Source organism: Shigella dysenteriae (assembly GCF_022354085.1).
GTDB classification, from domain to species: domain Bacteria; phylum Pseudomonadota; class Gammaproteobacteria; order Enterobacterales; family Enterobacteriaceae; genus Escherichia; species Escherichia coli.
Genome location: NZ_CP055055.1, coordinates 3,163,454 through 3,221,124, shown reverse-complemented (window position 1 = coordinate 3,221,124; position 57,671 = coordinate 3,163,454). Strand labels below are relative to the sequence as shown.

48 protein-coding genes and 3 pseudogenes (2 of these 51 running past the window's edge) are annotated in these 57,671 nt (G+C 50.7%); 28 read left to right on the top strand and 23 right to left on the bottom strand.

Annotated features, from left to right (window positions below):
- Together nuoM and nuoN are read left to right on the top strand one after the other, a co-directional pair.
- Window positions 1–813, top strand: partial view of an NADH-quinone oxidoreductase subunit M gene (gene nuoM / locus HUZ68_RS15425; RefSeq protein WP_000926441.1) — the 3' portion only. The gene continues 717 nt to the left of window position 1, outside the view; the window shows 813 of its 1,530 coding nt (coding positions 718–1,530); its start codon lies off the left edge, out of view; the stop codon is at window positions 811–813.
- Window positions 814–819: 6 nt separating this feature from the next.
- Window positions 820–2,277 (top strand): NADH-quinone oxidoreductase subunit NuoN, encoded by a 1,458-nt coding sequence (gene nuoN, locus HUZ68_RS15420; protein WP_000156701.1) that lies wholly within the window; start codon window positions 820–822, stop codon window positions 2,275–2,277.
- 66 nt (window positions 2,278–2,343) lie between these two features.
- Here nuoN and HUZ68_RS15415 read toward each other — a convergent pair whose 3' ends face one another.
- The 4 genes and pseudogenes from HUZ68_RS15415 to rbn form a co-directional block, all read right to left on the bottom strand.
- Window positions 2,344–2,847, bottom strand: coding sequence for a YfbM family protein (locus HUZ68_RS15415; RefSeq protein ID WP_033815402.1), 504 nt, complete (start codon window positions 2,845–2,847; stop codon window positions 2,344–2,346).
- A 102-nt stretch (window positions 2,848–2,949) separates the two neighbouring features.
- Window positions 2,950–3,590 (bottom strand): annotated as a pseudogene (locus HUZ68_RS15410) (zinc-binding metallopeptidase family protein).
- Between the two features lie 388 nt (window positions 3,591–3,978).
- A pseudogene (locus HUZ68_RS15405) lies at window positions 3,979–5,200 on the bottom strand (ElaD/SseL family deubiquitinase).
- A gap of 190 nt (window positions 5,201–5,390) precedes the next feature.
- On the bottom strand, window positions 5,391–6,308 hold the full coding sequence (gene rbn, locus HUZ68_RS15400; protein WP_001613510.1) for a ribonuclease BN: 918 nt from the start codon (window positions 6,306–6,308) through the stop codon (window positions 5,391–5,393).
- Window positions 6,309–6,372: 64 nt separating this feature from the next.
- Between rbn and HUZ68_RS15395 the strand changes: the two genes are divergently transcribed.
- The 9 genes from HUZ68_RS15395 (at window position 6,373) to pmrD (ending at window position 14,644) form a co-directional block, all read left to right on the top strand.
- Window positions 6,373–6,834 carry a GNAT family N-acetyltransferase gene (locus HUZ68_RS15395; protein ID WP_000574087.1) on the top strand — a complete coding sequence of 154 codons (462 nt, stop codon included), beginning with the start codon at window positions 6,373–6,375 and terminating at the stop codon, window positions 6,832–6,834.
- A gap of 54 nt (window positions 6,835–6,888) precedes the next feature.
- The gene (gene elaB, locus HUZ68_RS15390) at window positions 6,889–7,194 is read left to right on the top strand and encodes a stress response protein ElaB (protein WP_000070621.1); all 306 of its coding nucleotides are present in this window, start codon (window positions 6,889–6,891) and stop codon (window positions 7,192–7,194) included.
- A 78-nt stretch (window positions 7,195–7,272) separates the two neighbouring features.
- Entirely contained in the window at window positions 7,273–8,568 is a 1,296-nt protein-coding gene (gene menF / locus HUZ68_RS15385; RefSeq protein ID WP_033815403.1) for an isochorismate synthase MenF, read from the top strand.
- 88 nt (window positions 8,569–8,656) lie between these two features.
- Window positions 8,657–10,327 carry a 2-succinyl-5-enolpyruvyl-6-hydroxy-3-cyclohexene-1-carboxylic-acid synthase gene (gene menD / locus HUZ68_RS15380; RefSeq protein WP_033815404.1) on the top strand — a complete coding sequence of 557 codons (1,671 nt, stop codon included), beginning with the start codon at window positions 8,657–8,659 and terminating at the stop codon, window positions 10,325–10,327.
- Window positions 10,324–11,082, top strand: coding sequence for a 2-succinyl-6-hydroxy-2,4-cyclohexadiene-1-carboxylate synthase (gene menH, locus HUZ68_RS15375; RefSeq protein ID WP_033815405.1), 759 nt, complete (start codon window positions 10,324–10,326; stop codon window positions 11,080–11,082). Before menD ends, menH begins: the two co-directional genes overlap by 4 nt.
- 14 nt (window positions 11,083–11,096) lie before the next feature.
- Window positions 11,097–11,954, top strand: a complete 858-nt coding sequence (menB, locus tag HUZ68_RS15370) for a 1,4-dihydroxy-2-naphthoyl-CoA synthase (protein ID WP_000639996.1) — start codon at window positions 11,097–11,099, stop codon at window positions 11,952–11,954.
- The gene (gene menC / locus HUZ68_RS15365; protein WP_033815406.1) at window positions 11,954–12,916 is read left to right on the top strand and encodes an o-succinylbenzoate synthase; all 963 of its coding nucleotides are present in this window, start codon (window positions 11,954–11,956) and stop codon (window positions 12,914–12,916) included. Before menB ends, menC begins: the two co-directional genes overlap by 1 nt.
- The gene (gene menE, locus HUZ68_RS15360; protein WP_033815407.1) at window positions 12,913–14,268 is read left to right on the top strand and encodes an o-succinylbenzoate--CoA ligase; all 1,356 of its coding nucleotides are present in this window, start codon (window positions 12,913–12,915) and stop codon (window positions 14,266–14,268) included. The genes menC and menE overlap by 4 nt, the downstream gene beginning before the upstream one ends.
- Before the next feature lie 109 nt (window positions 14,269–14,377).
- Window positions 14,378–14,644 carry a signal transduction protein PmrD gene (gene pmrD, locus HUZ68_RS15355; RefSeq protein ID WP_001295285.1) on the top strand — a complete coding sequence of 89 codons (267 nt, stop codon included), beginning with the start codon at window positions 14,378–14,380 and terminating at the stop codon, window positions 14,642–14,644.
- Here the strand turns inward: pmrD and arnF are convergent.
- From arnF to arnB, 7 genes are read right to left on the bottom strand one after another with little or no spacing between them, the layout of a single operon-like run.
- Entirely contained in the window at window positions 14,638–15,024 is a 387-nt protein-coding gene (gene arnF, locus HUZ68_RS15350; RefSeq protein WP_000523880.1) for a 4-amino-4-deoxy-L-arabinose-phosphoundecaprenol flippase subunit ArnF, read from the bottom strand. The genes pmrD and arnF overlap by 7 nt on opposite strands.
- On the bottom strand, window positions 15,024–15,359 hold the full coding sequence (gene arnE, locus HUZ68_RS15345; protein ID WP_000638031.1) for a 4-amino-4-deoxy-L-arabinose-phosphoundecaprenol flippase subunit ArnE: 336 nt from the start codon (window positions 15,357–15,359) through the stop codon (window positions 15,024–15,026). Before arnE ends, arnF begins: the two co-directional genes overlap by 1 nt.
- The gene (gene arnT / locus HUZ68_RS15340) at window positions 15,356–17,008 is read right to left on the bottom strand and encodes a lipid IV(A) 4-amino-4-deoxy-L-arabinosyltransferase (protein WP_000844063.1); all 1,653 of its coding nucleotides are present in this window, start codon (window positions 17,006–17,008) and stop codon (window positions 15,356–15,358) included. The genes arnE and arnT overlap by 4 nt, the downstream gene beginning before the upstream one ends.
- On the bottom strand, window positions 17,008–17,898 hold the full coding sequence (gene arnD, locus HUZ68_RS15335) for a 4-deoxy-4-formamido-L-arabinose-phosphoundecaprenol deformylase (RefSeq protein ID WP_000169737.1): 891 nt from the start codon (window positions 17,896–17,898) through the stop codon (window positions 17,008–17,010). The genes arnT and arnD overlap by 1 nt, the downstream gene beginning before the upstream one ends.
- Window positions 17,895–19,877 (bottom strand): bifunctional UDP-4-amino-4-deoxy-L-arabinose formyltransferase/UDP-glucuronic acid oxidase ArnA, encoded by a 1,983-nt coding sequence (arnA, locus tag HUZ68_RS15330; RefSeq protein ID WP_033815409.1) that lies wholly within the window; start codon window positions 19,875–19,877, stop codon window positions 17,895–17,897. Before arnA ends, arnD begins: the two co-directional genes overlap by 4 nt.
- A complete protein-coding gene (gene arnC / locus HUZ68_RS15325) occupies window positions 19,877–20,845 on the bottom strand; it encodes an undecaprenyl-phosphate 4-deoxy-4-formamido-L-arabinose transferase (protein ID WP_000461658.1) in 969 nt (322 codons plus the stop codon). Before arnC ends, arnA begins: the two co-directional genes overlap by 1 nt.
- Before the next feature lie 3 nt (window positions 20,846–20,848).
- Window positions 20,849–21,988, bottom strand: a complete 1,140-nt coding sequence (gene arnB / locus HUZ68_RS15320; protein ID WP_033815425.1) for a UDP-4-amino-4-deoxy-L-arabinose aminotransferase — start codon at window positions 21,986–21,988, stop codon at window positions 20,849–20,851.
- A 307-nt stretch (window positions 21,989–22,295) separates the two neighbouring features.
- Between arnB and ais the strand changes: the two genes are divergently transcribed.
- Window positions 22,296–22,898, top strand: coding sequence for a lipopolysaccharide core heptose(II)-phosphate phosphatase Ais (ais, locus tag HUZ68_RS15315; RefSeq protein WP_001317957.1), 603 nt, complete (start codon window positions 22,296–22,298; stop codon window positions 22,896–22,898).
- Between the two features lie 38 nt (window positions 22,899–22,936).
- Here ais and nudI read toward each other — a convergent pair whose 3' ends face one another.
- Window positions 22,937–23,362: a nucleoside triphosphatase NudI gene (gene nudI, locus HUZ68_RS15310; protein WP_001249884.1), complete on the bottom strand. Its 426-nt coding sequence runs from the start codon at window positions 23,360–23,362 to the stop codon at window positions 22,937–22,939.
- A 278-nt stretch (window positions 23,363–23,640) separates the two neighbouring features.
- Here nudI and HUZ68_RS15305 point away from each other — a divergent pair, with 278 nt between their 5' ends.
- From HUZ68_RS15305 to yfaU, 6 genes are all read left to right on the top strand, one after another.
- Window positions 23,641–24,183, top strand: coding sequence for a YfaZ family outer membrane protein (locus HUZ68_RS15305; protein ID WP_001301623.1), 543 nt, complete (start codon window positions 23,641–23,643; stop codon window positions 24,181–24,183).
- Between the two features lie 99 nt (window positions 24,184–24,282).
- Window positions 24,283–25,485, top strand: coding sequence for a nicotinamide mononucleotide deamidase-related protein YfaY (locus HUZ68_RS15300; RefSeq protein WP_000921621.1), 1,203 nt, complete (start codon window positions 24,283–24,285; stop codon window positions 25,483–25,485).
- A 219-nt stretch (window positions 25,486–25,704) separates the two neighbouring features.
- Complete coding sequence (locus HUZ68_RS15295; RefSeq protein WP_000894166.1) at window positions 25,705–26,487, top strand: IclR family transcriptional regulator; 783 nt, start codon at window positions 25,705–25,707, stop codon at window positions 26,485–26,487.
- A 14-nt stretch (window positions 26,488–26,501) separates the two neighbouring features.
- Window positions 26,502–27,707 carry an L-rhamnonate dehydratase gene (gene rhmD, locus HUZ68_RS15290; protein ID WP_000174592.1) on the top strand — a complete coding sequence of 402 codons (1,206 nt, stop codon included), beginning with the start codon at window positions 26,502–26,504 and terminating at the stop codon, window positions 27,705–27,707.
- Window positions 27,708–27,763: 56 nt separating this feature from the next.
- Complete coding sequence (locus tag HUZ68_RS15285; protein WP_021557003.1) at window positions 27,764–29,053, top strand: MFS transporter; 1,290 nt, start codon at window positions 27,764–27,766, stop codon at window positions 29,051–29,053.
- A 17-nt stretch (window positions 29,054–29,070) separates the two neighbouring features.
- On the top strand, window positions 29,071–29,874 hold the full coding sequence (gene yfaU / locus HUZ68_RS15280; protein WP_000992980.1) for a 2-keto-3-deoxy-L-rhamnonate aldolase: 804 nt from the start codon (window positions 29,071–29,073) through the stop codon (window positions 29,872–29,874).
- Window positions 29,875–29,914: 40 nt separating this feature from the next.
- On the opposite strand, the pseudogene HUZ68_RS15275 reads toward yfaU, so the two are convergent.
- The 5 genes and pseudogenes from HUZ68_RS15275 to glpA all read right to left on the bottom strand — a co-directional run.
- Window positions 29,915–30,148, bottom strand: a pseudogene (locus tag HUZ68_RS15275) (hypothetical protein); the annotation flags it as partial.
- Window positions 30,149–31,120 carry an ISNCY family transposase gene (locus HUZ68_RS15270; RefSeq protein WP_112924929.1) on the bottom strand — a complete coding sequence of 324 codons (972 nt, stop codon included), beginning with the start codon at window positions 31,118–31,120 and terminating at the stop codon, window positions 30,149–30,151.
- Between the two features lie 192 nt (window positions 31,121–31,312).
- Entirely contained in the window at window positions 31,313–32,503 is a 1,191-nt protein-coding gene (gene glpC, locus HUZ68_RS15265) for an anaerobic glycerol-3-phosphate dehydrogenase subunit GlpC (protein WP_001000379.1), read from the bottom strand.
- Window positions 32,500–33,759 carry a glycerol-3-phosphate dehydrogenase subunit GlpB gene (gene glpB / locus HUZ68_RS15260; RefSeq protein WP_001209887.1) on the bottom strand — a complete coding sequence of 420 codons (1,260 nt, stop codon included), beginning with the start codon at window positions 33,757–33,759 and terminating at the stop codon, window positions 32,500–32,502. The genes glpC and glpB overlap by 4 nt, the downstream gene beginning before the upstream one ends.
- Window positions 33,749–35,377, bottom strand: a complete 1,629-nt coding sequence (glpA, locus tag HUZ68_RS15255; RefSeq protein WP_115740057.1) for an anaerobic glycerol-3-phosphate dehydrogenase subunit A — start codon at window positions 35,375–35,377, stop codon at window positions 33,749–33,751. Before glpA ends, glpB begins: the two co-directional genes overlap by 11 nt.
- A 272-nt stretch (window positions 35,378–35,649) precedes the next feature.
- On the opposite strand from glpA, the gene glpT reads away from it, so the two are divergent.
- Window positions 35,650–37,008: a glycerol-3-phosphate transporter gene (glpT, locus tag HUZ68_RS15250; protein WP_000948724.1), complete on the top strand. Its 1,359-nt coding sequence runs from the start codon at window positions 35,650–35,652 to the stop codon at window positions 37,006–37,008.
- A gap of 4 nt (window positions 37,009–37,012) precedes the next feature.
- Window positions 37,013–38,089, top strand: coding sequence for a glycerophosphodiester phosphodiesterase (gene glpQ / locus HUZ68_RS15245; protein ID WP_000779077.1), 1,077 nt, complete (start codon window positions 37,013–37,015; stop codon window positions 38,087–38,089).
- Window positions 38,090–38,312: 223 nt separating this feature from the next.
- On the opposite strand, the gene HUZ68_RS15240 is transcribed toward glpQ, so the two are convergent.
- On the bottom strand, window positions 38,313–39,383 hold the full coding sequence (locus HUZ68_RS15240; protein WP_001134028.1) for a hypothetical protein: 1,071 nt from the start codon (window positions 39,381–39,383) through the stop codon (window positions 38,313–38,315).
- A 463-nt stretch (window positions 39,384–39,846) separates the two neighbouring features.
- Window positions 39,847–40,725 (bottom strand): LysR family transcriptional regulator, encoded by an 879-nt coding sequence (locus HUZ68_RS15235; RefSeq protein WP_033815412.1) that lies wholly within the window; start codon window positions 40,723–40,725, stop codon window positions 39,847–39,849.
- Window positions 40,726–40,876: 151 nt separating this feature from the next.
- Here HUZ68_RS15235 and HUZ68_RS15230 point away from each other — a divergent pair, with 151 nt between their 5' ends.
- A complete protein-coding gene (locus HUZ68_RS15230; RefSeq protein WP_000660231.1) occupies window positions 40,877–42,067 on the top strand; it encodes an MFS transporter in 1,191 nt (396 codons plus the stop codon).
- Window positions 42,068–42,147: 80 nt separating this feature from the next.
- Entirely contained in the window at window positions 42,148–42,798 is a 651-nt protein-coding gene (gene inaA / locus HUZ68_RS15225; protein ID WP_000301028.1) for a lipopolysaccharide kinase InaA, read from the top strand.
- 53 nt (window positions 42,799–42,851) lie between these two features.
- Here the strand turns inward: inaA and yfaE are convergent, their stop codons facing one another.
- From yfaE to nrdA, 3 genes are all read right to left on the bottom strand, one after another.
- Window positions 42,852–43,106 carry a ferredoxin-like diferric-tyrosyl radical cofactor maintenance protein YfaE gene (gene yfaE, locus HUZ68_RS15220; protein ID WP_000135039.1) on the bottom strand — a complete coding sequence of 85 codons (255 nt, stop codon included), beginning with the start codon at window positions 43,104–43,106 and terminating at the stop codon, window positions 42,852–42,854.
- Window positions 43,106–44,236 (bottom strand): class Ia ribonucleoside-diphosphate reductase subunit beta, encoded by a 1,131-nt coding sequence (gene nrdB / locus HUZ68_RS15215; RefSeq protein WP_000332036.1) that lies wholly within the window; start codon window positions 44,234–44,236, stop codon window positions 43,106–43,108. Before nrdB ends, yfaE begins: the two co-directional genes overlap by 1 nt.
- 233 nt (window positions 44,237–44,469) lie before the next feature.
- Window positions 44,470–46,755: a class 1a ribonucleoside-diphosphate reductase subunit alpha gene (gene nrdA / locus HUZ68_RS15205; RefSeq protein WP_001075172.1), complete on the bottom strand. Its 2,286-nt coding sequence runs from the start codon at window positions 46,753–46,755 to the stop codon at window positions 44,470–44,472.
- A gap of 127 nt (window positions 46,756–46,882) precedes the next feature.
- On the opposite strand from nrdA, the gene ypaB reads away from it, so the two are divergent.
- Both ypaB and yfaL read left to right on the top strand, forming a co-directional pair.
- A complete protein-coding gene (ypaB, locus tag HUZ68_RS24955; protein ID WP_001300064.1) occupies window positions 46,883–47,026 on the top strand; it encodes a protein YpaB in 144 nt (47 codons plus the stop codon).
- Between the two features lie 424 nt (window positions 47,027–47,450).
- Window positions 47,451–51,203 carry an AIDA-I family autotransporter adhesin YfaL/EhaC gene (gene yfaL, locus HUZ68_RS15200; RefSeq protein ID WP_033815413.1) on the top strand — a complete coding sequence of 1,251 codons (3,753 nt, stop codon included), beginning with the start codon at window positions 47,451–47,453 and terminating at the stop codon, window positions 51,201–51,203.
- A gap of 140 nt (window positions 51,204–51,343) precedes the next feature.
- Here yfaL and ubiG read toward each other — a convergent pair whose 3' ends face one another.
- Window positions 51,344–52,066 carry a bifunctional 2-polyprenyl-6-hydroxyphenol methylase/3-demethylubiquinol 3-O-methyltransferase UbiG gene (gene ubiG, locus HUZ68_RS15195; protein ID WP_000990765.1) on the bottom strand — a complete coding sequence of 241 codons (723 nt, stop codon included), beginning with the start codon at window positions 52,064–52,066 and terminating at the stop codon, window positions 51,344–51,346.
- A gap of 146 nt (window positions 52,067–52,212) precedes the next feature.
- Between ubiG and gyrA the strand changes: the two genes are divergently transcribed.
- From gyrA to HUZ68_RS15175, 4 genes are all read left to right on the top strand, one after another.
- Window positions 52,213–54,840, top strand: a complete 2,628-nt coding sequence (gene gyrA / locus HUZ68_RS15190) for a DNA topoisomerase (ATP-hydrolyzing) subunit A (RefSeq protein ID WP_001281251.1) — start codon at window positions 52,213–52,215, stop codon at window positions 54,838–54,840.
- A 148-nt stretch (window positions 54,841–54,988) separates the two neighbouring features.
- Window positions 54,989–56,677 (top strand): DUF2138 domain-containing protein, encoded by a 1,689-nt coding sequence (locus HUZ68_RS15185; protein WP_033815414.1) that lies wholly within the window; start codon window positions 54,989–54,991, stop codon window positions 56,675–56,677.
- On the top strand, window positions 56,674–57,297 hold the full coding sequence (locus tag HUZ68_RS15180) for a DUF1175 domain-containing protein (RefSeq protein ID WP_021577729.1): 624 nt from the start codon (window positions 56,674–56,676) through the stop codon (window positions 57,295–57,297). The genes HUZ68_RS15185 and HUZ68_RS15180 overlap by 4 nt, the downstream gene beginning before the upstream one ends.
- Window positions 57,298–57,320: 23 nt before the next feature.
- On the top strand, window positions 57,321–57,671 hold the 5' portion of the coding sequence (locus HUZ68_RS15175) for an alpha-2-macroglobulin family protein (protein ID WP_033815415.1). It continues 4,164 nt past the right edge of the window; only the first 351 of its 4,515 coding nucleotides appear in the window; the start codon lies at window positions 57,321–57,323; the stop codon falls past the right edge of the window.

Below are 57,671 nucleotides of genomic sequence, written 5' to 3'. Positions count from 1 at the left end.
CTGCATGGCTGGCTGCCGGATGCGCACTCACAGGCTCCGACTGCCGGTTCCGTGGACCTCGCGGGGATCTTGCTGAAAACCGCCGCTTACGGTCTGCTGCGTTTCTCCCTACCGCTGTTCCCGAACGCGTCGGCAGAGTTCGCGCCAATCGCTATGTGGCTGGGTGTTATCGGCATCTTCTACGGTGCGTGGATGGCCTTCGCCCAGACCGATATCAAACGTCTGATCGCCTACACCTCGGTTTCCCACATGGGCTTCGTACTGATTGCTATCTACACCGGCAGCCAGTTGGCCTACCAGGGCGCGGTAATCCAGATGATTGCGCACGGCTTGTCAGCGGCGGGTCTGTTTATTCTTTGTGGTCAGCTTTATGAACGTATCCATACCCGCGACATGCGCATGATGGGCGGTCTGTGGAGCAAGATGAAATGGCTGCCAGCACTGTCGCTGTTCTTTGCGGTGGCAACGCTTGGGATGCCTGGCACCGGTAACTTCGTCGGCGAATTTATGATTCTGTTCGGCAGCTTCCAGGTTGTCCCGGTGATTACCGTTATCTCTACCTTTGGGCTGGTCTTTGCATCTGTTTATTCGCTGGCGATGTTGCATCGTGCTTACTTCGGTAAAGCGAAAAGCCAGATTGCCAGCCAGGAACTGCCAGGGATGTCGCTGCGTGAGCTGTTTATGATCCTGTTGCTGGTGGTGCTGCTGGTACTGCTGGGCTTCTATCCGCAGCCGATTCTGGATACCTCGCACTCCGCGATTGGCAATATCCAGCAGTGGTTTGTTAATTCCGTTACTACTACAAGGCCGTAAATCGCCATGACAATAACTCCACAAAACCTGATCGCACTGCTACCGTTGCTGATCGTCGGCTTGACGGTGGTGGTTGTGATGCTCTCCATTGCGTGGCGACGCAATCATTTCCTCAACGCTACGCTCTCGGTTATTGGGCTTAACGCGGCGCTGGTTTCGCTCTGGTTTGTTGGCCAGGCGGGCGCTATGGACGTTACGCCGCTGATGCGCGTTGATGGTTTCGCCATGCTTTACACCGGGCTGGTATTGTTGGCGAGCCTCGCCACCTGTACTTTCGCCTACCCGTGGCTTGAAGGCTATAACGACAACAAGGATGAGTTCTACCTGTTGGTGTTAATTGCCGCGCTGGGCGGGATCCTGCTGGCGAATGCAAACCATCTGGCGTCTCTGTTCCTCGGTATTGAACTGATCTCTTTGCCGCTGTTTGGCCTGGTCGGTTACGCTTTCCGCCAGAAACGTTCGCTGGAAGCCAGTATCAAATACACCATCCTTTCTGCCGCAGCGTCTTCTTTCCTGCTGTTCGGTATGGCGCTGGTGTATGCGCAGTCTGGCGACCTGTCGTTTGTCGCGCTGGGTAAAAACCTCGGCGACGGTATGCTAAACGAGCCGCTGTTGCTGGCAGGTTTCGGCCTGATGATTGTTGGCCTCGGCTTCAAACTCTCTCTGGTGCCGTTCCACCTGTGGACGCCAGACGTATACCAGGGCGCGCCTGCGCCGGTTTCCACTTTCCTGGCGACGGCGAGCAAAATCGCTATCTTCGGTGTAGTGATGCGTCTGTTCCTCTACGCACCGGTGGGTGACAGCGAAGCGATTCGTGTGGTGCTGGCGATTATCGCCTTTGCCTCCATCATCTTCGGTAACCTGATGGCGCTGAGCCAGACCAATATCAAACGTCTGCTCGGTTACTCATCTATCTCTCACCTCGGCTATCTGCTGGTGGCGCTGATTGCGCTGCAAACTGGCGAGATGTCGATGGAAGCGGTAGGGGTTTACCTGGCCGGTTATCTGTTCAGCAGCCTTGGCGCGTTCGGCGTGGTCAGCCTGATGTCCAGCCCGTATCGTGGCCCGGATGCTGATTCCCTGTTCTCTTACCGCGGTCTGTTCTGGCATCGTCCGATCCTCGCGGCGGTGATGACGGTGATGATGCTGTCTCTGGCCGGTATCCCGATGACGCTGGGCTTTATCGGTAAGTTCTACGTGCTGGCGGTCGGTGTCCAGGCACACTTGTGGTGGCTGGTGGGTGCCGTGGTTGTCGGTTCGGCAATCGGCCTCTACTACTACCTGCGCGTGGCGGTGAGCCTGTACCTGCACGCACCGGAACAACCGGGTCGCGATGCACCGTCAAACTGGCAGTACAGCGCGGGCGGTATCGTGGTGCTGATTTCTGCACTGTTGGTACTGGTGCTGGGTGTATGGCCACAACCGCTGATTAGCATTGTGCGGTTAGCAATGCCGCTGATGTAATCTGTTAGTTTGTAAGTCAGAAAGCCGCCGACATGTTCGGCGGTTTTTTTTGGTGCCCTGACACCATCACCCAACAATAACCGTCAGCGCATGATTCCCTTGCCGCAGCATACGTCGATACGCGCTAATCAGCTTTTCCATATCAAGCATGATCGAGGCAAAGAGTTGCCCCTCTAACTCTTCTGAAAAGGTCACTCCCGGATAAATCTCCATTTCATTGAGTCGCTTAATGGAAAACTGTTTACGCAGTTCATTTCGATCCAGTGATTCCAGTCGGTCGATTGTCGCGGCTAACTCCTGATTCCAGGTCAATCCAAGGAAGCCATCTATGCCATCTTCGAGGCTGTGTTCACCAAGCACGGCACGACTCAGCGGATCATTCTTCGCTGGATCGAACGCAGAGGTGCCTGTCAGCCCAAAGTATAAAAAATCCCAGCGTTTATCAATATCCAGTCGGCGTAATCCTGAAAGCGTGTCATGTATATTATCCATCAAAGGTTTTTCAGTAGACTCAAGCAGTTGGTTAATCTTTTCTGAGTCAATTTCTGCAAAATAACCAATCATTCCCATTTATTTTTCCTCCATTGAATTTTATGTTTCGCATCTTAAAACAGACGAGGGAAAATAAAATGTACATGTCGCTGTTTCTGGACCCGCCTCGAGAAATTTTTATTATTTACTGTTGTGTAACAAGGTTATAACACCATCCACCATCTGAGCCATTTTCTGATAATTCAATCTGTCTGCGGTATCACCGGGCAAGTGGTATTGTTTATTACGATAAAAAGCGGTGTCAGTAATCATTACGGCGGGAATATCGTGTTGCCAATAATTAAGGTGGTCAGAGAAATCAATACCGTGAATAAACCATGGGGCATTCATAGAATAAACAGATAAATCCCGGGATGATAACAATGCCGTTTTTACCTGACGAACGGCGTTGATATCCTGTATTCTGCCGACCAGGCAATAAAGTCCCCCCGATCGGGATAAAGCCAGGACATTGCGGGTAAAGGTAATCCTGGCTACCAGGCGCAGAGTCGTAATAGCCAATCGGGGACGCCCTGCGCGGTAACTCTGGCACCGCTACTGACAAAGACCTCTTTTATATACTCTACGGACCTATTCAGATTATCAATATTGTCGGCATTACGTGGATGCACAGTTTGTGTAAGATAACGAACTGTTTTTTCTAATTGCTCAGGAATTACGTGTCGGGGCGTTGGCGATAATGCAGTGACCCAGGGTTGGTAAAAAATAATCAGAGGGAGTGAAAACAGAAATAATATAACAAAAGGAAATTTTTTTTTCATATGTAAATTATCAGTAAAAGACGTTATTTTATCATTATTTATAATGAGTTATGAGTGTTTGTTTTATTACGGTTGTTAGATCTATACAAAAAGTATCTTTTACAGTGGCTTCGCTATTTTAAAAAGGAATTCATATAAGGAAAAATATAATTATGTTATTTATTGGCAGATTGAGTTGACAGGGGGCAGAAATCTGAGGGTAAGAAAAGTCAGCAACAACAATCCACTACATCAACAGACCAGCAATCGCGTGCCGAGATACGCTGGAAATACCCGAAGATTGAACTGGCGGGTGGTGTGACTGACATCAGTCAGTGATGACTTTTTAGCAAACTATGTTCGACCAGTCAGCATATTTGCTGACTGGTCGAATTAATTAACAATGATGTTAACTTACTCTTTTGCTTGATGCTCTATTTTTGGGTTGTGAGTGTTTTATTTCTAAGTTTCTATAATAATGATTGATATTTGCATCGCCATATTTATCTAAATAACAATTTCTGTTTACCAGTCGATGTTGAAAATCAATTTCGTACTGCTCTTCTGCTGAATATTTTTTAAATCTGTCAGCATAGTTTTTTAATAACGTATAGGGGGCGCTGTCAGAATTGCTTTCCATTTTTTCAATCACTTCCTGGGCTGCCATGCACACAAATGCACCGCAACTTTGGCTTAAGTATTGCTGAAGATCGGCATGTAAAAATATTATCTCTGGTTCAGTTAAATGATCTGTTATATTCTTATTATTCGGCGTTTCTCTCGTGGGGTCACAATTGAAACTATTGAAACTGTTAATGATACGCTTAAGTGAATTTTCTTTTTCATGGCCTAGTGCACGTAATGAATTGAATATGATGCATTTTATTTGTTGTGTGTTGTTTTTTTCATTAACTATTTTCTGTAGCGAAACTAATATCCAGTGTCCGCCAGTATTTATGGGGAATAACTGGACTTCTTTCGGCCATGATGGATCGCTCTTAATATTATCATTGAGAGCGACTTCCAGGTAAGTGCTGTTGGAATTGGGGAGGTAGAAATCAGTAGGATAATTGACTTGAGTATTTTTTGCATTGGCGGCGATCTTTTTAAGATAGCAAGCTATTTCATCTGTGGTTAATTGACGATTTTTATCCCAGAAGTTTGTCCCATCGCTCAGTTCATTATTCTTATCATTTAAAAGTACCTTTGAAAGTGACTGTTTTTCTGATATGAGAGGAATGTCCTCACCGATAATTGTCATTAATTTCGAAGGGGAGAATAGTTTTTTGAACAGGAGATTATCTGAATCATGTGATTTGAGGGGGGGGGGTGGTTGCGGTATGTGCCAAATTATATAATTTTAAACAGGCATTTTTAATAAGTCGGATAATCGATAGGGTATCATTTGTTGGGTTTCTAACAATATGGTAAAGAATATCTTCAGCTTTTTTTCCAAATTCATCATAACCTAACGCAATATTATGCAGTAACTCAATACTTTCTTCATCTCCGGATAACGCTGTTTTTTTTAAAGACTGCAGTAATTCCTCGGTCACAGTAAATTTTTCTGCAAATGTCTGACTGAGTTGGGTTTGAGATAATTGACAATAATTGCTGACAACTGTAACCATCATATGCTCCTTTTAGTTGCAAAGGTTGTGCTGAATGAAGATAAAAAGAGGCAACTTATTGCTCTGAATATAGTGCGTAAGGAGATGAATAAATATCAAAAATCGCTCAATATGCCCGTGTGAGTGGATATATGTAGCGCGGGTTGCGATAACAGGGCAAGTTTCGCCCTGTTTTTAATAATAAGCAGAGTTAAACGTTAAACACGGTGAAATCATTCGCTAGTTCAGTCGCCGGGAAAATTGACCTGCATTCACGTAACAGGTGCTGACAACCTTTGTCATCATAGCGCGAGCTGACGTGGGTAATGATTAGCTTACCGACTCCAGCCTCACGGGCCAGTGTCGCAGCCTGGCGTGTAGAGCTATGACCGCGACTATTGGCTTTGGCTTCCATGGTTATATCCAGCGTCGCTTCGTGCACCATGACATCGACACCTTTAGCCAGGTCAAGTGCGGCATCGCAGGGGCCGGTATCGCCGAAAATAGCGAGCGCTTTACCTGGCACTGGAGCAGCTAAGTAATCTGCGCCGTTAATCTGCCTTCCATCTTCCAGCGTGATTGTTTTGCCCGCTTTTAATTCCTGAAACAGTGGGCCAGGCGGCACGCCAGCAGCTTTTAATGCCTGGGCATTTAATGCACCCGGTTTATCATGTTCTTCAATACGATAGCCATAACATTCCAGTGGGTGTTCCATTGGATAAGCGGTCACTTTGCGCAGGCCATCGTCGAGAATTTCGCCAGCGCCAATTTCGACAATTTCCAGCGGATAATCGGTCCATGAGCCGCTAATCCGCAGCGCGGTCTCCACAAATTCACGGATACCTTGCGGACCATAAATCGTTAAGGGTTGGATAATGCCTGACATAGAACGACTGCACAGCAAGCCGGGTAAACCAAAAAGATGATCGCCATGAAGGTGACTGATAAAAATCTTGTCCAGTTTTCCAGGGTTAAAGGCGGTATGCAGTAGCTGATGCTGGGTGCCTTCACCGCAGTCAAACAACCAAAGTCCGCTCTGGGTCGGATGTTGCAGGTTAAGCAATATTGCCGTGACATTGCGCGTGCGGGTTGGCACACCGGCCGAAGTACCTAAAAAAATTAATTCCATGAGTTCATCACGTTTCAAAAAATATTCCGGCTAGTATAAGGCATACATCTAAAAGGAGAGCATTATGATTGAATGGCAAGATCTGCATCACTCTGAATTATCGGTTTCCCAGCTTTATGCCTTATTACAACTGCGTTGCGCGGTGTTTGTTGTCGAGCAGAATTGCCCTTATCAGGATATCGATGGTGATGATTTGACGGGGGATAATCGCCATATTCTCGGTTGGAAAAATGATGAACTGGTGGCATATGCGAGGATTCTGAAAAGTGATGATGATCTTGAGCCGGTCGTTATTGGTCGGGTGATTGTCAGTGAAGCGTTGCGTGGCGAAAAAGTGGGGCAGCAACTGATGAGTAAAACCCTCGACACTTGCACGCATCACTGGCCTGATAAGCCTGTCTACCTCGGGGCGCAGGCGCATCTGCAAAACTTCTACCAGAGTTTCGGTTTTATCCCTGTGACGGAGATCTATGAAGAAGATGGTATCCCACACATTGGGATGGCACGCGAGGTAATTCAGGCGTAATCAATAACCCTTGTCTATAGTTAGTGACAGGTTTTACGCAAATGGAGAACGAGAATGTCTAATCAGTTTGGTGATACACGTATCGATGACGACCTGACGCTGCTTAGTGAAACACTGGAAGAGGTGCTCCGCTCCTCTGGCGATCCCGCCGATCAGAAATATGTTGAGCTGAAAGCGCGTGCAGAAAAAGCGCTGGATGATGTGAAAAAACGGGTTAGCCAGGCTTCAGACAGTTATTACTATCGGGCGAAGCAGGCTGTTTATCGTGCTGATGACTACGTCCACGAAAAACCCTGGCAGGGAATTGGTGTGGGTGCGGCCGTTGGGCTGGTACTAGGACTGTTGCTGGCACGCCGTTAAAACCTCCCTACACCGGGGTACTGCATTTTTTTTGTAGTACCCCGTATAATGTGAGGCTTTTAACAGGGAGAGGTCCGCGTGCAATCACTTACTACGGCGCTGGAAAATCTACTGCGCCATTTGTCGCAAGAGATTCCGGCGACACCCGGCATTCGGGTTATCGATATTCCTTTCCCTCTCAAAGACGCTTTTGATGCCTTGAGCTGGCTGGCCAGTCAGCAAACGTACCCGCAATTCTACTGGCAACAACGTAATGGTGATGAAGAAGCTGCCGTCCTGGGCGCGATTACCCGTTTTACGTCGTTGGACCAGGCACAACGTTTTCTTCGCCAGCACCCGGAACACGCCGACTTACGCATTTGGGGGCTGAATGCGTTTGACCCGTCGCAGGGCAATTTACTTTTACCACGCCTGGAATGGCGACGCTGTGGCGGTAAAGCCACGCTGCGGCTGACGCTATTCAGCGAAAGCTCCCTTCAGCACGATGCGATTAAGGCAAGAGAATTTATCGCCACACTGGTGAGTATCACGCCCTTGCCTGGGTTACATTTAACCACTACGCGAGAACAACACTGGCCGGACAAAACGGGCTGGACGCAATTAATCGAACTGGCAACGAAAACCATCGCCGAAGGTGAGCTCGACAAAGTGGTGCTTGCTCGGGCAACTGACCTGCATTTCGCAAGTCCGGTCAATGCGGCGGCGATGATGGCGGCCAGTCGTCGACTGAATCTGAATTGCTACCATTTTTACATGGCCTTTGATGGCGAAAATGCTTTTCTTGGCTCTTCACCGGAACGGTTATGGCGGCGGCGTGACAAAGCGCTGCGTACTGAAGCGCTGGCGGGAACAGTAGCAAATCATCCTGATGATAAGCAGGCGCAGCAGTTAGGTGAGTGGCTGATGGCGGATGATAAAAATCAGCGTGAGAATATGTTGGTGGTGGAAGATATCTGCCAACGATTACAGGCCGATACCCAGACGCTGGATGTTTTACCGCCGCAGGTACTGCGTCTGCGTAAAGTGCAGCATCTTCGCCGCTGTATCTGGACTTCACTCAACAAAGCGGATGATGTGATCTGTTTACATCAGTTGCAGCCAACGGCAGCAGTTGCTGGTTTACCGCGCGATCTGGCGCGACAGTTTATCGCCCATCACGAACCGTTCACCCGAGAATGGTACGCTGGTTCTGCGGGCTATCTCTCATTACAACAAAGCGAATTCTGCGTTTCCCTGCGCTCAGCAAAAATCAGCGGCAATGTCGTGCGATTATATGCTGGCGCGGGCATTGTCCGTGGTTCCGACCCCGAGCAAGAGTGGCAGGAAATCGACAACAAAGCGGCAGGGCTGCGTACTTTATTACAAATGGAATAGTAATGAGTCGCATCATTACCGATTCATATCAATAATCTATTTTTGTAGCTCCTTATACTTAGCCGCAATATTGATACCGGACAAACTCATGTCAGTAAGCGCATTTAACCGACGCTGGGCGGCGGTCATTCTGGAAGCATTAACGCGTCACGGCGTAAGACACATCTGTATCGCCCCTGGCTCGCGTTCTACACCGTTAACGTTAGCGGCGGCGGATAATTCCGCATTCATTCACCACACCCATTTCGATGAGCGTGGACTGGGGCATCTGGCGCTGGGGCTGGCGAAAGTCAGCAAGCAGCCGGTGGCGGTGATTGTCACCTCCGGTACGGCGGTGGCAAATCTCTATCCGGCACTGATTGAAGCCGGGTTAACCGGAGAAAAACTGATTCTCTTAACCGCCGATCGCCCGCCGGAGCTAATTGACTGCGGCGCGAATCAGGCGATTCGTCAGCCGGGAATGTTCGCCTCTCACCCCACGCACAGTATTTCACTGCCGCGCCCGACCCAGGATATCCCCGCACGTTGGCTGGTTTCTACCATCGACCATGCTCTCGGTACGCTTCATGCTGGTGGGGTCCATATCAACTGCCCGTTTGCTGAACCGCTGTATGGCGAGATGGACGACACCGGGCTTAGCTGGCAACAGCGGCTGGGTGACTGGTGGCAGGATGATAAGCCGTGGCTGCGTGAAGCGCCTCGTCTTGAGAGCGAAAAACAGCGCGACTGGTTCTTCTGGCGGCAAAAGCGCGGCGTGGTGGTTGCCGGGCGCATGAGTGCGGAAGAGGGCAAAAAAGTTGCACTGTGGGCGCAAACTCTTGGCTGGCCGCTGATTGGCGACGTGCTGTCGCAAACCGGACAGCCGCTGCCGTGTGCCGATCTCTGGTTAGGCAATGCCAAAGCGACCAGCGAACTGCAACAGGCGCAAATTGTGGTGCAACTGGGAAGCAGCCTGACTGGCAAACGGCTCCTGCAATGGCAGGCAAGCTGTGAACCCGAAGAGTACTGGATTGTGGATGACATCGAAGGGCGGCTTGATCCGGCGCACCATCGCGGGCGTCGGTTAATTGCCAATATTGCCGACTGGCTGGAACTGCATCCGGCAGAAAAACGCCAGCCCTGGTGCGTTGAAATCCCGCGCCTGGCGGAGCAGGCGATGCAGGCGGTTATTGCCCGTCGCGATGCGTTTGGCGAAGCGCAACTGGCGCATCGCGTCTGCGACTATCTGCCTGAACAGGGGCAATTGTTTGTCGGTAACAGCCTGGTGGTACGTCTGATTGATGCGCTTTCGCAACTTCCGGCAGGTTACCCGGTGTACAGCAACCGTGGGGCCAGCGGTATCGACGGGCTGCTCTCGACTGCCGCCGGCGTTCAGCGGGCAAGCGGCAAACCGACGCTGGCGATTGTGGGCGATCTCTCCGCACTTTACGACCTGAATGCGCTGGCGTTATTGCGCCAGGTATCCGCGCCGCTGGTATTAATTGTGGTGAACAACAACGGCGGGCAAATTTTCTCGCTGCTGCCAACGCCGAAAAGCGAGCGCGAGCGTTTCTATCTGATGCCGCAAAACGTCCATTTTGAGCACGCCGCCGCGATGTTCGAGCTGAAATATCATCGTCCGCAAAACTGGCAGGAACTTGAAACGGCGCTTGCTGACGCCTGGCGCACGCCAACCACCACGGTGATTGAAATGGTGGTTAACGGCACCGATGGTGCGCAAACGCTCCAGCAACTTCTGGCGCAGGTAAGCCATTTATGATCCTGCACGCGCAGGCAAAACACCGCAAACCAGGTTTACCCTGGCTGGTTTTTTTGCACGGTTTTTCCGGCGATTGCCACGAATGGCAAGAAGTGGGCGAGGTGTTTGCCGACTACTCACGGTTGTATGTTGATCTCCCAGGTCACGGTGGTTCGGCGGCGATTAGCGTCGATGGATTTGATGATGTCACCGACTTACTGCGTAAAACCTTGGTTAGTTACAACATCCTTAACTTCTGGCTGGTGGGGTACTCGCTTGGCGGACGGGTGGCGATGATGGCGGCTTGCCAGGGGCTGGCGGGGCTTTGTGGGGTTATTGTCGAAGGCGGGCATCCGGGGCTGCAAAATGCTGAACAACGTGCGGAACGTCAGCGTTCCGATCGCCAATGGGCGCAGCGTTTTCGCACAGAACCGTTAACGGCGGTATTTGCCGACTGGTATCAACAGCCTGTTTTTGCCTCGCTCAATGACGATCAACGCCGGGAGCTGGTGGCGCTGCGCAGCAACAATAATGGCGCAACCCTTGCCGCCATGCTGGAGGCGACTTCTCTCGCCGTCCAGCCTGATTTACGTGCTAACCTTAGCGCCCGCACATTTGCGTTTTATTATTTATGTGGTGAACGTGACAGCAAATTCCGCGCTCTGGCGGCGGAACTGGCTGCCGACTGCCATGTCATTCCTCGCGCCGGACATAACGCGCACCGGGAAAATCCCGCTGGCGTAATCGCAAGTCTGGCGCAGATCTTGCGTTTCTGACTAAAGGACACAATATGATTTATCCTGATGAAGCAATGCTTTACGCACCGGTTGAATGGCACGACTGCTCCGAAGGTTTCGAGGACATTCGTTATGAAAAATCCACCGACGGTATCGCAAAAATCACCATTAATCGTCCGCAGGTGCGCAATGCCTTCCGTCCTCTGACGGTAAAAGAGATGATCCAGGCACTGGCAGATGCACGTTATGACGACAACATCGGCGTGATCATTCTGACTGGTGCAGGCGATAAAGCGTTCTGCTCCGGTGGTGACCAGAAAGTGCGTGGCGATTACGGCGGCTATAAAGATGATTCCGGCGTACATCACCTGAACGTGCTGGACTTCCAGCGTCAGATCCGTACCTGTCCGAAACCGGTTGTCGCGATGGTGGCTGGCTACTCCATCGGCGGTGGTCACGTTCTGCACATGATGTGCGACCTGACTATCGCGGCAGATAATGCCATCTTCGGTCAGACTGGCCCGAAAGTCGGTTCCTTCGACGGCGGCTGGGGCGCTTCCTACATGGCTCGCATCGTCGGGCAGAAAAAAGCGCGTGAAATCTGGTTCCTGTGCCGTCAGTACGACGCAAAACAGGCGCTGGATATGGGCCTTGTGAACACCGTGGTACCGCTGGCGGATCTGGAAAAAGAAACCGTCCGTTGGTGCCGCGAAATGCTGCAAAACAGCCCGATGGCGCTGCGCTGCCTGAAAGCTGCGCTGAACGCCGACTGTGACGGGCAGGCGGGGCTGCAGGAGCTGGCGGGCAACGCCACCATGCTGTTCTACATGACGGAAGAAGGTCAGGAAGGTCGCAACGCTTTCAACCAGAAACGTCAGCCTGATTTCAGCAAATTTAAACGGAATCCGTAATGCGTAGCGCGCAGGTATACCGCTGGCAGATCCCCATGGACGCGGGGGTGGTTCTGCGCGACAGGCGGTTAAAAACCCGCGACGGGCTGTACGTTTGCCTGCGTGAGGGCGAGCGCGAAGGGTGGGGGGAGATCTCCCCACTGCCGGGCTTCAGCCAGGAAACCTGGGAAGAGGCGCAAAGCGTGCTGCTTGCCTGGGTAAATAACTGGCTGGCAGGCGATTGCGAGCTACCGCAGATGCATTCCGTGGCCTTTGGCGTAAGCTGTGCATTGGCAGAACTGACAGATACGTTGCCGCAAGCAGCCAACTACCGTGCGGCACCGCTGTGTAATGGCGATCCGGACGATCTGATCCTCAAACTTGCCGATATGCCGGGCGAGAAAGTGGCGAAGGTCAAAGTGGGATTGTACGAAGCCGTGCGCGACGGCATGGTGGTCAATCTGTTGCTGGAGGCGGTTCCTGATCTGCATTTGCGTCTTGACGCGAATCGCGCCTGGACGCCGCTGAAAGGCCAGCAGTTTGCCAAATACGTTAACCCGGATTATCGCCACCGCATTGCTTTTCTCGAAGAGCCGTGCAAAACCCGCGATGATTCGCGAGCGTTTGCCCGTGAAACCGGCATTGCCATTGCCTGGGATGAAAGCTTGCGCGAGCCGGATTTTGCCTTTGTGGCTGAAGAGGGCGTGCGCGCGGTAGTTATCAAACCCACGCTCACGGGCAGTCTGGAGAAAGTACGCGAGCAGGTACAGGCGGCGCACGCGCTGGGGCTGACGGCGGTGATCAGTTCTTCCATTGAATCGAGCTTAGGCTTAACGCAACTGGCGCGGATTGCCGCCTGGTTAACGCCGGACACCATTCCAGGGCTGGACACGCTGGATCTAATGCAGGCGCAGCAGGTACGTCGCTGGCCGGGTAGCACGCTGCCTGTCGTGGAAGTTGATGCACTGGAGCGGTTGTTATGATCTTCTCTGACTGGCCGTGGCGTCACTGGCGGCAAGTGCGGGGAGAAACCATCGCCTTACGTCTTAATGACGAGCAACTCAACTGGCGCGAGCTTTGTGCTCGCGTCGATGAATTAGCCTCCGGCTTTGCGGCGCAGGGCGTTGTTGAGGGCAGCGGCGTGATGTTGCGGGCGTGGAATACGCCGCAAACGCTGCTCGCCTGGCTGGCGTTACTGCAATGCGGGGCGCGGGTGTTGCCCGTGAACCCTCAGCTGCCGCAACCGTTGCTTGAAGAATTGCTGCCCAATCTGACGCTGCAATTTGCGCTGGTGCCGGATGGGGAAAACACGTTTCCGGCATTAACGTCGCTGCACATTCAGCGGGTTGAAGGCGCACATGCCGCTGCGTGGCAGCCGACGCGTCTGTGCTCAATGACGTTGACCTCGGGTTCTACCGGGTTGCCGAAAGCCGCTGTCCATACTTATCAGGCCCATCTTGCCAGTGCCGAAGGGGTGTTATCGCTGATTCCGTTTGGCGATCACGATGACTGGTTGCTCTCTTTACCGCTGTTTCACGTCTCCGGTCAGGGAATTATGTGGCGCTGGTTATACGCTGGTGCGCGGATGACGGTGCGTGATAAACAGCCATTGGAGCAAATGCTGGCAGGCTGTACTCACGCTTCACTGGTGCCAACACAACTCTGGCGTTTGCTGGTTAACCGCAGTTCCGTTTCCCTGAAAGCGGTGTTACTTGGCGGCGCGGCTATCCCGATCGAGTTGACGGAACAGGCGCGCGAGCAGGGGATTCGTTGCTTTTGCGGCTATGGTCTGACCGAGTTTGCCTCCACGGTGTGTGCGAAAGAAGCCGACGGCCTGGCAGACGTTGGTTCGCCGCTGCCGGGTCGGGAAGTGAAAATCGTTAATAATGAAGTGTGGCTGCGGGCTGCCAGTATGGCAGAAGGTTACTGGCGTAACGGGCAACTGGTTTCACTGGTTAATGACGAAGGCTGGTACGCTACGCGCGATCGCGGTGAGATGCATAATGGCAAGCTGACCATTGTCGGACGTTTAGACAATCTATTCTTCAGTGGCGGAGAGGGTATTCAGCCGGAAGAAGTCGAGCGCGTAATTGCTGCGCATCCTGCGGTTTTGCAGGTGTTTATCGTCCCCGTTGCCGACAAGGAGTTTGGTCATCGACCGGTGGCGGTGATGGAGTATGACCACGAGAGCGTTGATCTTAGTGAATGGGTGAAAGATAAGCTGGCCCGTTTTCAGCAACCGGTACGTTGGTTAACGTTGCCGCCTGAACTGAAAAACGGCGGTATTAAAATTTCACGTCAGGCGCTAAAAGAGTGGGTGCAACGTCAGCAATAATTAACCCTCCGTTTCACTTCTCATTTCAGCCATTCCATTGCCGTTGATAAAGAGTTTATCTGTTAATCTGTAAATTGATGTGAAAACTCTTAGCAAACAGGATAATGCAATGGAATGGCTGGTCAAAAAATCGTGCTGCAATAAACAAGATAACAGACATGTACTTATGCTCTGCGATGCTGGCGGCGCGATAAAAATGATCGCCGAAGTGAAGAGTGACTTCGCCGTGAAAGTGGGGGATTTACTCTCGCCTTTGCAGAATGCGCTTTATTGTATTAATCGTGAAAAGCTGCATACGGTGAAAGTCCTCTCGGCAAGCAGTTATAGCCCCGATGAGTGGGAACGGCAGTGTAAAGTGGCAGGGAAAACTCAGTAACGTTGTTTTGTCGTGGGCAGGAAAATCAGCATCAACCCGCTCATAATACAGGCTACTCCCAGTAGTGCTTTCAGCGAAAAAGTCCCTTCCCAGCCGGGAAGTACCATTGAAGCAATCCATACCAGCACATAACTCATACTGAGCAAGGCATAGGCTTTGCTTAGCGCAAGTTTATGTAGCGTTTTATACCAACAAAAAACGGAAAGCAGATAACCCAGCAGCCCGAGTAACAGTATCCGGGCATCCAGCCCAAAAGCTAACAGAGCCGCGATAAAATCCCATAAGTGCGTCATCGGCGGCAGATGACTCGCCGCAAAACCCAGGCTTAATTGCGCAACTGAGGCAATAATGACGCTGAATAATCCCCACATCAGGCCCATTACACCGTACTCCCGAGGATCACAATGCCACCAATAATGAACGCCACCCCACACCAGTGACGCGGCGATACCGGTTCGTGCCACAGTTTTACTGCAGCCAGCGTCACCCAGACAAAATTCAGACTTAACATCGGGTAGGCAATGCCTACCGGTACGTTCTGCAAGACCAGCAGCCAGAGCACCATGGCAAGACCAAGACAAGCCAGCGCCAGTCCCAGCCACAGCACGATATGTTTGCGCCGTTTGTTTATCGCCACAAAGCAGGTTGCCTGTTTCTGACACAACTGCCCGGCAACGCTAAGCAAGCTGGCAAAGACTAATGTTAGCCAGATCATTTGGGACGATACTGAATCAGCACCAGACGCTCCTGACGATCGATGGCATCTGCGGGCGGAATGGCGAGACTGTTGATATCTTCATCGCGGTCAACCGAAAGCACGAGTGTAATAATCCCCTCCTGACGATGTTGATTAAGCCAGTTTGCGAACTCATCACCGCTGACAAATCTCCCTTTCGCATCCGGATAATTAAGGCCGTATTTCAACTCACCTGTCTGGCGATACATGATGATGTCATCGCGTTGCAGGCTCCATGCCAGACCTGCGGCAACACCGACGCTATCAGTAAGAATATAGCGGCTTGGCTGAAGTGATTCTTGTGTCATCTCGACAAAAAATTGCGGATGTTTTCCTTCCATGACTCTGTCAGGAATTGAAAATCCTACCAGCAACGCCAGCCCCAGCGGGCAAAGCGCGGCAAAAGACCAGGTCTTTTCGACGTTTGTTAAGGTGTACCAGCCGAAAAATGCCCATAGCGAAAAAATCGACCAGGCACAAAAGACTTTATAGCTCTCGAAGGTTTGCCACACCGGCGTGTTCATTGGTCCCCAGGGGGAGACCACAAATGTGGCAATAATGCCAGTGACGCCAAAAGCGATGTTAATCCAGCCATTAATCCGCAACGCCAGAGGATTATTTTTTGCTGCCAGCAAAGCGTAATGCGCCATCAGCATTGCCAGAGGTGCAAAGCAGGAAAGAATATAGGTGGGCAATTTGCCTTTAGCGACGGAGAAAAACAGCAGCGGCATTATCGTCCAGCTCAACAAATAGACGGTTGCGGAATGCTTGCGGTTTTTCCAGCCTGTGTACAGTGCACCGGGGAGTAATCCCAGCCACGGAAGGCTACCGGCAATGATGACCGGCACGTAGTACCAGAACGGAGCTCTATGTTGGGCATCATCCAGTGCAAAGCGTTGAATATGCTCAACCCAGAAAAAATAGTGCCAGAAGTCAGGCTCCCGCTGCGCTATCGTCAGTCCCCAGGGGAGAACCGTCAGTACGCAACTGATAACCGCCAGCCAGCCGTAAATAAAGAGATCTTTCCAGCGTTTTTGCGTCGCTACCCATGGCAGCACGCTTAATACCGGCACGGCAAGGGCGAGAAAACCTTTGGTCATCACCCCCATGCCGCAGGTGATTCCCAGCAGTAAAAATCCTGCGCTTTTGCCTTTCCACGTCTGTGCCTGCATTGCCAGCCAGAAGCTGCACATTCCCGCCACCAGCCAGAATGCAATAAACGGATCGAGCACGGCATAAGTGCCGATGGCATAGACAATAAACAATGAGAGATAAATTACTGTGGCGAGTAATGCCAGACGTTTATCGCGCCATAAGCGCAGAGTAAACCAGGTCACCAGCGCGGCAGTTAACAGGGTCGCAAAGATAACGCCTGCCCGCACACCAAAGTTATTCGCGCCAAATAGCCATTGCCCAATGCTGTTAATCCAGTATCCGGCAATGGGTTTTTCAAAATAACGTAGCCCTAACAGATGGGGCACAATCCAGTCGCCGGATGCCAGCATTTCCCGACTGATTTCCGCATAACGCGTTTCATCGGGTTGCCATAGCAGACGCGTGCTGATCGGTAACAGGTAATAGCAGGCAATAAACGCGAAGAGGCCGATAAGGTAACGTACCGATTTCATCAGCGACTACCCGCAATTTGTTGGCAACCCAGCCAGCCTTCACGTCCGGCAATATTTCCGCGAACAACTTGTCCGAGCGGCAACGTCTCTGATAACAGTTCGCTTAAAGGGCAAAATGTCACGCCTTCCTGAGCTGCGCGTTTGAGGAGATCCACAAAATTATGCTGATAAGCGCAGCCTTCAACTTCTGCATGAATGGTATAAACCGGCGTGCCTTTATCTCGCAGGATGCGGTTGAGTAACCAACCATTAAAATCTTCTGCTTTCACATCCCGACCAATCACTTCGTCCCAGGTGGGTAATGTCACCGGAATTTGCGCAGTGCCAGGGTTTCCTGATTCGAGCAGTGGACGGAACGGCATGGCCCCACGACAATCGCTGTTGTAGCGCAAATGGAACGCTTCTTTTGCTTCGATCACCTGCTGGTCGGCACGCCAGCCCGCAGCGGCAGAACAGGTTACCGGTTGACCGATAATCTCTTCCAGAGTGCGAAGGCCGCGTGCAATATCGTCGATCATTGTTTGCCGATCCCAGTTACCGCTACGGGCTTGCCAGGCATGGTGATCCCAGGCGTGCAGGCCGACTTCGTGATGTTTAGCCGCTTCACGAATGATATCGGCATTGGCATGACCAATCTCTTTACCTGGCCAGGCCGTACCTGCCAGTAAAATATCCCAGCCATAAAGCGATGCCGCGTTTGAGCGCAGCATCTTCCACAAAAACTGTGGCTTCACCAGTCGCCAGAGATGGCGGCCCATATTGTCCGGGCCGACGCTGAAAAAAATGCTGGCCTGAATATTATGCTTACTCAAGATTTCCAGCAGACGCGGCACGCCTTCACGGGTGCCACGAAAGGTATCGACATCAATGCGTAAGCCTACTTTGGTCATGATGGTTTATCCGTAAGATCAACGGTGCGCAGGAAGAAATCCAGCGTTTCGTCGATGGTTTCCTGCATATCAATTTTCGGCTCCCAGTCCAGGCAGCGGTGGGCATTGCGGATGCTCGGTTTACGATGCTCTACGTCCTGATATCCTTTGCCGTAGTAGCTGCTACTTTCGACAACGCGAAAGCCCGCAAACGGTGGGAAATGATGGCGCAGCGGATGTTTTTCGAAGCTCGCCAGCAGCATCTCGCCCAGTTCCTCAATGCTCGCTTCGTTCTCAGGATTGCCAATGTTGATAATTTCGCCGTCGCAGCGATTTCCCGCATTTTCGATAATGCGGTATAACGCCTCGATTCCATCGCGAATATCAGTAAAGCAGCGTTTTTGTTTTCCGCCATCAATCAGCTTAATCGGTGAACCTTCTACAAGATTGAGAATGAGTTGCGTAATCGCGCGGGAGCTGCCGATTCGTGCCGCATTAAGGTTATCCAGTCGTGGTCCCATCCAGTTAAACGGGCGGAAGAGGGTGAACTGTAAACCCTCTTTTTCGCCATAGGCCCAGATCACCCGATCAAGTAATTGTTTTGACACCGAATAAATCCAGCGTGGTTTATTCACCGGGCCGACGATTAAATTAGAATGGTCCTCATCGAAGTATTTATCGCTACACATTCCATAAACTTCTGAAGTTGATGGGAAGATGATTCGCTTACGGTACTTCACGCAGTAGCGGATAATGCGCAGATTCTCTTCAAAATCGAGTTCAAATACGCGCAGCGGATTGCGGGTATATTCAATCGGCGTGGCTATCGCCACCAGCGGCAAGACGACATCACATTTTTTGACGTGATACTCAATCCATTCGGAATGAATACTGATATCGCCTTCGACAAAGTGAAAATGCGGATGATTCAGAAAACGGCTTATCGCATCGCTGCCAATATCCAGACCGTAAACTTCATAATGATCTTCGCGCAGCAGGCGTTCTGTCAGATGGTTGCCAATAAAGCCATTCACCCCGAGGATGAGTACCCGGGTACGGCGTCGGGCGGCACAGGCAGGCTGGCTATTCAAGCGTGAACCTTGCACCAGGCCCAGCGTCTGCGCTAATTGCGAGCCCTGCATAGTAATGCCGTCGCCCGCCTGTCCGGTGACGATTTCCAGCGCGCCATCGCCACAGGCAATCAGCAGTGGCGCAACAGAAATCACGCTCCCCGGCTGTGCTTTGCTGGCATGAGGATGAACACGCGACGACCAGACGGTGAATTTCTGATTGCCAACATAGCTGAAGGCACCCGGCCACGGATCGGCAACGGCACGTACCATGTTGTGCAGTACGGATGCCGGCTTATGCCATTCGAGGAAACTGTCATCCGGCGTTCTGCGACCAAAACAGGTGGCTTCGTTTTCGCGCTGGGCGATTTCCAGAATATTACCGTGTTTAATGGCGGGTAATGTCTGTTCCAGTAGCTGGCGCGCGGCATGGCACAATTTATGATGCAGCGTAATAGCGATATCGTCTGGCGCAATGGCAACGCGCAGTTGCGCCACAATGGCCCCGGCATCGGCACGTTTTACCATTCGGTGCAATGTAACGCCCGTTTCCGTTTCACCGTTCACCAGCACCCAGTTCAGCGGCGCGCGACCACGATATTTTGGTAACAGCGAACCGTGCAGATTAATTGCACCTGCGGGAGCGAGCTGCAAAATTTCGTCGCAAATAAGATGGCGATAATAAAAAGAGAAAATCACATCTGGCGACAGTTGGGCAATGCGTTCCACCCACAGCGGATGATTAACGTTATCCGGCGCATAAACCGGAATGCCTCTTTCCGCCGCCAGACGAGCCACCGAACCATAAAAGGCTTTTTCACCGGGATTATCAGTATGGGTAAAAATGGCGCTAATTTCGTAACCGGCAGACAGCAGGGCTTCAATACCGAGGCATCCCATATCGTGGTAGGCAAAAACGACGGTTTTCATTATTCATTTTCCTTGCTGGATGGACGGATAACTTGCTGAACAAAATAGCGGGGGCGGGCGCGGACATCGGTGTAGATCCTGCCGATATATTCACCGAGTAATCCCATGCCGATAAACTGAGCGCCAATAAAAGTAAACAGCACGGCAAATAGCATAAAGACGCCTTCTGCCGCCCATTGTGGTCCGAAGGTCAGGCGTAAAATCACCAGCAGCACCGCAATGCTAAAACCTCCAATCGCAATAATGCTGCCGAGCAGACTCAGCATACGTAGCGGCGTTGTGGTAAGGCAGGTCACCAGGTCGTACATCAAATTAATCAGGCGCATAAAGCTGTATTTGGATTCACCATACTCACGTTCGGCATGATGCACTGGAATTTCAATGGCACGGCGGGCGAAGATATTCGCCAGAATCGGGATAAAGGTGCTGCGTTCATGGCAGTGCAACATCGCATCGACAATATGACGGCGATAGGCGCGCAACATACAACCGTAGTCACCCATCGCTTTGCCGGTGGTGCGCTGAATAAGCCGGTTAATCATCTTCGAAGCTGTTTTACGAAACCAGCTGTCCTGGCGGTTCTGGCGTACAGTCCCTACCACGTCGTAACCTTCATCGGCTTTTGCCACCAGACGGGGGATCTCCTCTGGCGGATTCTGGAGATCGGCATCGAGGGTAATAATTAAGTCGCCAGTAACGTGACTGAATCCCGCCATAATCGCTGAATGCTGCCCGTAATTGCGGTTAAGCAAAATAGACACAATATGGCTGTTCTCCGCTTGTGAGGCTTCGACCAGCATATGCGCGGAATTATCGCTACTGCCGTCATCAATCAGCAGGATCTCATACTCTTTCCCCAGTGATTCACAGGCTGTGGTGGTGCGCCTGATTAATTCCGGTAAGCTTTCCTGCTCGTTATAAACGGGAATAACCACCGAGACTTTCTTAACAGGGTGGATTTCAAACATGGCTTATTGTCCTGCGAGTTGCTGAAGGGCTGTGATGACGCGGTCGGCATCGGCGGTAGTCATATCCGGGAACAGCGGCAACGAACAGATGCGTTCGCTATTCCATTCGGTATTCGGTAACGACAGCGTGGGAAAACGCTCGCGATAATATTTTTGTGTGTGAGCGGCGCGGAAATGTAACCCGGTACCAATACCTCTTTCTTTTAACGCTTCCATCAACACATCGCGACTGATACCACAACGTTGTTCATCGACACGAATAATAAACAGATGCCAGGCGTGAACGTGCGACCAGGCGGGAAGGCTTAATGGCTGAAAGGGGAGAGCTGCCAGTGCTTGCTGATATTGCTGGGCAATTTCGCGCCGACGGGTGTTGAGGTGCTCTAATTTAGCTAACTGTGTCAGGGCAATCGCGGCGTTAATATCGGTCAGATTGTACTTATAGCCCGGTGTTAAGACTTCAGCCTGCGGTGCACGGCCCCAGGTTTGTCTGTCATAGGCATCGACACCCAGACCGTGAAATTTCAGCATCCGTAGCTGGCGGGCAAGGTTTTCATTATCAGTTACAATCAGGCCACCTTCCGCACAGGTAATATTTTTAATGGCATGAAATGAAAAAATAGCGGTACCTTTTGCGCCAATATGTCGCCCTTTGTAATACGTACCGACGGCATGGGCAGCATCTTCGATAACTGCGATGCCGTAACGTTCGCCAATGGCGCGAATGGCGTCAATATCTGCTGGCGCACCGGCATAATGCACCGGAATGATGGCTTTAGTGCGTGGCGTAATGGCTGACTCGATAGCTTCAGGCGTGACCATCAGCGTATCGCGGTCGACATCCACCATTACCGGCGTTGCACCCAACAAGGAAATCATATTGAGGGTTGAAACCCAGGTCAGGGAAGGCGTAATCACTTCATCGCCCTTGCCAATTTCCAACGCCATTAGCGTGATATGCATTCCGGCGGTGGCTGAACTGACCGCGATGGCATGCTGATTTCCCGTCAACTGGCAAAAGGCTTGTTCAAGCGCCTGATTCTTCGGACCGGTTGTGATCCAACCGGATTCGAGAACCTCTTTAACTGCAGCGAGTTCCTCCACGCCCATTGCTGGTCGCGAAAAAGGCAAAAATTCTGACATTGCTTTTCCTTCCGCCATTGAATACCTGTCCACTTATATTTGCTATAAAGAGTGTTGTGTATATTTTGCCATTTGGAGCGAAATTTTAAGGATAGAATATTAACTTAACCTTAAGAAACTAATATTAGACGTAAATATTGAAATTTTTATATTTTTTCTTATTTAGGCTTTGCATTTGGCAAAATTTTGAGGCATTTTGCCGGCATCGCAGGATTTTTAATATTACACCAACTGCTAATTATCGCCAGAAATGTCGCTCAATTTCACGGTAATTGTCTGGTTGCGCTTGTCTATAGGTGGAGTTTACGTGTTAGCTTTTTGCCGCTCTTCGTTGAAGTCAAAAAAATATTTCATCATTTTACTGGCGCTCGCTGCAATTGCCGGACTGGGTACTCATGCCGCCTGGAGTAGCAATGGTTTGCCACGTATCGACAATAAAACATTGGCCAGACTGGCACAGCAGCACCCGGTTGTCGTTTTGTTTCGCCATGCTGAACGTTGCGATCGTTCAACCAATCAATGCTTGTCAGATAAAACAGGTATTACGGTCAAAGGTACCCAGGATGCCCGTGAACTGGGCAACGCTTTTAGTGCTGATATCCCTGATTTCGATCTTTATTCCAGTAATACCGTCCGGACCATTCAGTCCGCGACCTGGTTTTCAGCGGGTAAAAAGCTCACGGTAGATAAACGACTTCTTCAATGCGGTAATGAGATTTATAGTGCAATTAAAGACTTACAAAGAAAAGCACCTGATAAAAATATCGTTATTTTTACCCATAATCATTGCCTGACATATATTGCTAAAGATAAGCGTGATGCGACATTTAAACCTGATTATCTGGATGGTTTAGTCATGCATGTGGAAAAAGGCAAAGTTTATCTGGATGGGGAATTCGTTAACCACTAAATTTTCAATCTGACAGCCAGTGATGGCTGTCATCATTGTTAAAGAAGACCTTTCAAACGTAACGTTTTTCGGGTGGCAACATTCAAATCATAATGCACCAGATCTTCAGGTTTTACCCACGCGTAGTCCTGAAACTCTTCGTTTATTTTCACTTCTCGGTTGGCAGAAACGCAGTCAAAAATCAGGTAAATCATATAAATCTCTTCCTTGCGACCATCTGCATACGTCTTGGTGCGAATATCATCGCTGAAGGTCCATGGCGTGATTTCTGTCAAAAGCAGCTGTTCTCCCAATTCTTCGCGAATTTCGCGGCGTAGTGCCTCTTCAATTCGTTCGCCGGGCTCCACGCCGCCACCCGAAAGCGCCCATTGACCGGGGAAAACGCCGCGATCGTCGGCCATTTTACACAGCAAATAAGCACCATCATTTTGAATCAAAGGGCATACAATAGTCCGTTGTCGCACAGGGGTATTCCTTATAAATAAAAAGAAACCATGAGAATACGGTAACTCAGAAATATGTGAAAGTGACAGTAATCTCTTTTGCGATGATAACTGCACTTATTATTATTTTTGTGTGTATCGGTAAAGTGTGTTTATTTTTTCGGCGTTTAATTATTTAAGAAGTATTTAGTTACAATAAGTGACTAGATCCCTTTTTTCGCTCATTGAATCCTCTGCGCCAGGCAGTACAATCCCGCAGCTTTGGGAATTTTGATTAATTGCTTGTGGGAAAGGGGATAATGAAAAAAATTGCGCTAGCAGGTCTGGCCGGAATGCTGTTGGTTTCTGCATCGGTCAATGCAATGAGCATCAGCGGCCAGGCGGGTAAAGAATACACCAATATTGGTGTCGGTTTTGGGACTGAATCGACGGGCCTGGCTTTAAGCGGTAACTGGACACATAACGACGACGACGGTGACGTCGCGGGCGTGGGGCTGGGGTTGAATCTGCCTCTCGGGCCGTTAATGGCGACCGTTGGCGGAAAAGGCGTTTACACCAACCCGAATTACGGCGATGAAGGTTATGCCGCAGCGGTAGGAGGTGGTTTGCAGTGGAAAATTGGCAACAGCTTCCGTTTGTTTGGCGAGTATTACTACTCTCCGGATTCACTCTCCAGCGGTATTAAAAGTTATGAGGAAGCGAATGCTGGCGCGCGTTACACCATTATGCGTCCAGTCAGTATTGAGGCGGGTTATCGCTACCTGAATCTGTCGGGTAAAGACGGTAACCGCGACAACGCCGTGGCTGACGGCCCGTATGTTGGGGTTAACGCCAGTTTCTGATCCCTTCCGGCGCGGCATTCTGTCGCGCCATTCAGTTTCTTACTACGCCTTATCTCCCTTTGCGTTATAGTGATTCGATAACAAAAGCAGGAGATAACCATGTTAAAAGTGGAAATGCTATCCACCGGGGATGAAGTGTTACACGGGCAAATCGTTGACACTAACGCTGCCTGGCTGGCCGATTTTTTCTTTCATCAGGGGTTGCCATTATCTCGCCGCAATACGGTGGGGGATAACCTTGATGACTTAGTCACCATTCTTCGCGAACGTAGTCAGCACGCCGATGTGCTGATCGTTAACGGCGGGCTGGGACCGACCAGCGATGATTTAAGCGCACTCGCCGCTGCGACAGCAAAAGGTGAAGGCCTGGTGCTGCATGAAGCCTGGCTCAAAGAGATGGAACGCTATTTCCACGAACGTGGACGAGTAATGGCACCGAGCAACCGTAAACAAGCGGAGCTGCCTGCCAGTGCTGAATTTATCAATAACCCAGTAGGCACCGCCTGTGGTTTTGCCGTGCAGCTTAATCGTTGCCTGATGTTCTTTACTCCCGGCGTACCGTCAGAATTTAAGGTGATGGTCGAGCACGAAATCCTGCCGCGTCTGCGCGAGCGTTTTTCTTTACCACAGCCGCCGGTTTGCCTGCGTTTGACTACCTTTGGTCGTTCGGAAAGCGATCTGGCACAAAGCCTGGACACTCTACAACTGCCGCCGGGCGTAACAATGGGCTATCGCTCCTCAATGCCGATCATCGAACTGAAACTCACCGGACCGGCAAGCGAGCAACAGGCGATGGAAAAACTGTGGCTGGACGTTAAACGTGTTGCCGGACAGAGCGTGATTTTCGAAGGCACCGAAGGACTGCCCGCGCAGATCAGTCGCGAATTGCAAAACCGCCAGTTCAGCCTGACGTTGAGCGAGCAATTCACCGGTGGTTTATTGGCTTTGCAACTTTCTCGCGCAGGTGCTCCACTGCTGGCGTGTGAAGTGGTTCCTTCACAGGAAGAAACCCTGGCGCAAACTGCGCACTGGATTACAGAACGGCGGGCCAACCATTTTGCCGGGCTGGCACTGGCTGTTTCGGGTTTCGAGAACGAGCATCTCAACTTTGCGCTAGCCACGCCAGATGGCACTTTCGCTCTGCGTGTGCGTTTCAGCACTACACGCTACAGCCTGGCTATCCGTCAGGAAGTGTGCGCAATGATGGCACTGAATATGCTACGCCGTTGGTTAAACGGCCAGGACATTGCCAGTGAGCATGGCTGGATTGAGGTTGTTGAGTCCATGACCTTATCTGTCTGATTCCGCCACTCTGTGCCGGTTTACTGCACCGGCACATTCCCCCTCCGGCAAAATTTGTCCAACCTGTTGTACTCAATAAGAAAAAATCCGTGCGCTGATTCACAAATTTGTGCGTAATTTCTCCAGTCCGTTGGACGAGGAGCGGGATTTGATGCGCTTCACAATTTTACTCCCCCTGAGCAACGAGACTGATTCCAGTATCTAAGACTGGAGTCCAGTATGTTGGAATCAAGCAAAGTTCCCGCCCTGACACGGGCTATTGATATTCTCAATTTGATTGCCCGCATTGGCCCCTGTAATGCTGCGACGATCATTGACACATTGGGGATCCCTAAAAGCACGGCCTATTTGCTGCTTAATGAACTCAGGCGTCAGCGTTTTCTTAGCCTTGATCACCAGGAAAATTTTTGTTTGTGGACCAAGCTGGTGGAGCTTTCCGGTCATGCGTTAAGCAAGATGGATCTCCGGGAACTGGCTCGACCGCGTTTGACGCAACTAATGGATACCACCGGGCTGTTATGTCACCTGGGGATTATTGATAACGGCAGCGCTTATTACATTTTGAAAGTGGAGTCATCAGCCACTATCAGCGTGCGTTCACATGAAGGAAAAAGCCTTTCGCTTTATCGCTCCGGAATAGGTAAATGCCTGCTTGCCTGGCAACCTGCAACTGTACAGCAAAGTATTATCGAAGGGCTGGTCTGGGAGCAGGCGACACCCACAACAATTACTCATCCACAGCAACTTCACGAAGAACTGGCGCGTATTCGCCGTCAGGGCTGGAGCTATGACAACGGCGAAGATTACGCCGATGTCCGTTGTGTCGCTGCGCCGGTGTTTAACGCCAATAACGAGCTTACCGCTGCGATCTCGGTGGTCGGTACCCGCTTACAAATCAATGAAGAATACCGTGATTATCTGGCGGGCAAGGCCATTGCCTGCGCCAGGGATATTTCACGTCTGTTGGGATGGAAAAGTCCCTTTGACTTACAAGCCTCATAACAATGGAGAACATCATGACCCTACCAAAAATTAAACAGGTTCGCGCCTGGTTTACTGGCGGTGCGACAGCAGAAAAAGGCGCTGGCGGCGGTGATTATCACGACCAGGGGGCGAATCACTGGATAGACGATCATATTGCCACCCCGATGAGTAAATACCGCGATTACGAGCAGTCACGCCAGTCATTTGGCATTAACGTTCTTGGCACGTTGGTTGTTGAAGTCGAAGCAGAAAACGGCCAGACCGGATTCGCTGTTTCGACAGCCGGTGAAATGGGCTGTTTTATCGTCGAAAAACACCTTAACCGTTTCATTGAGGGTAAATGTGTCAGTGATATCAAACTGATCCACGATCAAATGCTCAATGCCACCCTGTATTACTCCGGCTCTGGTGGCCTGGTGATGAATACGATTTCCTGTGTCGATCTGGCTCTGTGGGATCTGTTCGGCAAAGTGGTCGGGCTTCCGGTTTATAAACTTTTAGGCGGCGCTGTTCGTGATGAGATTCAGTTCTACGCCACAGGTGCGCGTCCGGATCTGGCAAAAGAGATGGGCTTTATCGGTGGCAAAATGCCGACGCACTGGGGGCCACATGATGGCGATGCGGGGATCCGCAAAGATGCCGCTATGGTCGCGGATATGCGTGAAAAATGCGGTGAGGATTTCTGGTTAATGCTCGACTGCTGGATGAGTCAGGACGTGAACTATGCCACCAAACTGGCCCACGCTTGCGCGCCCTATAACCTGAAATGGATCGAAGAGTGCCTGCCGCCACAGCAGTATGAAGGTTATCGCGAACTGAAACGCAACGCGCCAGTCGGAATGATGGTCACCAGCGGTGAGCACCACGGCACACTGCAATCTTTTCGTACGCTTTCAGAAACCGGTATCGACATTATGCAGCCGGATGTTGGCTGGTGCGGTGGCTTAACCACGCTGGTGGAAATTGCCGCAATCGCCAAATCCAGGGGGCAACTGGTGGTGCCGCACGGTTCGTCTGTTTACTCCCACCATGCGGTGATCACCTTCACCAATACGCCATTCAGCGAATTCCTGATGACCAGTCCGGATTGTTCAACGATGCGTCCGCAGTTTGACCCGATTCTGCTCAATGAGCCGGTTCCGGTGAATGGTCGTATTCATAAATCAGTGCTTGATAAACCCGGTTTTGGCGTCGAACTCAATCGTGACTGCAATTTGAAACGCCCCTACAGCCACTAATCACTCCGGGCGTTGCTGTGACAACGGTAACGCCCACATATTCTAAGGAGCTTTTTATAAGCACCGCTTTGCTTGACGCCGTGGTGAAGAAAAACCGTGTGCGTTTAATTCCGTTTATGTTGGCGCTGTATGTGCTGGCGTTTCTCGACCGTTCGAATATCGGTTTTGCCAAACAGACCTACCAGATTGATACCGGGTTGAGTAATGAAGCTTATGCGCTGGGAGCAGGCATTTTCTTTGTGGTATATGCGTTTCTGGGTGTTCCGGCGAATCTTTTGATGCGCAAACTGGGGGCCAGAACCTGGATTGGTACGACAACACTGCTGTGGGGATTTCTTTCGGCAGCCATGGCATGGGCCGATACTGAAGCGAAATTTCTGATAGTTCGCACTCTGCTTGGTGCTGCGGAGGCCGGATTTTTCCCTGGTATGATTTATCTCACCTCGCAATGGTTTCCGCAGCGTAATCGCGCCAGCATTATGGGGCTGTTCTATATGGGCGCACCGCTGGCGTTAACACTGGGATCACCGCTTTCCGGCGCGCTGCTGGAGATGCATGGATTTATGGGGCATCCCGGCTGGTTCTGGATGTTTGTGATTGAAGGATTGTTGGCAGTCGGCGCTGGGGTATTCACATTCTTTTGGCTTGATGACACACCGGAGCAGGCACGTTTTCTGAGTAAACAAGAAAAAACGTTGCTTATCAATCAACTGGCAAGTGAAGAACAACAGAAAGTGACTTCTCGGCTGAGCGATGCGCTGCGTAATGGGCGAGTCTGGCAACTGGCGATTATCTACCTGACCATTCAGGTGGCGGTTTACGGATTAATTTTCTTCCTGCCGACCCAGGTTGCGGCATTGCTGGGAACAAAAGTGGGCTTTACAGCGTCGGTGGTCACCGCCATTCCGTGGGTTGCGGCCTTGTTTGGGACCTGGCTTATTCCGCGCTATTCCGATAAAACCGGCGAACGGCGTAATGTCGCAGCGCTGACATTACTGGCGGCGGGCATTGGTATTGGTCTGTCCGGGCTGCTTTCTCCAGTACTGGCGATCGTAGCGCTGTGTGTTGCAGCCATCGGGTTTATTGCCGTGCAGCCGGTGTTCTGGACGATGCCGACACAACTGCTTTCCGGTACGGCGCTGGCTGCGGGGATTGGTTTTGTAAACCTGTTTGGTGCAGTGGGCGGGTTTATTGCCCCGATCCTGCGCGTGAAAGCAGAAACGTTATTTTCCAGCGATGCGGCGGGATTACTGACGCTGGCAGCGGTGGCGGTCATCGGTTCGCTGATTATTTTCACTCTGCGTGTAAATCGTACTGTTGCGCAGACCGACGTGGCACATCATTAAATAGGTTAAGGAACACGATGAACGCATTATTAACCAATCCCTTTAAAGAACGTTTACGCAAGGGCGAAGTGCAAATTGGTCTGTGGTTAAGCTCAACAACTGCCTATATGGCAGAAATTGCCGCCACTTCCGGTTATGACTGGTTGCTGATTGATGGGGAGCACGCGCCAAACACCATTCAGGATCTTTATCACCAGCTACAGGCGGTAGCGCCCTATGCCAGCCAACCCGTGATCCGTCCGGTGGATGGCAGTAAGTCGCTGATTAAACAAGTCCTGGATATTGGCGCGCAAACTCTACTGATCCCGATGGTCGATACTGCCGATCAGGCACGTCAGGTGGTGTCTGCCACGCGCTATCCTCCCTACGGTGAACGTGGTGTTGGGGCCAGTGTGGCACGGGCTGCGCGCTGGGGACGCATTGAGAATTACATGGCGCAAGTCAACGATTCGCTTTGTCTGTTAGTGCAGGTGGAAAGTAAAACGGCACTGGATAACCTGGACGAGATCCTCGACGTCGAAGGGATTGATGGCGTGTTTATTGGACCTGCGGATCTTTCTGCGTCGTTGGGCTACCCGGATAACGCCGGACACCCGGAAGTGCAGCGAATTATTGAAACCAGCATTCGGCGGATCCGTGCTGCGGGTAAAGCGGCTGGTTTTCTGGCTGTGGCTCCTGATATGGCGCAGCAATGCCTGGCGTGGGGAGCGAACTTTGTCGCTGTTGGCGTTGACACGATGCTCTACAGCGATGCCCTGGATCAACGACTGGCGATGTTTAAATCAGGCAAAAATGGGCCACGCATAAAAGGTAGTTATTGATATCAAAGGCCCATGGGGATCGGCTGTGGGCCTGTGTTAATTAGTGGTTATTCGCTGCCAGATCGGCTTCGCTTAGCTGGGTGGCCCCGAGCACCAGGTCACGATCAAAGCCCTGTTCCAGCATGCGCAAAGCAATTTTAATGGCTTGTTCATGCATGCCTTCCTGCAAACCTTCTAATTTACCTTGCTGCAAACCTACTAATTTACCTTCTTGCCAGCCAATTTGATGTCCTTCCTGCCGTAGCCGTTCAGCAATAGTCATCAATCTCTCCTTTTAATGACAGTTCGGAATATCAGCATCAGTGAGTTGGGTTGCCGCCAGCACAATCTCACGTTCAAAGCCCTGCTCCAGCATGCGCAAGGCAATTTTAATGGCTTGCTCATGCATGCCTTCCTGCAAACCTTCTAATTTACCTTTCTGCAGGCCCTCCAATTTACCTTCCTGCAAACCTTCTAATTTACCTTCCTGCCAGCCAATTTGGTGTCCTTCCTGCCGTAGCCGTTCAGCAATAGTCATTAATCTCTCCTTTTGTAGTGGTGAACGTTCGGCAATCTCCTGAATAAAACGGGTGAAACGGGAGGTATCGCCGCATTGCAGCAGATAATTAAACAGTGTTTGTAGCTGGCTGTCATTAGTGAAGCCTCTAACCAAAAGCGTGGTGATCCTGTCGACCATACCGATTAAATCGCGGTCGCGAATATGCTTTTGAATCAGTTCCAGCAGAGCTATACGCCGATGTTGCATGATCTCATCGTCAGGTACGATGGTGATATCCACCAACGGAAAAGCTTCGGTGTACAACTGCCGGGCAAGTTGCGGATCGTCAAACTCATCCAGCCAGTTGAGTGAGTACGGGTAGGGCGAGGTTTCGCCATGATAAAACAGCAACGGCACCACCAGCGGGACTCTGTCATAGCCTTTGTCCAGGTGACGCTGCATGGCGGCAGTGGCATAGCGCATTAGCCGAAAAGCCATATTCTTTTCTGCAGAGCTTTGATGTTCAATCACGCAGTAGATATAGCCGTCACCGTCGCTGGTTTCCACGGACCACAAAACATCCGAGTAGTAAGCGCGTAAACTTTTTTCAATAAAACTGGTGGGTTCCAGGCGTAAGGTTTGCAGGTTGCAAAGCTTGCGCAGCGGCTCTGGTAGATGTATTTCGAGAAAATCCCGTGCGGTTTCGGGTGTGAACATAAAGGTTTTAAATACTGCATCATGCGGGGAGGAGGTTGTTGATTCGGTCATGGTTGTCCGTCACCTGATATTTATGATGACGCGACATTACGGTTATCCCAGGCCTTTGACATCTGCCAGTTTCAGCCTTTGCGAGACGTTTTCAGAGGAATTTTCACTGCGTTGCAACGCATACATTGGGCACGGAATCGTGTACGCAAAAATGCCCGGTAACCACATGCTTACCGGGCATCAGAAAGGAGTTTAAGCCAGCGCCTGGGCCAGTAGCGTAATCGGATGTTCGCAGCGAAGGCTTGTGGACATCTCAATCTGCCATTTACAGGTTTCGCAGTCGGTGACCACCAGATCTGCGCCGCTTTCTTCTATCTGGCGGAACAATGGTGCGCCGATGGCTTGTGAGGTGGGGTAGTTCTCTTTTTTGAAACCGTAAGTACCCGCAATACCGCAGCACTGGGAATCCAGCACCGTTAATTCAAGCCCCGGGATGTTACGCAACAGCTCCAGGGTGTAGAGCGTCCAGCCCATTTTTTCCATATGGCACGGAGTGTGATAAACCACTTTCAGCGGCAGCGGTTTCAGCGGTAACGTTTTGCCTTCGTCCAGCTTGCGCCACAGCCAGCGGGTCGCCAGTTCGATATGATCGCGCAAGCCTTTGTTGTCGACATTCAGCACTTCCGGGTATTCGTCGCGCAGGGCAAATGTACAGGTTGAGGAGGTGGCAATCACCGGAATGCCTTTTACTCCCACAGCTTCGCGGATCGACTCTACATTCGTAATTGCCTGTTTGCGTGCTTTATCGGTAAAGCCGTTGGCGATCAGCGGTACGCCGCAGCATTTTTCTTTGCTGAGCAGTTGTACACCGGTACCCATTGCGTTGAGCACTTTAATTAAATCTTTACCTAACTGCGGATGGTTGTAGTTAACGAAGCAGCCGTGAAAGAAAGCGACCTGGTCTTTATACTGCGCTTGCTGAGCCGCCACGCTGCGATACCAGCGACGAAACGTGCCGAAGGAATATTTCGGTAGCGTGCGGCGATGATCGATTTTTAACGCCGCATCAAGCAACTGCCGCACCGGTTTCAGCGAGGTAGCGGTGTTGACGATTGGTGCGAACGGCGTGGAAACGCTACCCATCAGGTCGGTATGACTCAACACAAAATTACGCAGCGACGGGCGCGTGGTGTCATATTTCGCCCGCGCGCGCTGGATGATATCGCCAATCTTCACATCGGACGGGCAGGCGACTTCACAACGTTTGCAGTTGATACAATATTTCAGCGCCTCGTCATACAGTGCGCCATCCTTCAAACGCAGACGCTCGCCATCCGGCCCGGCTTGTTTTGGCCCTGGATAACCGGGATTCACCCGGCTCACTGGGCAGGCGGTGGTGCAGACGGTGCACTTAATGCAGTTTTCGAAGCTGGTGTCATTCATTGTTGGCCTCCTGCGCGTTGGGCAATCTGTTGAGCGGCATGTAAAGCACTGACGGCACAAACACCGCCGCCGCATCCCTGGGCGATGGGATCAAATCCGCCCAGCACCGAACCGATGGCAAATAGGTTTTCAATGGTTTGTCCTGCCTGCGACGGGCGTAGCGTCTGATCAGTGGTTACACCGAACTGCTGCCACGGTTGCGGCGCAAAAAAATCTCCCTTATACCATTCACCCCGCGTGGCGGTTTGTAGTACATCAAGGCCGAGAATCGGCTCTCGAATGCCGTTACGTTCCGCTACCAGTCCGCCACTAAAGAAACTGCCGCTGGCGAGAACCGCGAAACGTGGACGCAGCGGGATATCGGCGTGATTGCGGGTCCAGATTTCATTCACTACGCCATTTTTACAGGTCACTTTTTTCACTTCATCGCCCGGCATCCACACGCCACCCTGACGCACAAACTGGCGCTGTAACTGGTTTTGCAGACGAATGCCCAGCACGGAAGGCGGCAGCGTTGGCAAAAGCATCAGTGAACAAGGTAGTTTTTCATTCAACCAACGCCACAGTTTGTCATCAGCCAGGCCGAAGCAGGCGGGCATCAGGATCATTTCGCAGGTATTGGCGACAGGAATAAGCGCATCAAGTAACAGCGGCCAGTTTTCTTCATTATCAAGGAAACGGGCGATATTCACCGCGCGGAACTCGGTGGCGTTATTGCGCAGGACATCCAGTTCCGGCAGCTCTATTTCTGCGGTTTCAACGGCAAGGCCGAGTTCACGCAACGAAGCTGCCGCAAGGTGCGCCTGAAAATCCATCAGTCCGCTAATTCCCACTACACATATTTTCTTCGCGGGCAGCGGCCAGACGGGGACTTCTGGCGAACTTAGCCAGGTAGAGCGCAGAGTGCCGAGCGGCGTAATCCGCTGGTGAGCCAGTTCTACGCTGCCCTGCAATTGCGCACCGCTTTCAGCGATTAATGCCTGCGCCTGGCAAGCGAGATCGAGCACGCGTTGTGGCCCGAGAAGAGAGTAAGGATGTGCAGGTGCCTGCTGACGCAAAGATTCCAGTCCACTGTGAATGTCTGTCACAGCTTGACCATCTGGCAGATGGCTCAGCAAATCCAGCGAACCGGATGAGAAATGCAGCGCGCTTTGACCACGCGTGACAATGGCACAGCGCAGGCCGTGTTTTTGCAGTTGCAGGCCACAGAGTAATCCGGCGAGGCCGCCGCCCATAATGACAGTATCAAAGCGCATCTTTCTGCTCCTTCTCCAGACCACACAATCCCTGATAAACCCAGCGGGTAAATTCGCTTTCGCGCAGTGCATCTCCCCAGGCGATGGGTTGCACGCCTTTCCAGCGTTCGTTAAGGAAGGTGGAAAGTTGCTCGATAGATTGCGCGGACGTCGTGACGTTAAAACGTTGCAGCAGTCCGGCAGCGCGGCAGGCGCAGAGTTCGCCCTGGCAGGTACCCATCCCCACACGGGTACGACGGCGTAAATCCAGCAGGCTATTAACGTTTAAATTTTCTACCGCGTACTGCACTTCACCCGCAGTTACCGCTTCGCACTCACATACCAGGCTACGGTGCAGACGGCCTTCGCTCAGCCAGGCAGGCGTGCGATCGCCATGACGATAAACCGCAGAACCGCGCAGCGGGGCAGGCAGGGAGATGACTTTACGCAAGGTAACTTCAGCGGGTTCTTGTGAACCAGGCAGTGCCAGATCGGCAGTCGTACAGGGGCGCGTGTTGCCCAGTTTGCGGCATACCGCGTCGGTAGCCCATTCAGCCATCAGCCGATAGGTCATCAGTTTGCCACCGGTGATGGTGATAAATCCGTCCAGACCATCGCGTTCAGCATGGTCGAGCAGCACGATGCCACGGCTGACGTTACGTCCGCTCGGGTCGTCATCGCTGGCAACCAGCGGGCGCACGCCAGAATAGGCCCGCAAAATGCGCGTTTTCGCCATCACGGGGGCCAGTTTTTCCCCTTCACGCAGCAGAATATCAACCTCTTCTGCCGTCACTCGATTATCGTCAATCTCGTTGTAATCAATACGTAAAGAGGTGGTGCCAATCAGCGAAATGGTATCGCCAGGCACCAGAATATCGGCGTCGGAAGGTTTACGGCAGCGGTTGATCACATGCTGGTTAATGCGGTGATCCAAGATCAGCAGCGATCCTTTCGCCGGGAACATGCGAATGCGCAGATCGGCATATTCGGCAATGTGTTGCCCCCAGATCCCAGCGGCATTAACCACGACAGGTGCATGAAGGGCCTGAGTTTCGCCGGTGAGATGGTTACGTACACGAACACCGCACACCGTCGCGCCTTCACGAATCAGCCCCGTGACTTCATGAGCGGTAAGGATAACAGCACCGTGTTCTTTGGCATCCAGCATGTTTGCTGCGGTCAGACGAAATGGATCAACGGTGCCATCCGGAACTTTCACCGCGCCAATCAGTGCCGGGTTAACGGCAGGTTCGATAATGCGCGCTTGCTGCGGGTCTATAGCTTCTGCGCTGATCCCTGCTTCTTCGCAGGCGCGAATAAAAGTGGCCTGGAAGGAGATGTCATCTTCCGGCAGGGTGATAAACAGGCCGTTAGTTGGTTCAACGCAGTGACGTGCAATGCGTTTCAGGATCTGGTTTTCACTAATGCATTCGCGGGCCGATTCCGCATCGGTTACCGCATAGCGCGCACCGCTGTGCAGCAGGCCGTGGTTACGCCCGGTGGCACCGGTTGCGATGTCGTGGCGCTCAACCAAAATCACGCGCAGCCCGCGCAGGGCACAGTCGCGGGCAATCCCGGCTCCCGTTGCGCCGCCGCCAATGATAATCACGTCACTTGATTGCGAGTCGCGAGTTTTCATTGTTATCCCTCTGAAGTTCGTTTTTTACCATTTAGCCATAGTAAAAACATGAATTGTTTGATTTCGCGCATATTCGCTCATAATTCGAAAGTGAAACGTGATTTCATGCGTCATTATGAACATTTTCACCATCGTATTTAATAATGTGTGCGGTAATTCACATTTAATTTATGAATGTTTTCTTAACATCGCGGCAACTCAAGAAACGGCAGGTTCTCCCACTGAATCAGGCTGTTAATCATAAATAAGATCACGGGCCACGGAGGCTATCAATGTTGAGTATTTTTAAACCAGCGCCACACAAAGCGCGCTTACCTGCCGCGGAGATCGATCCGACTTATCGTCGATTGCGCTGGCAAATTTTCCTGGGGATATTCTTTGGTTATGCTGCTTACTATTTGGTTCGTAAGAACTTTGCGCTCGCTATGCCTTACCTGGTGGAGCAGGGATTCTCACGCGGTGATTTAGGTTTTGCCCTTTCGGGGATCTCGATTGCTTATGGATTTTCGAAATTCATCATGGGTTCGGTATCGGATCGCTCGAATCCGCGCGTTTTCCTGCCCGCAGGTTTGATTCTGGCGGCGGCAGTGATGTTGTTTATGGGCTTTGTGCCATGGGCGACGTCGAGCATTGCGGTAATGTTTGTACTGTTGTTCCTCTGCGGTTGGTTCCAGGGGATGGGGTGGCCGCCGTGTGGTCGTACTATGGTGCACTGGTGGTCGCAGAAAGAACGTGGCGGCATTGTGTCAGTGTGGAACTGTGCGCACAACGTCGGTGGTGGTATTCCGCCGCTGCTGTTCCTGCTGGGGATGGCCTGGTTCAATGACTGGCACGCGGCGCTCTATATGCCCGCTTTCTGCGCCATTCTGGTGGCATTATTCGCCTTTGCGATGATGCGCGATACCCCGCAATCCTGTGGCCTGCCGCCGATCGAAGAGTACAAAAATGATTATCCGGACGACTATAACGAAAAAGCGGAACAGGAGCTGACTGCGAAGCAAATCTTCATGCAGTACGTGCTGCCGAACAAACTGCTGTGGTATATCGCCATCGCCAACGTGTTCGTTTATCTGCTGCGTTACGGCATCCTCGACTGGTCACCGACTTATCTGAAAGAGGTTAAGCATTTCGCGCTGGATAAATCCTCCTGGGCCTACTTCTTCTATGAGTATGCGGGTATTCCGGGCACTCTGCTGTGCGGCTGGATGTCGGATAAAGTCTTCCGTGGCAACCGTGGGGCAACCGGCGTTTTCTTTATGACACTGGTGACCATCGCGACTATCGTTTACTGGATGAACCCGGCAGGTAACCCAACCGTCGATATGATTTGTATGATTGTTATCGGCTTCCTGATTTACGGCCCTGTGATGCTGATCGGTCTGCATGCGCTGGAACTGGCACCGAAAAAAGCGGCAGGAACGGCAGCGGGCTTTACCGGTCTGTTTGGTTACCTGGGCGGTTCGGTGGCGGCGAGCGCGATTGTTGGCTACACCGTGGACTTCTTCGGCTGGGATGGCGGCTTTATGGTAATGATTGGCGGCAGCATTTTGGCGGTTATCTTGTTGATTGTTGTGATGATTGGCGAAAAACGTCGCCATCAGGAATTACTGCAAAAACGCAACGGAGGCTAATGGCATGAAATTGACGCTGAAAAACCTTAGCATGGCGATCATGATGAGCACTATAGTCATGGGAAGCAGTGCAATGGCGGCGGACAGCAACGAAAAAATAGTCATCGCCCATCGCGGTGCCAGTGGATATTTGCCGGAGCATACGCTGCCAGCAAAAGCGATGGCGTATGCGCAGGGAGCGGATTATCTGGAACAGGATTTGGTGATGACCAAAGACGACCATCTGGTTGTTCTGCATGACCATTACCTCGATCGTGTTACTGATGTTGCCGATCGTTTCCCGGATCGGGCGCGCAAAGACGGTCGTTACTACGCGATAGATTTCACGCTGGATGAAATTAAGTCGTTGAAATTTACCGAAGGTTTCGATATTGAAAACGGTAAAAAAGTGCAGACTTATCCAGGGCGTTTCCCAATGGGTAAGTCCGACTTCCGGGTGCACACCTTTGAAGAAGAGATTGAATTTGTTCAGGGGTTAAATCACTCTACCGGGAAAAATATCGGTATCTATCCAGAAATCAAAGCGCCGTGGTTCCATCATCAGGAAGGGAAGGATATTGCGGCAAAAACGCTGGAAGCGCTGAAGAAATATGGTTACACCGGTAAAGACGATAAAGTTTATTTGCAATGTTTTGATGCTGATGAGCTGAAGCGTATTAAGAATGAGCTGGAACCCAAAATGGGCATGGATCTCAATCTGGTACAGCTGATTGCCTATACCGACTGGAACGAAACTCAGCAGAAACAGCCGGACGGAAGCTGGGTTAATTACAACTACGACTGGATGTTTAAGCCGGGTGCCATGAAACAGGTGGCGGAATATGCAGATGGTATTGGTCCGGATTACCATATGTTGATTGAGGAGACATCGCAGCCGGGTAATATCAAACTCACTGGCATGGTGCAAGATGCTCAGCAGAACAAGCTGGTAGTGCATCCTTATACCGTGCGGTCAGATAAACTGCCTGAATACACAACTGATGTGAATCAGTTATATGATGCTCTGTATAACAAAGCGGGTGTAAATGGGTTGTTTACTGATTTCCCTGATAAAGCGGTTAAATTCCTTAATAAAGAGTAATGCTGCTACTGCAGGATGGCGTTCATGCGCCATCCTCTGCTAAAGCGAAATAATGCTACTACCGGTTATTCTTTTCATTAACCGGTGCATCCTGTAAAAAAGATGCCAACATAATTTTCGTAAAACTCATTCGTTAAAAAAGCTAACACTGGGCATTGTTATTCTTTAAACAGTATGAATAGGTCTCAATAATAAATTGTAATGCAGTTTATACTGTAAAGTATTATTCTAATTTCGGAAAGGTAAAGAAAATATTAATGTATCTTATTAATTTATCATATTGTTCTTGGGTGAATGCTGTTTGCACACCTTCAGGGCAATATTTACCAGTAATAACCAGTTGCCCATTGCTGTGTTGTACCATTAAACCTTCTTTTTCCTTTGGATCTACAAACTTAGAATTATCAAATGTGAAGATATTTTTTTCCTGTTTTGAGTAAGCAAAGAAATCTCGTGTATAGCTGAAACTATCATTTATTAATGGTGCTAACTTTTTGTCGGTGATATCGATAAGCTCACCACTTAATTTATTGATGTATTTCATTTGGTTCAATTTTTTCTGCGCTTGTACAATTTGCTTGTAGGTATTTTTAATTTCCTTAGAAGAATTCTTGAATTTATCATAGCGTTCCTCGGAGGATGCGTATTTGTACCATTCTGTATTTTTTCTCAGAATGTAGTAGCAGGTCTGTATATTTTTTTGATCGCTGTAAAGTTGACTTTTAATACTTTCCTTACTGCTGGTTTTATAAGGTTTATCAGAGCTGTTTATTTTTGAAATGTCTTTTTCTGTCGGTGACTGGACCGTGTTGTGGATATTTTCTTTTATAACATGTTCATTGATGATGTTAATTGCAGTTTCATATTCATTTAAGTTTATTGTTCTTTGTGAAATAAACCCTTCTTTGCTTTCGACACTCAAAATACCTTCGTTGTTTTCACCTCGGGTAAAGGTAAGGGTATAGGGTTCATAATCCGCTGCAAATTCATTTTTATACGTTATGACATGTTCGACAAAATGTCTTATTGGTACGAAACCATAACTGTGAACGTCAATTTTTTGGGTCTTGATACTATCAATTGCATCTGAGGCTTTCGTGAAAAAAGCCAATAAATTAGCTATGCTGTCTGTTGAGGTTGATAACCCGTATCTACTTTGAGATATTTTTAGAAACTCATCGCAAAAAAACTCAAGTTTGGCGGTTTGTTGTGATTCTTTGTAAATTTCTGCTGGTTGCAATTTATTATTTTGTAAAATATTACAGCGAGATAAGTGAATAGATGTATTTGGCATAAATGATTCCTTGTATTGTGAGTTAACAAGATACAATTTAATCTTTGCAGAATATATTCACTATCAAATTTAGCTCATTTTATTACGAAGACCTTTACGCATGTTAGAAAGTATCATTATTGTTAATAAATACGGTAATAAGTAACAAACAGATATTGATAACTTCCCTGACAAGTTATTAGGTATCCCACTTGAAGATTGAGAATGGCTCCAGAGTAAACTGTGTACTGTTCGCCGGAGTGTCATTACTCTCAACAATCGGATTTGACAGTGAGTCGGGCGCTTCATACCGGTTTCTACCTGGAGTCATTGTCACTTCTCCCAACTGGATAAATATATCGCCAATTCACAAAGTGGGCCAAAATCAGGTGAAAACGAATTATTACGCCTGGTAAAGGCTATAGTACAACTAAGTGTGGCGAATCAGGCAGTCTTGCATTTGTCATCAATCTCATGTCTTACATCAAATTTTTCCACTCACCACTAGTTGTTCCGTACACATTTGTAGTAAAAACAGTGGACTGCCTTCTACCGGCTTTTCTTTAGCCAGCAACGAAATCTGTCGATAGAAGGTTGGTTCGAGAGGAACGGAACACAATTCATCTGCAATGGTTTTCAGCGTTAACTCTGGTAATAAGGCGATGCCTAATCCCTGTCGAATAAAACTGATCGCTGTATCCGGGTGATTAAATTCATATTTTATCTGTGGGGTAATATTCTTTTCTTTAAATAGTGCCATAATGCTTAATTCATAGCGTCCTTTACTAATGATTAATGGTTCACCCATTAATTCTTCCACTGTAATAGTGCTGTTTTTTGCCAGAGCATGGTTGGGCGGTAACACTACGGTGAATTTATCCTGATAAATGGGCACGGAGTACATTCCGCTCACCGGAAAATGAACAAAACCGGCATCAATGGATTCATTCTGAAGCGAATCAATAATCGCTGTGCTATTTTCCTCAAAAGGAATAATTTTTATATTCGGATGATGAATTTCAAAGTAGCGAATCACAACCGGTAAGATACAGGCGCAGACGCTGGGGAAACAACCAAGTCTCAGCGTTCTTTGAGGGTTCTGCTTTTCCTGCTCGGCTATCTCTTTTACTGCGTTAACTTCCCGATTAATGGCGCGCAGATATTGCACAATGCGGTGACCTGCTGTGGTCAGTTGTATAGCTTTACGGCGATCGCGTAACAGTATATTCACACCAAGTTCTTGTTCGAGGGCAGCAATTGCCTGACTTACCGCCGACTGCGTCATGAACAATCGCTTGCTGGCTTCAGTAAAGCCACCGTAATCCAGCACGGCGAGTAAAGAATTTATTTGGGTAAGAGTCATTAGAGTTTGCTAATCAATAATATTAAAACGATTAATTTCTCTAATAGCATGCCGCCATTTATACTTCTGTTCTGCAAAGTACATCACAATTTGACGCAACCGCAGTAACGGGAGTGTTGTCTGCGTGCGTCATCCTGACAGGCGGTAGGGTATGAAAGAGAAGTTATGGACGAAGGATTTTTGGGCAATAACCATCATCAGCTTTATTATTTTCTTCGTCTTTTATGTTTTACTAACATTGTTGCCAATTTATATCTCTGACCGCTTGCATGCCTCTCCTGATAAAGCAGGTTTGTTGGTGACTTTATTTTTAATTGCGGCGATTGTTATTCGACCCTTTGCCGGGCAATGGGTGGGTAAATATTCGAATAAAACTATTCTGGTGCTCTCTTCTCTGGCCTTTTTGGTGGTCACTGCGCTGTATCCTTTTTGCCACTCAATAGAATCACTGCTTTTTATTAGGGTGCTTCATGGTATTACCTTCGGGGTTATCACAACGGTAAAGGGAACGATTTCCGCGCGGCTGATCCCGGCCTCCCGACGTGGGGAGGGCATCAGTTTTTTCTCTCTGGCAATGGGGCTGGCAATGGTGGTCGGGCCGTGGATTGGCCTGAATATGGCGCGCTGGGAGGCCTTTAATATGGCTTTCTGGTTATGTACTGGCGTTGCGGCGGTGGGGATTATCCTGTCGCTGATTATGACCGTGCCGCCGGTTATCAGCCATGCCGACGGTTCAAAGCCAAAGATGGGCTTCGCCGCCATGTTCGATCGCGCGGCATTGCCGTTTGCCATGGTTACATTCTTTATGACCTTTTCGTATGCCGGGGTTTCTGCCTTTCTGGCGCTTTACGCCCGCGAACTTAATCTGATGTCGGCGGCCAGTAATTTCCTGCTCTGCTACGCCATCTTCCTGATGATCTGCCGTACCTTCACCGGCAATGTTTGCGACAAAAAAGGCCCGAAATATGTGGTTTACCCCTGCCTGCTGTTCTTTACGGTTGGGCTGGTGGTTCTCGGCTACACCCAGGGCAGCGTAATGATGGTCGTTTCTGGCGCGTTGATTGGTATCGGGTATGGTTCCGTGACGCCAGTTTTTCAGACGCAGATTATCAGTTCAGTGGAACCGCATAAAATCGGTGTCGCAAACTCCCTCTTCTTCAATGCGATGGATGCAGGCCTGGCGCTGGGAGCCTGTGTGATGGGGATGATGGTTGCACATACTGGCTACCGAATGATTTATCTGCTGGGCGCACTATTAGTGGTAGTGGCTGGTGGAGTCTATGCGCTGCAAATGAAGGGTAAAAGCGGTGTCGCGCTAGTAGTGGCAAAAGAAATTCATTAATACGACACGTTTCATTAAGATTTTTCGCAGGTAACCACCTATAGTCATTGTCGTTAATAAAAAATGGCAGGCGATAGGGTATGGCAGTTTCAGCAAAGCACGACGAATTTAATCACTGGTGGGCAACAGAGGGCGACTGGGTTGAAGAGCCTAACTATCGCCGTAATGGTATGAGCGGGGTGCAATGCGTCGAGCGCAACGGCAAAAAGCTATATGTAAAGCGCATGACGCATCATCTGTTTCATTCCGTACGTTATCCTTTCGGCCGACCAACGATTGTCCGTGAGGTTGCGGTAATTAAAGAACTGGAACGGGCCGGTGTCATCGTGCCGAAGATCGTTTTTGGTGAAGCGGTGAAAATTGAGGGGGAATGGCGCGCGTTGCTGGTGACTGAAGATATGGCGGGGTTCATCAGCATTGCTGACTGGTATGCCCAGCATGCAGTAACGCCCTATTCTGACGAAGTACGGCAAGCCATGTTGAAAGCAGTGGCGCTGGCGTTTAAGAAAATGCATAGCGTTAATCGTCAGCATGGCTGTTGTTATGTTCGCCATATCTATGTGAAAACAGAAGGTAAGGCAGAAGCTGGTTTTCTTGATCTGGAGAAAAGTCGTCGCCGCTTGCGTCGCGATAAAGCGATTAATCATGACTTCCGCCAGCTGGAAAAATATCTGGAGCCGATCCCCAAAGCGGACTGGGAGCAGGTAAAAGCGTATTACTACGCCATGTAATCGTTGTAGGCCAGATAATACGCGTAAGCGTCGTATCTGGCGCTAGTACCCGATCACAACTCGATTTCAATATCGCCTTTTGCCCGGCAACAACAGGGCAAAATTTCCCCCGGCTGAATAAAGGCTAACGGTTCGGCAATCCAGTCCACCTGGCCTGCAACAAGGCGCGTGCGACAGGAGCCGCAGTAACCTTCGCGGCACTGGTACTCAACCGCCACATTGTGGGATTCCAGCGCCGCCAGAAGGGAAGGGTGTTCATCCTGGCACAGCAGTTGTGTGCCAGTGATGCGCAGGGTAACGCGGGCCATCAGAGCTGGAAGTTACTCAAATCGTCGGTGTCCACTTCCGCGTCAATCTGCCCGACCAGATAAGAACTGACTTCCACTTCCTGCGGAGCAACCTGCACGTTATCAGACACCAGCCAGGTGTTGATCCACGGGATCGGGTTGGAGCGCGTCTGGAACGGCAGATCCAAACCGACTGCCTGCATACGGATATTGGTGATGTATTCAACGTACTGGCAGAGAATATCTTTATTCAGACCAATCATCGAACCGTCACGGAACAGATAATCCGCCCAGTCTTTCTCCTGTTGTGCCGCCTGGACAAACAGGTCATAGCACTCCTGCTTACATTCTTCGGCAATTTCCGCCATCTCCGGATCATCCGCGCCGCTGCGCAGCAGATTCAGCATATGCTGGGTGCCGGTCAGGTGCAGGGCTTCATCGCGGGCAATCAGGCGAATAATCTTGGCGTTACCTTCCATCAGTTCGCGTTCTGCAAAGGCAAAGGAACAAGCAAAGCTGACGTAGAAACGAATCGCTTCCAGCGCGTTAACGCTCATCAGGCAGAGATACAGTTTTTTCTTCAGCTCGCGCAGGCTAACGGTTACGGTTTTACCGTTAACGGTGTGGGTGCCTTCGCCCAGCAGATGCCAGTAGCTGGTCATTTCGATCAGCTCATCGTAATAGCTGGAGATCCCTTCCGCACGTTTCTGGATCTGCTCGTTGGTGACGATATCGTCAAACACAACAGACGGATCGTTAACGATATTACGAATGATATGAGTATAGGAACGGGAATGAATCGTTTCTGAGAACGCCCAGGTTTCTACCCAGGTTTCCAGTTCCGGGATCGAGATCAGCGGCAGCAGTGCCACGTTCGGGCTACGACCCTGAATGGAATCCAGCAGCGTCTGATATTTCAGGTTGCTGATAAAGATGTGTTTTTCGTGCTCCGGCAGCGCCTGGTAATCGATACGGTCGCGGGAGACGTCAACTTCTTCCGGACGCCAGAAGAAAGAGAGCTGCTTTTCGATCAGCTTTTCGAAGATGTCATATTTTTGCTGATCGTAGCGAGCCACGTTGACCGGCTGACCAAAAAACATCGGTTCTTTGAGCTGATCATTTTTCGTCTGTGAAAAGGTGGTATATGCCATGAGTGTGTCCTGTTGGGAGTTTAATGCCGGATAAGGCATTTTACGCCGCATCCTGTGCCTGATGCGACGCTGGCGCGTCTTATCAGGCCTACAAATCCGAGCCGTAGGCCGGATAAGGCGTTCACGCTGCATCCGGCACCCGGAGCCTGAGGCGACGCTGGCGCGTCTTATCAGGCCTACAAACCGAGCCGTAGGCCGGATAAGGCGTTTACGCCGCATCCGGCATCTCAATATCAGATCTTACATGCGCCGCTTTCGCAGCCATCGTCCTGGATTGACGGCACCAGATCGTCCTGCGCGTCTTCAGCGCCGTCACGGGTGTTCTGATAATACAGCGTTTTGACCCCGAATTTGTAGGCGGTGAGCAGGTCTTTCAGCAATTGCTGCATCGGCACTTTTCCTGACGGGAAGCGTGACGGATCGTAGTTGGTGTTAGCAGAGATCGACTGATCGATAAATTTCTGCATGATACCCACCAGTTGCAGGTAGCCATCGTTACCCGGCATTTCCCACAGCAGCTCATAGGCGTCGTGCAGATGCTCGTAGTCCGGCACCACCTGGCGCAGAATACCGTCTTTCGACGCTTTGATGCTGACGTAACCGCGCGGCGGTTCAATACCGTTAGTGGCGTTAGAGATCTGCGAAGAAGTCTCGGACGGCATCAGAGCAGAAAGCGTGGAGTTACGCAGGCCGTGCGTTTTGATTGACTCACGCAGAGCTTCCCAGTCGTAATGCAGCGGCTCATTAGCGATGGTATCCAGATCTTTCTTATAGGTATCGATCGGCAGGATCCCTTTCGCGTAAGTGGTTTCGTTAAACCACGGGCACGCGCCTTGCTCTTTCGCCAGCTCATTAGACGCTTTCAGCAGGTAATACTGAATCGCTTCGAAGGTTTTATGCGTCAGGTTGTTGGCGCTGCCGTCGGAGTAGCGTTTACCATGCTTCGCCAGGTAGTAAGCGAAGTTGATCACACCAATACCCAGCGTACGACGACCCATCGCTCCACGTTTGGCGGCCGGGATCGGGTAATCCTGATAATCCAGCAGCGCGTCAAGTGCACGAACCGCCAGAATTGCCAGCTCTTCCAGTTCATCCAGGCTATTAATTGCGCCCAGGTTGAAAGCAGACAGCGTACACAGCGCGATTTCACCGTTCTCGTCGTTGACGTCGTTCAGCGGTTTGGTCGGCAGGGCTATCTCCAGGCACAGGTTAGACTGACGCACTGGCGCGATGGCCGGATCAAACGGGCTATGGGTATTGCAGTGGTCAACGTTCTGAATATAGATACGACCGGTAGATGCACGTTCCTGCATCATCAGCGAGAACAGCTCAACGGCTTTCACACGCTGCTTGCGGATGCTGTCGTCTTTCTCATATTTGGTATACAGGCGTTCAAACTCTTCCTGATCGGCGAAGAATGCGTCGTACAGCCCCGGTACGTCGGACGGGCTGAACAGGGTGATATCTTCACCTTTCAGCAGACGGGTATACATCAGTTTGTTGATTTGTACCCCGTAGTCCATATGACGCACGCGGTTGCCTTCCACACCACGGTTGTTTTTCAACACCAGCAGGCTTTCCACTTCCAGATGCCACATCGGGTAGAACAGCGTTGCCGCACCGCCGCGCACACCGCCCTGAGAGCAGGATTTCACCGCTGTCTGGAAATGTTTGTAGAACGGAATACAACCGGTATGGAACGCTTCGCCACCGCGAATCGGGCTACCCAGCGCACGAATACGCCCGGCGTTGATGCCGATCCCGGCACGCTGGGATACGTATTTAACAATCGCGCTGGAGGTGGCGTTGATGGAGTCCAGGCTGTCGCCGCACTCGATCAGTACGCAGGAGCTGAACTGACGAGTCGGGGTACGCACGCCGGACATGATTGGCGTCGGCAGCGAAATTTTAAATGTGGAAACCGCGTCGTAAAAACGCTTCACGTATTGCAGGCGCGTTTCACGCGGGTAGTTCGAGAACAGGCACGCAGCAACCAGAATATAAAGGAACTGGGCGCTTTCGTAGATTTCGCCGGTCACGCGGTTCTGTACCAGATATTTGCCTTCCAGTTGCTTAACGGCAGCATAAGAGAAGGTCATATCACGGTCGTGATCGATAAACGTGTCCATCTGCTTGAACTCTTCTTCCGTGTAGTCTTCCAGCAGATGATTATCGTATTTGCCCATCTCGACCATTTTCACCACGTGGTCGTACAGCGCAGGCGGCTCAAACTGGCCGTAGGCTTTTTTACGCAGGTGGAAGATCGCCAGGCGCGCGGCGAGATACTGATAATCCGGCGCATCACGGGAGATCAGGTCTGCGGCAGCCTTGATAATAGTTTCGTGGATGTCAGAGGTCTTGATACCGTCATAAAACTGAATGTGGGAGCGCAGCTCGACCTGGGAAATCGAAACGTTATGCAGTCCTTCTGCCGCCCAATCCAGAACGCGATGGATTTTGTCGAGATTGATGCGCTCTGTGCTACCGTCGCGCTTTGTCACCAGCAGATTCTGATTCATGTATGTCGTACCTGTTTTTGGAATTCTTTCCGCAATAGTTTCGTGCAGACTACCTGTAGTACGGGAAGCTGCTTAGAACACTATATATAGGGGGTATGTTTGGGATTCACTGCAAGATAGTGTGAAAATGGCCCTCTTGCAAGTGCATAACTTTGTGGATAACTCAGGAAGGAAAAAGTGGCTTTCGCGCACCTTAGGTCAGACAAGGTGTCCGGGAAAGTCAATGGGAAGAGAAAAATTTGTTAAAAATAACTGTTCGGCGATTTCTTGAACGGCAGAATAGGTTGGATAAATTGATATAGATGGTTTATTAATCTTTTTGCTAATGATTGCAAAAATTGATCTAAGCACGAGTCATCACATAATCTGATGTATCAGTTGTGGTCAATATATAAGCGAATGTAAGCGATTGTTGATGTCGAAATGGTTGTTTTCTATTCGGTTATTGTTAAATGCGAAGCCATTTTGTTAATTTAGCTTATATTATAAGAAAATTATTCATTACTTTAATTTAGTTTAAATATAACTGATATCCCTTAAGGTTATTAACTTGAATTATGACGCACTGATACTATTCATCAAATAATAACAAAATAGCTATTGCATCGGGTTGGACAATTTACAAAAGAAAGATAACCCATATTGTATAATGCGTTTAAATATGCCGTCTTATATAAAATGATGGTCAGATTAATATGCGGATTATCTTTCTACGCAAGGAGTATTTATCTCTACTCCCGTCAATGATTGCATCTCTTTTCTCTGCTAACGGTGTCGCGGCGGCCATTGATTTATGCCAGGGATATGATATCAAAGCGAGTTGTCACGCCAGCAGGCAAAGCCTTTCAGGCATTACGCAGGTCTGGAGTATCGCCGATGGGCAATGGCTGGTTTTTTCGGATATGACCAATAATGCCAGCGGTGGGGCCGTATTTTTGCAACAAGGAGCGGAATTTACATTATCACCAGAAAATGAAACTGGAATGACTCTGTTTGCCAATAACACCGTTTCAGGAGAATATAATAACGGCGGGGCAATATTTGCTAAAGAAAACTCAACGCTGAATCTTACGGATGTTATTTTTTCTGGTAACGTCGCAGGCGGCTATGGTGGCGCAATCTATTCTTCTGGTACTAACGATACCGGTGCCATCGATTTACGTGTCACTAACGCCGTGTTTCGCAATAACATCGCTAATGACGGCAAAGGTGGTGCAATTTATACCATCAATAATGATATCTATTTAAGTGATGATGTTTTTAACAATAACCAGGCATATACATCAACAAGTTACAGTGATGGCGATGGCGGCGCAATCGATGTCACAGATAATAATAGCGACAGCAAGCATCCTTCAGGTTATACGATAATAAATAACACTGCCTTTACAAATAACACTGCCGAAGGTTATGGCGGGGCGATATATACCAATAGCGCGACGGCTCCCTATCTTATTGATATTTCTGTTGATGACAGCTACAGCCAGAACGGAGGCGTGTTAGTCGATGAGAACAATAGCGCAGCAGGCTATGGAGATGGTCCTTCCACTGCGGCGGGTGGCTTTATGTATCTCGGCTTAAGTGAAGTTACCTTTGATATTGCCGACGGAAAAACGCTGGTTATCGGCAATACAGAGAATGACGGAGCTGTTGACTCTATTGCTGGTACCGGGTTGATCACCAAAACAGGTTCCGGCGATCTGGTACTTAATGCAGATAACAATGACTTTACTGGTGAGATGCAGATTGAAAACGGTGAAGTTATCCTGGGCCGCAGCAACTCCCTGATGAATGTCGGAGATACGCATTGCCAGGACGATCCGCAAGACTGCTACGGTCTGACGATAGGGAGTATTGATAAGTACCAGAATCAGGCAGAGCTAAATGTTGGCTCCACCCAACAAACTTTTGTGCACTCATTGACGGGCTTTCAGAATGGTACTTTAAATATCGATGCTGGTGGCAATGTTACTGTTAATGAAGGCAGTTTTGCTGGCACCATCGAAGGTGCTGGTCAGCTCACCATTGCGCAAAACGGCAGCTATATGCTGGCGGGAGCGTCGTCGATGGCGCTAACCGGCGATATAGTCGTTGATGATGGTGCGGTGCTTTCGCTGGAAGGCGACGCGGCAGATCTTGCCGCTCTCCAGGACGATCCGCAGTCGATCGTTTTAAACGGCGGTGTGCTCGATCTCTCTGATTTCTCCACCTGGCAGAGCGGTACATCATACAAAGATGGCCTTGAAGTCAGCGGCAGCAGCGGAACGGTTATCGGCAGTCAGGATGTGGTAGATCTTGCAGGCGGAAACGATATGCATATCGGCGGTGACGGGAAAGATGGCGTCTACGTGGTGATCGATGCGGGTGACGGGCAGGTCCGCCTGGCAAATGACAATCAATACCTCGGCACAACGCAAATCGCCTCCGGTACGCTGATGGTGAGCGACAACTCGCAGCTTGGAGATACCCATTACAACCGCCAGGTTATCTTTACCGATAATCAACAAGAAAGCGTGATGGAGATTACTGCCAATGTCGATACTCGCTCTACAACGACTGAGCATGGGCGTGATATTGAAATGCGCGCCGACGGTGAAGTGGCAGTTGATGCGGGGGTAGACACGCAGTGGGGCGCACTGATGGCTGACAGCAGCGGGCAGCATCAGGATGAGGGTAGCACATTGACGAAAACGGGGGCGGGTACGCTGGAGCTGACCGCCAGCGGTACAACGCAGTCGGCGGTACGTGTCGAAGAAGGCACCCTGAAAGGCGATGTTGCGGATATCTTTCCTTATGCTTCGTCACTGTGGGTCGGTGATGGGGCGACGTTCGTTACTGGCGCGGATCAGGATATTCAGTCAATTGATGCTACTTCCAGCGGCACTATCGACATTAGCGATGGTACGGTTTTGCGCCTGACCGGGCAGGATACTTCCGTCGCCCTTAATGCCTCACTGTTTAACGGCGATGGGACGCTGGTGAATGCCACCGATGGCGTGACGCTGACAGGTGAGCTTAATACCAACCTTGAAACTGACAGCCTGACTTATCTTTCCAACGTGACGGTTAATGGCAATCTGACCAATACGACCGGTGCGGTCAGCCTGCAAAATGGCGTCGCTGGCGATACGCTGACGGTAAACGGTGATTACACCGGCGGCGGTACGTTACTGTTCGACAGCGAATTAAACGGCGATGACTCAGCAAGCGACCAGTTGGTGTTGAACGGTAATACTGCTGGCAACACAACTGTGGTGGTTAACTCCATTACAGGGATTGGTGAGCCGACATCGACAGGCATTAAAGTGGTTGATTTCGCAGCTGATCCCACGCAGTTTCAAAACAATGCGCAGTTCAGTCTGGCAGGCAGCGGCTACGTCAATATGGGAGCGTATGACTACACGCTGGTGGAAGATAACAACGACTGGTATCTGCGATCGCAAGAAGTAACGCCGCCATCGCCACCTGATCCAGACCCGACTCCCGATCCTGATCCCACGCCGGATCCTGATCCAACACCCGACCCGGAACCTACGCCTGCTTACCAGCCGGTGTTGAATGCCAAAGTTGGCGGTTATCTCAATAACCTGCGGGCGGCAAATCAGGCGTTTGTGATGGAGCGACGCGATCACGCTGGTGGCGATGGTCAGACGCTGAATTTACGTGTTATCGGCGGACGTTATCATTACACGGCGGCAGGGCAACTGGCTCAGCATGAAGACACTTCTACGGTGCAGCTTAGCGGTGACCTGTTTAGGGGGCGCTGGGGCGATGATGGCGAGTGGATGCTTGGGATTGTAGGTGGCTACAGCGATAACCAGGGCGACAGCCGCTCGAGTATGACCGGAACTCGCGCCGATAACCAGAACCACGGTTATGCGGTTGGGCTGACCTCAAGCTGGTTTCAGCACGGTAATCAGAAGCAGGGGGCCTGGCTGGATAACTGGCTGCAATACGCGTGGTTTAACAATGATGTTTCCGAGCAAGACGATGGCGCGGATCATTACCATTCGTCGGGGATTATCGCCTCGCTGGAAGCCGGGTATCAATGGTTACCGGGGCGTGGTGTGGTGATTGAACCGCAGGCGCAGGTGATTTATCAGGGCGTGCAGCAGGATGATTTTACCGCCGCTAACCGTGCGCGCGTGTCACAATCGCAGGGTGATGATATTCAGACGCGGCTGGGTTTACACAGTGAATGGCGTACCGCTGTTCATGTCATACCAACATTAGATCTGAATTATTATCACGATCCCCATTCGACGGAAATTGAAGAAGATGGCAGCACTATCAGTGACGATGCGGTGAAGCAACGGGGTGAAATAAAAGTGGGAGTCACGGGCAATATCAGTCAGCGAGTGTCCCTGCGTGGTAGCGTGGCGTGGCAGAAAGGGAGTGATGATTTTGCCCAGACGGCAGGGTTTTTGTCGATGACGGTGAAATGGTAATCGCTGTCTGACCATCACTATTGCCGGATGCGGCGTAAACGCCTTATCTGGCCTACGGAGAGCATTTGTAGGCCTGATAAGACGCGGCAAGCGTCGCATCAGGCATTGGCGCGGTTGCCGGATGAATCCAAACAACAACCTCACTTATTCTGCGTGTGCAGCATATAGTTCACATCCACGCCGGGGCCGAGTTTAAAAGTATTAGTGATCGGGTTGTAATGTAGCCCGGTTATATGTCGCTCTTTAAGGCTTGTCTGATCTACCCAGCCCAGCAGTTCTGCCGGTTTAATAAACTTCTTCACATCATGTGTACCTTTAGGCACCATGCGCAAAATATATTCCGCGCCGACTACCGCCATCAGCCATGACTTGCCGTTGCGGTTAAGCGTCGAGAAAAAGACATCGCCGCCCGGTTTCACCAGTTGCGCACAGGCTCTGACCACTGACTGCGGATCGGGGACGTGCTCCAGCATCTCCATGCAGGTCACCACATCATACTGCCCGGCATGTTTTGCCGCGTGCTCTTCCACGGTTTCCTGCACGTAATCCACCTGAATGCCGCTTTCCAGCGCGTGCAGCTTTGCCACCTGCAATGGCTCAAAGCCCATATCCAGACCGGTCACCGTCGCGCCTTCGCGCGCCATACTCTCGGCCAAAATGCCGCCGCCGCAACCGACATCGAGCACCTTTTTGCCGAATAAACCGCCAGCACGCTCGGCAATATAGCCCAGACGCAGCGGGTTAATGCGGTGCAGCGGTTTGAACTCACCTTCCAGATCCCACCAGCGGGAGGCGACGGCTTCAAATTTAGCGATCTCTTCGTGGTCTACGTTATGGTTTACCGGCGATTTTTCGGCATTCATTGGCACTTCTACTCCGTAATTGGCAAGACAAACGAGTATATCAGGCATTGGATGTGAATAAAGCGTATAGGTTTACCTCAAACTGCGCGGCTGTGTTATAATTTGCGACCTTTGAATCCGGGATACAGTAGAGGGATAGCGGTTAGATGAGCGACCTTGCGAGAGAAATTACACCGGTCAACATTGAGGAAGAGCTGAAGAGCTCATATCTGGATTATGCGATGTCGGTCATTGTTGGCCGTGCGCTGCCAGATGTCCGAGATGGCCTGAAGCCGGTACACCGTCGCGTACTTTACGCCATGAACGTACTAGGCAATGACTGGAACAAAGCCTATAAAAAATCTGCCCGTGTCGTTGGTGACGTAATCGGTAAATACCATCCCCATGGTGACTCGGCGGTTTATGACACGATCGTCCGTATGGCGCAGCCATTCTCGCTGCGTTACATGCTGGTAGACGGTCAGGGTAACTTCGGTTCCATCGACGGCGACTCTGCGGCGGCAATGCGTTATACGGAAATCCGTCTGGCTAAAATTGCCCATGAACTGATGGCCGATCTCGAAAAAGAGACGGTCGATTTCGTTGATAACTATGACGGCACGGAAAAAATTCCCGACGTCATGCCAACCAAAATTCCTAACCTGCTGGTGAACGGTTCTTCCGGTATCGCCGTAGGTATGGCAACCAACATCCCGCCGCACAACCTGACGGAAGTCATCAACGGCTGTCTGGCGTATATCGATGATGAAGACATCAGCATTGAAGGGCTGATGGAACACATCCCGGGGCCGGACTTCCCGACGGCGGCAATCATTAACGGTCGTCGCGGTATTGAAGAAGCTTACCGTACCGGTCGCGGCAAGGTATATATCCGCGCCCGTGCTGAAGTGGAAGTTGACGCCAAAACCGGACGTGAAACCATTATCGTCCACGAAATTCCGTATCAGGTAAACAAAGCGCGCCTGATCGAGAAGATTGCGGAACTGGTAAAAGAAAAACGCGTGGAAGGCATCAGCGCGCTGCGTGACGAGTCTGACAAAGACGGTATGCGCATCGTGATTGAAGTGAAACGCGATGCGGTCGGTGAAGTTGTGCTCAACAACCTCTACTCCCAGACCCAGTTGCAGGTTTCTTTCGGTATCAACATGGTGGCATTGCACCATGGTCAGCCAAAGATCATGAACCTGAAAGACATCATCGCGGCGTTTGTTCGTCACCGCCGTGAAGTGGTGACCCGTCGTACTATTTTCGAACTGCGTAAAGCTCGCGATCGTGCTCATATCCTTGAAGCATTAGCCGTGGCGCTGGCGAACATCGACCCGATCATCGAACTGATCCGTCATGCGCCGACGCCTGCAGAAGCGAAAACTGCGCTGGTGGCTAATCCGTGGCAGCTGGGCAACGTTGCCGCGATGCTCGAACGTGCTGGCGACGATGCTGCGCGTCCGGAATGGCTGGAGCCAGAGTTCGGCGTGCGTGATGGTCTGTACTACCTGACCGAACAGCAAGCTCAGGCGATTCTGGATCTGCGTTTGCAGAAACTGACCGGCCTTGAGCACGAAAAACTGCTCGACGAATACAAAGAGCTGCTGGATCAGATCGCGGAACTGCTGCGTATTCTTGGTAGCGCCGATCGTCTGATGGAAGTGATCCGTGAAGAGCTGGAGCTGGTTCGTGAACAGTTCGGTGACAAACGTCGTACTGAAATCACCGCCAACAGCGCAGACATCAACCTGGAAGATCTGATCACCCAGGAAGATGTGGTCGTGACGCTCTCTCACCAGGGCTACGTTAAATATCAGCCGCTTTCTGAATACGAAGCGCAGCGTCGTGGCGGGAAAGGTAAATCTGCCGCACGTATTAAAGAAGAAGACTTTATCGACCGACTGCTGGTGGCGAACACGCACGACCATATTCTGTGCTTCTCCAGCCGTGGTCGCGTCTATTCGATGAAAGTTTACCAGTTGCCGGAGGCCACTCGTGGCGCGCGCGGTCGTCCGATCGTCAACCTGCTGCCGCTGGAGCAGGACGAACGTATCACCGCGATCCTGCCGGTGACCGAGTTTGAAGAAGGCGTGAAAGTCTTCATGGCGACCGCTAACGGGACTGTGAAGAAAACCGTCCTCACCGAGTTCAACCGTCTGCGTACCGCCGGTAAAGTGGCGATCAAACTGGTTGAAGGCGATGAGCTGATCGGCGTTGACCTGACCAGCGGCGAAGACGAAGTAATGCTGTTCTCCGCCGAAGGTAAAGTGGTGCGCTTTAAAGAGTCTTCTGTCCGTGCGATGGGCTGCAACACCACCGGTGTTCGCGGTATTCGTTTAGGCGAAGGTGATAAAGTCGTCTCTCTGATCGTGCCTCGTGGCGATGGCGCAATCCTCACCGCAACGCAGAACGGTTATGGTAAACGTACCGCAGTGGCGGAATACCCGACTAAGTCGCGTGCGACGAAAGGGGTTATCTCCATCAAGGTTACCGAACGTAACGGTTTAGTGGTTGGCGCGGTACAGGTAGATGACTGCGACCAGATCATGATGATCACCGATGCCGGTACGCTGGTACGTACTCGCGTTTCAGAAATCAGCATCGTGGGCCGTAACACCCAGGGCGTGATCCTCATCCGTACTGCGGAAGATGAAAACGTAGTGGGTCTGCAACGTGTTGCTGAACCGGTTGACGAGGAAGATCTGGATACCATCGACGGCAGTGCCGCGGAAGGGGACGATGAAATCGCTCCGGAAGTGGACGTTGACGACGAGCCAGAAGAAGAATAATTTTACTTCTTCATGCCAAAAGGGAGCTATCTCCCTTGTTTGAATTGAAAAGTCCAGGCTGCAAAGTCTGGGCTTTTGTCGTATTAGGGCACGGTAAAGTTTGGCTGTGCCCGTAAAAAATGGCTGGCTATACACAAGGAATGTGGCAATGAGTGGTGAAAAAAAGGCGAAAGGCTGGCAGTTTTATGGCCTTGTAGGTGTCGGTGTTGTTGCGCTCCTTTCCGCGGGCGTCTGGGCGTTGCAATATGCTGGCAGTGGGCCAGAAAAAACGTTGTCGCCGCTGGTGGTGCACAACAATCTGCAAATCGATCTCAATGAGCCGGACCTCTTTCTCGACAGCGACTCTCTGAGCCAGCTTCCCAAAGATCTCCTCACCATTCCGTTTCTCCACGATGTTCTGAGTGAAGATTTCGTTTTCTATTATCAGAATCATGCCGATCGTCTGGGCATTGAAGGCAGCATTCGTCGCATTGTCTATGAACACGATCTCACGCTGAAAGATAAGCTCTTTTCGTCACTCTTAGATCAGCCCGCGCAGGCGGCGCTATGGCACGATAAACAAGGCCATCTTTCACATTACATGGTGCTGATCCAACGCAGTGGTTTAAGCAAACTGCTGGAGCCATTGTTATTTGCCGCTACCAGCGACAGCCAGTTAAACAAAACGGAAATCAGTAGCATCAAGATAAATAGTGAAACTATTCCTGTTTATCAGTTGCGCTATAACGGCAATAACGTCCTGATGTTCGCGACATATCAGGACAAGATGTTGGTGTTTTCCAGCACGGATATGCTGTTTAAAGATGACCAGCAGGATACGGAAGCCACGGCGATCGCAAGTGATTTGTTGAGCGGCAAAAAACGCTGGCAAGCCAGCTTTGGCCTGGAAGAGCGTACTGCCGAAAAAACGCCAGTACGCCAGCGTATCGTAGTCAGCGCCAGGTTGCTGGGGTTTGGCTACCAGCGATTAATGCCTTCTTTTGCTGGCGTACGCTTCGAAATGGGTAACGACGGCTGGCACAGTTTTGTGGCGTTAAATGATGAATCCGCCAGCGTAGATGCCAGTTTCGATTTTACGCCGGTCTGGAACAGTATGCCTGCCGGGGCCAGTTTCTGTGTGGCGGTGCCGTATTCACACGGTATTGCCGAAGAGATGCTTTCGCACATCAGCCAGGAAAACGACAAGTTGAATGGGGCGTTAGACGGTGCCGCGGGGCTGTGCTGGTATGAAGACTCAAAATTGCAAACCCCGCTGTTTGTCGGTCAGTTTGATGGCACTGCCGAACAGGCGCAATTGCCAGGGAAACTGTTTACGCAAAATATTGGTGCGCACGAAAGCAAAGCGCCAGAAGGTGTTTTGCCGGTAAGCCAGACTCAGCAGGGCGAAGCGCAAATCTGGCGTCGCGAAGTGAGTTCCCGATACGGTCAGTATCCGAAAGCGCAGGCGGCGCAACCCGATCAATTAATGTCGGATTATTTTTTCCGCGTGTCGCTGGCGATGCAAAACAAAACGCTGCTTTTCTCCCTCGATGACACGCTGGTTAATAACGCCCTGCAAACACTGAATAAAACCCGCCCGGCAATGGTGGATGTAATACCCACTGATGGCATCGTTCCGCTCTATATCAATCCACAAGGCGTGGCGAAACTGCTGCGTAACGAAACGTTGACCAGTCTGCCGAAGAATCTCGAACCGGTTTTTTATAATGCCGCACAAACTTTATTAATGCCGAAGCTGGACGCTTTATCTCAACAACCGCGTTATGTCATGAAGCTGGCCCAGATGGAACCCGGTGCCGCCTGGCAGTGGCTACCCATAACCTGGCAGCCGCTATGAGGCACGTCCTGCTGGCGCTGATTTGCTGGTTGTGTTGTGTTGTTGCCCATAGCGAAATGCTGAATGTCGAACAATCCGGGCTGTTTCGCGCCTGGTTTGTGCGCATTGCTCAGGAACAGCTCCGCCAGGGGCCAAGTCCACGCTGGTATCAGCAGGATTGTGCGGGCCTGGTGCGATTTGCAGCGAACGAGGCGCTGAAAGTTCACGACAGTAAATGGCTAAAAAATAACGGTTTCTCTAACCAGTATTTGCCGCCAGAGATGACGCTAACACCTGAACAGCGGCAACTGGCGCAAAACTGGAATCAGGGGAACGGGAAAACCGGCCCCTACGTAACCGCGATTAATTTGATTCAGTACAACAGCCAATTTATTGGCCAGGACATAAACCAGGCGCTGCCTGGCGATATGATTTTTTTCGATCAGGGCGATGCCCAGCACTTAATGGTCTGGATGGGGCGTTACGTCATCTACCACACCGGAAGCGCCACGAAAACTGACAACGGAATGCGCGCAGTCAGTCTGCAACAACTTATGACATGGAAGGACACCCGATGGATACCCAACGATTCCAATCCCAATTTCATTGGCATTTATCGTTTAAATTTTCTGGCGCGATAGCAGCGTGCTTGTCCCTGTCTCTTGTGGGAACAGGGCTTGCTAATGCTGATGATTCGCTTCCTTCCAGTAACTATGCGCCGCCCGCAGGGGGAACATTCTTTTTGCTTGCTGACAGCAGTTTTAGCAGCAGTGAAGAGGCGAAAGTGCGACTGGAAGCGCCGGGGCGTGATTATCGGCGCTATCAGATGGAAGAGTACGGCGGCGTGGACGTTCGCCTGTATCGTATTCCTGACCCGATGGCATTTTTGCGCCAGCAGAAAAACCTGCATCGCATTGTGGTGCAACCGCAATATCTGGGCGACGGGCTGAACAATACGCTGACCTGGCTGTGGGATAACTGGTACGGCAAATCTCGCCGCGTGATGCAGCGTACT

What these genes read in the sequence shown, in the direction of transcription:
- nuoN (WP_000156701.1), top strand. Translation starts at nt 820, where the DNA reads ATGACAATAACTCCACAAAACCTGATCGCACTGCTACCGTTGCTGATC.
- HUZ68_RS15415 (WP_033815402.1), bottom strand. Translation starts at nt 2,847, where the DNA reads ATGGGAATGATTGGTTATTTTGCAGAAATTGACTCAGAAAAGATTAAC.
- rbn (WP_001613510.1), bottom strand. Translation starts at nt 6,308, where the DNA reads ATGGAATTAATTTTTTTAGGTACTTCGGCCGGTGTGCCAACCCGCACG.
- HUZ68_RS15395 (WP_000574087.1), top strand. Translation starts at nt 6,373, where the DNA reads ATGATTGAATGGCAAGATCTGCATCACTCTGAATTATCGGTTTCCCAG.
- elaB (WP_000070621.1), top strand. Translation starts at nt 6,889, where the DNA reads ATGTCTAATCAGTTTGGTGATACACGTATCGATGACGACCTGACGCTG.
- menD (WP_033815404.1), top strand. Translation starts at nt 8,657, where the DNA reads ATGTCAGTAAGCGCATTTAACCGACGCTGGGCGGCGGTCATTCTGGAA.
- menH (WP_033815405.1), top strand. Translation starts at nt 10,324, where the DNA reads ATGATCCTGCACGCGCAGGCAAAACACCGCAAACCAGGTTTACCCTGG.
- menB (WP_000639996.1), top strand. Translation starts at nt 11,097, where the DNA reads ATGATTTATCCTGATGAAGCAATGCTTTACGCACCGGTTGAATGGCAC.
- menC (WP_033815406.1), top strand. Translation starts at nt 11,954, where the DNA reads ATGCGTAGCGCGCAGGTATACCGCTGGCAGATCCCCATGGACGCGGGG.
- menE (WP_033815407.1), top strand. Translation starts at nt 12,913, where the DNA reads ATGATCTTCTCTGACTGGCCGTGGCGTCACTGGCGGCAAGTGCGGGGA.
- pmrD (WP_001295285.1), top strand. Translation starts at nt 14,378, where the DNA reads ATGGAATGGCTGGTCAAAAAATCGTGCTGCAATAAACAAGATAACAGA.
- arnF (WP_000523880.1), bottom strand. Translation starts at nt 15,024, where the DNA reads ATGGGCCTGATGTGGGGATTATTCAGCGTCATTATTGCCTCAGTTGCG.
- arnE (WP_000638031.1), bottom strand. Translation starts at nt 15,359, where the DNA reads ATGATCTGGCTAACATTAGTCTTTGCCAGCTTGCTTAGCGTTGCCGGG.
- arnT (WP_000844063.1), bottom strand. Translation starts at nt 17,008, where the DNA reads ATGAAATCGGTACGTTACCTTATCGGCCTCTTCGCGTTTATTGCCTGC.
- arnD (WP_000169737.1), bottom strand. Translation starts at nt 17,898, where the DNA reads ATGACCAAAGTAGGCTTACGCATTGATGTCGATACCTTTCGTGGCACC.
- arnA (WP_033815409.1), bottom strand. Translation starts at nt 19,877, where the DNA reads ATGAAAACCGTCGTTTTTGCCTACCACGATATGGGATGCCTCGGTATT.
- arnC (WP_000461658.1), bottom strand. Translation starts at nt 20,845, where the DNA reads ATGTTTGAAATCCACCCTGTTAAGAAAGTCTCGGTGGTTATTCCCGTT.
- arnB (WP_033815425.1), bottom strand. Translation starts at nt 21,988, where the DNA reads ATGTCAGAATTTTTGCCTTTTTCGCGACCAGCAATGGGCGTGGAGGAA.
- HUZ68_RS15305 (WP_001301623.1), top strand. Translation starts at nt 23,641, where the DNA reads ATGAAAAAAATTGCGCTAGCAGGTCTGGCCGGAATGCTGTTGGTTTCT.
- HUZ68_RS15300 (WP_000921621.1), top strand. Translation starts at nt 24,283, where the DNA reads ATGTTAAAAGTGGAAATGCTATCCACCGGGGATGAAGTGTTACACGGG.
- HUZ68_RS15295 (WP_000894166.1), top strand. Translation starts at nt 25,705, where the DNA reads ATGTTGGAATCAAGCAAAGTTCCCGCCCTGACACGGGCTATTGATATT.
- rhmD (WP_000174592.1), top strand. Translation starts at nt 26,502, where the DNA reads ATGACCCTACCAAAAATTAAACAGGTTCGCGCCTGGTTTACTGGCGGT.
- yfaU (WP_000992980.1), top strand. Translation starts at nt 29,071, where the DNA reads ATGAACGCATTATTAACCAATCCCTTTAAAGAACGTTTACGCAAGGGC.
- HUZ68_RS15270 (WP_112924929.1), bottom strand. Translation starts at nt 31,120, where the DNA reads ATGACCGAATCAACAACCTCCTCCCCGCATGATGCAGTATTTAAAACC.
- glpC (WP_001000379.1), bottom strand. Translation starts at nt 32,503, where the DNA reads ATGAATGACACCAGCTTCGAAAACTGCATTAAGTGCACCGTCTGCACC.
- glpB (WP_001209887.1), bottom strand. Translation starts at nt 33,759, where the DNA reads ATGCGCTTTGATACTGTCATTATGGGCGGCGGCCTCGCCGGATTACTC.
- glpA (WP_115740057.1), bottom strand. Translation starts at nt 35,377, where the DNA reads ATGAAAACTCGCGACTCGCAATCAAGTGACGTGATTATCATTGGCGGC.
- glpT (WP_000948724.1), top strand. Translation starts at nt 35,650, where the DNA reads ATGTTGAGTATTTTTAAACCAGCGCCACACAAAGCGCGCTTACCTGCC.
- glpQ (WP_000779077.1), top strand. Translation starts at nt 37,013, where the DNA reads ATGAAATTGACGCTGAAAAACCTTAGCATGGCGATCATGATGAGCACT.
- HUZ68_RS15240 (WP_001134028.1), bottom strand. Translation starts at nt 39,383, where the DNA reads ATGCCAAATACATCTATTCACTTATCTCGCTGTAATATTTTACAAAAT.
- HUZ68_RS15235 (WP_033815412.1), bottom strand. Translation starts at nt 40,725, where the DNA reads ATGACTCTTACCCAAATAAATTCTTTACTCGCCGTGCTGGATTACGGT.
- HUZ68_RS15230 (WP_000660231.1), top strand. Translation starts at nt 40,877, where the DNA reads ATGAAAGAGAAGTTATGGACGAAGGATTTTTGGGCAATAACCATCATC.
- inaA (WP_000301028.1), top strand. Translation starts at nt 42,148, where the DNA reads ATGGCAGTTTCAGCAAAGCACGACGAATTTAATCACTGGTGGGCAACA.
- yfaE (WP_000135039.1), bottom strand. Translation starts at nt 43,106, where the DNA reads ATGGCCCGCGTTACCCTGCGCATCACTGGCACACAACTGCTGTGCCAG.
- nrdB (WP_000332036.1), bottom strand. Translation starts at nt 44,236, where the DNA reads ATGGCATATACCACCTTTTCACAGACGAAAAATGATCAGCTCAAAGAA.
- nrdA (WP_001075172.1), bottom strand. Translation starts at nt 46,755, where the DNA reads ATGAATCAGAATCTGCTGGTGACAAAGCGCGACGGTAGCACAGAGCGC.
- ypaB (WP_001300064.1), top strand. Translation starts at nt 46,883, where the DNA reads ATGGCCCTCTTGCAAGTGCATAACTTTGTGGATAACTCAGGAAGGAAA.
- yfaL (WP_033815413.1), top strand. Translation starts at nt 47,451, where the DNA reads ATGCGGATTATCTTTCTACGCAAGGAGTATTTATCTCTACTCCCGTCA.
- ubiG (WP_000990765.1), bottom strand. Translation starts at nt 52,066, where the DNA reads ATGAATGCCGAAAAATCGCCGGTAAACCATAACGTAGACCACGAAGAG.
- gyrA (WP_001281251.1), top strand. Translation starts at nt 52,213, where the DNA reads ATGAGCGACCTTGCGAGAGAAATTACACCGGTCAACATTGAGGAAGAG.
- HUZ68_RS15185 (WP_033815414.1), top strand. Translation starts at nt 54,989, where the DNA reads ATGAGTGGTGAAAAAAAGGCGAAAGGCTGGCAGTTTTATGGCCTTGTA.
- HUZ68_RS15180 (WP_021577729.1), top strand. Translation starts at nt 56,674, where the DNA reads ATGAGGCACGTCCTGCTGGCGCTGATTTGCTGGTTGTGTTGTGTTGTT.